This window comes from Streptomyces sp. NPDC031554 (assembly GCF_055580685.1).
This window is the reverse complement of the sequence record NZ_JBVIKX010000017.1, coordinates 115343-172132: the sequence shown is the minus strand read 5'-3', so window position 1 is coordinate 172132 and position 56790 is coordinate 115343. Positions and strand designations below refer to the sequence as shown.

At 72.1% G+C, this 56790-nt stretch carries 50 protein-coding genes and 2 pseudogenes (2 of these 52 only partly in view); 17 read left to right on the top strand and 35 right to left on the bottom strand.

From position 1 onward, the window contains the following. On the top strand, positions 1-364 hold the final stretch of the coding sequence (locus ACZ5FU_RS32365; RefSeq protein ID WP_468833405.1) for a thioesterase II family protein. Its footprint begins 410 nt before the window's first position; 364 of the gene's 774 nt are visible here — the last part of the coding sequence; its start codon lies off the left edge, out of view; it ends in the stop codon at positions 362-364. Between the two features lie 67 nt (positions 365-431). Here the strand turns inward: ACZ5FU_RS32365 and ACZ5FU_RS32360 are convergent, their stop codons facing one another. From ACZ5FU_RS32360 to ACZ5FU_RS32315, 10 genes and pseudogenes are all read right to left on the bottom strand, one after another. Continuing rightward, entirely contained in the window at positions 432-632 is a 201-nt protein-coding gene (locus ACZ5FU_RS32360) for a DUF397 domain-containing protein (protein WP_451527209.1), read from the bottom strand. Then, positions 629-772: pseudogene (locus tag ACZ5FU_RS32355) on the bottom strand (transcriptional regulator); the annotation flags it as partial. The pseudogene ACZ5FU_RS32355 and the gene ACZ5FU_RS32360, both read right to left, overlap by 4 nt. Before the next feature lie 244 nt (positions 773-1016). Next, positions 1017-5261, bottom strand: a complete 4245-nt coding sequence (locus ACZ5FU_RS32350) for an nSTAND1 domain-containing NTPase (RefSeq protein ID WP_468644209.1) — start codon at positions 5259-5261, stop codon at positions 1017-1019. A 48-nt stretch (positions 5262-5309) separates the two neighbouring features. Continuing rightward, complete coding sequence (locus ACZ5FU_RS32345; protein WP_468644207.1) at positions 5310-5681, bottom strand: CU044_2847 family protein; 372 nt, start codon at positions 5679-5681, stop codon at positions 5310-5312. 424 nt (positions 5682-6105) lie between these two features. Then, positions 6106-7017: a MerR family transcriptional regulator gene (locus ACZ5FU_RS32340; protein ID WP_469047637.1), complete on the bottom strand. Its 912-nt coding sequence runs from the start codon at positions 7015-7017 to the stop codon at positions 6106-6108. A gap of 350 nt (positions 7018-7367) precedes the next feature. Beyond that, positions 7368-7463, bottom strand: a pseudogene (locus ACZ5FU_RS32335) (IS5 family transposase); the annotation flags it as partial. A 114-nt stretch (positions 7464-7577) separates the two neighbouring features. After that, positions 7578-8504, bottom strand: coding sequence for a hypothetical protein (locus ACZ5FU_RS32330; protein ID WP_451527205.1), 927 nt, complete (start codon positions 8502-8504; stop codon positions 7578-7580). A gap of 33 nt (positions 8505-8537) precedes the next feature. Continuing rightward, positions 8538-9686, bottom strand: a complete 1149-nt coding sequence (locus tag ACZ5FU_RS32325; RefSeq protein ID WP_451527204.1) for an AAA family ATPase — start codon at positions 9684-9686, stop codon at positions 8538-8540. Beyond that, entirely contained in the window at positions 9683-10837 is a 1155-nt protein-coding gene (locus tag ACZ5FU_RS32320) for a DUF262 domain-containing protein (RefSeq protein ID WP_451527219.1), read from the bottom strand. Before ACZ5FU_RS32320 ends, ACZ5FU_RS32325 begins: the two co-directional genes overlap by 4 nt. Before the next feature lie 356 nt (positions 10838-11193). Beyond that, on the bottom strand, positions 11194-12024 hold the full coding sequence (locus ACZ5FU_RS32315; protein WP_469047635.1) for a DUF6531 domain-containing protein: 831 nt from the start codon (positions 12022-12024) through the stop codon (positions 11194-11196). A gap of 345 nt (positions 12025-12369) precedes the next feature. Between ACZ5FU_RS32315 and ACZ5FU_RS32310 the strand changes: the two genes are divergently transcribed. From ACZ5FU_RS32310 to ACZ5FU_RS32295, 4 genes are all read left to right on the top strand, one after another. Beyond that, complete coding sequence (locus tag ACZ5FU_RS32310; RefSeq protein ID WP_451527202.1) at positions 12370-12762, top strand: effector-associated constant component EACC1; 393 nt, start codon at positions 12370-12372, stop codon at positions 12760-12762. A gap of 3 nt (positions 12763-12765) precedes the next feature. Next, on the top strand, positions 12766-17316 hold the full coding sequence (locus ACZ5FU_RS32305) for a caspase, EACC1-associated type (RefSeq protein ID WP_451527201.1): 4551 nt from the start codon (positions 12766-12768) through the stop codon (positions 17314-17316). A 59-nt stretch (positions 17317-17375) separates the two neighbouring features. Continuing rightward, the gene (locus tag ACZ5FU_RS32300) at positions 17376-17537 is read left to right on the top strand and encodes a hypothetical protein (protein WP_451527200.1); all 162 of its coding nucleotides are present in this window, start codon (positions 17376-17378) and stop codon (positions 17535-17537) included. Between the two features lie 96 nt (positions 17538-17633). Then, positions 17634-17831: a hypothetical protein gene (locus ACZ5FU_RS32295; RefSeq protein ID WP_451527199.1), complete on the top strand. Its 198-nt coding sequence runs from the start codon at positions 17634-17636 to the stop codon at positions 17829-17831. Between the two features lie 38 nt (positions 17832-17869). Here the strand turns inward: ACZ5FU_RS32295 and ACZ5FU_RS32290 are convergent, their stop codons facing one another. The 4 genes from ACZ5FU_RS32290 to ACZ5FU_RS32275 all read right to left on the bottom strand — a co-directional run bounded on the left by ACZ5FU_RS32290 (position 17870) and on the right by ACZ5FU_RS32275 (position 20691). Then, positions 17870-18103, bottom strand: coding sequence for a hypothetical protein (locus tag ACZ5FU_RS32290; protein ID WP_451527220.1), 234 nt, complete (start codon positions 18101-18103; stop codon positions 17870-17872). A 231-nt stretch (positions 18104-18334) separates the two neighbouring features. Next, positions 18335-18964, bottom strand: coding sequence for a TetR/AcrR family transcriptional regulator (locus ACZ5FU_RS32285; protein ID WP_451527198.1), 630 nt, complete (start codon positions 18962-18964; stop codon positions 18335-18337). Positions 18965-19106: 142 nt separating this feature from the next. Beyond that, on the bottom strand, positions 19107-20498 hold the full coding sequence (locus ACZ5FU_RS32280) for an amidase (protein ID WP_469047633.1): 1392 nt from the start codon (positions 20496-20498) through the stop codon (positions 19107-19109). After that, positions 20485-20691 carry a hypothetical protein gene (locus ACZ5FU_RS32275; RefSeq protein ID WP_469047632.1) on the bottom strand — a complete coding sequence of 69 codons (207 nt, stop codon included), beginning with the start codon at positions 20689-20691 and terminating at the stop codon, positions 20485-20487. Before ACZ5FU_RS32275 ends, ACZ5FU_RS32280 begins: the two co-directional genes overlap by 14 nt. A gap of 148 nt (positions 20692-20839) precedes the next feature. Here ACZ5FU_RS32275 and ACZ5FU_RS32270 point away from each other — a divergent pair, with 148 nt between their 5' ends. Continuing rightward, a complete protein-coding gene (locus ACZ5FU_RS32270; protein WP_469047631.1) occupies positions 20840-22165 on the top strand; it encodes an MFS transporter in 1326 nt (441 codons plus the stop codon). Positions 22166-22233: 68 nt separating this feature from the next. Continuing rightward, positions 22234-23112, top strand: a complete 879-nt coding sequence (locus tag ACZ5FU_RS32265) for an MBL fold metallo-hydrolase (RefSeq protein WP_469047629.1) — start codon at positions 22234-22236, stop codon at positions 23110-23112. Positions 23113-23594: 482 nt separating this feature from the next. Here ACZ5FU_RS32265 and ACZ5FU_RS32260 read toward each other — a convergent pair whose 3' ends face one another. Both ACZ5FU_RS32260 and ACZ5FU_RS32255 read right to left on the bottom strand, forming a co-directional pair. Further along, positions 23595-24947: a class I SAM-dependent RNA methyltransferase gene (locus ACZ5FU_RS32260; RefSeq protein WP_451527193.1), complete on the bottom strand. Its 1353-nt coding sequence runs from the start codon at positions 24945-24947 to the stop codon at positions 23595-23597. A gap of 98 nt (positions 24948-25045) precedes the next feature. After that, entirely contained in the window at positions 25046-27142 is a 2097-nt protein-coding gene (locus tag ACZ5FU_RS32255; RefSeq protein ID WP_469047627.1) for an APC family permease, read from the bottom strand. 415 nt (positions 27143-27557) lie between these two features. Between ACZ5FU_RS32255 and ACZ5FU_RS32250 the strand changes: the two genes are divergently transcribed. Both ACZ5FU_RS32250 and ACZ5FU_RS32245 read left to right on the top strand, forming a co-directional pair. After that, the gene (locus ACZ5FU_RS32250; RefSeq protein ID WP_469047626.1) at positions 27558-28226 is read left to right on the top strand and encodes a potassium channel family protein; all 669 of its coding nucleotides are present in this window, start codon (positions 27558-27560) and stop codon (positions 28224-28226) included. Further along, complete coding sequence (locus ACZ5FU_RS32245) at positions 28226-28903, top strand: potassium channel family protein (protein WP_451527190.1); 678 nt, start codon at positions 28226-28228, stop codon at positions 28901-28903. Before ACZ5FU_RS32250 ends, ACZ5FU_RS32245 begins: the two co-directional genes overlap by 1 nt. Positions 28904-29105: 202 nt before the next feature. Here the strand turns inward: ACZ5FU_RS32245 and ACZ5FU_RS32240 are convergent, their stop codons facing one another. The 7 genes from ACZ5FU_RS32240 to ACZ5FU_RS32210 all read right to left on the bottom strand — a co-directional run bounded on the left by ACZ5FU_RS32240 (position 29106) and on the right by ACZ5FU_RS32210 (position 36041). Next, positions 29106-29876 carry a DUF3159 domain-containing protein gene (locus ACZ5FU_RS32240; protein WP_451527189.1) on the bottom strand — a complete coding sequence of 257 codons (771 nt, stop codon included), beginning with the start codon at positions 29874-29876 and terminating at the stop codon, positions 29106-29108. A gap of 3 nt (positions 29877-29879) precedes the next feature. After that, positions 29880-30278, bottom strand: coding sequence for an OB-fold nucleic acid binding domain-containing protein (locus ACZ5FU_RS32235; RefSeq protein ID WP_451527188.1), 399 nt, complete (start codon positions 30276-30278; stop codon positions 29880-29882). Between the two features lie 133 nt (positions 30279-30411). Next, on the bottom strand, positions 30412-31125 hold the full coding sequence (locus ACZ5FU_RS32230; RefSeq protein ID WP_451527187.1) for a response regulator: 714 nt from the start codon (positions 31123-31125) through the stop codon (positions 30412-30414). Further along, on the bottom strand, positions 31122-33776 hold the full coding sequence (locus ACZ5FU_RS32225; protein WP_451527186.1) for a DUF4118 domain-containing protein: 2655 nt from the start codon (positions 33774-33776) through the stop codon (positions 31122-31124). Before ACZ5FU_RS32225 ends, ACZ5FU_RS32230 begins: the two co-directional genes overlap by 4 nt. 366 nt (positions 33777-34142) lie before the next feature. Next, positions 34143-34907 carry a DUF3710 domain-containing protein gene (locus ACZ5FU_RS32220; protein ID WP_451527185.1) on the bottom strand — a complete coding sequence of 255 codons (765 nt, stop codon included), beginning with the start codon at positions 34905-34907 and terminating at the stop codon, positions 34143-34145. Position 34908: 1 nt separating this feature from the next. Further along, a complete protein-coding gene (gene dut / locus ACZ5FU_RS32215; RefSeq protein ID WP_451527184.1) occupies positions 34909-35460 on the bottom strand; it encodes a dUTP diphosphatase in 552 nt (183 codons plus the stop codon). Further along, positions 35457-36041 carry a PaaI family thioesterase gene (locus ACZ5FU_RS32210; protein ID WP_451527183.1) on the bottom strand — a complete coding sequence of 195 codons (585 nt, stop codon included), beginning with the start codon at positions 36039-36041 and terminating at the stop codon, positions 35457-35459. The genes dut and ACZ5FU_RS32210 overlap by 4 nt, the downstream gene beginning before the upstream one ends. Before the next feature lie 182 nt (positions 36042-36223). Here ACZ5FU_RS32210 and ACZ5FU_RS32205 point away from each other — a divergent pair, with 182 nt between their 5' ends. Further along, positions 36224-36688 (top strand): DUF3093 domain-containing protein, encoded by a 465-nt coding sequence (locus ACZ5FU_RS32205; protein WP_469047623.1) that lies wholly within the window; start codon positions 36224-36226, stop codon positions 36686-36688. A gap of 112 nt (positions 36689-36800) precedes the next feature. Here ACZ5FU_RS32205 and ACZ5FU_RS32200 read toward each other — a convergent pair whose 3' ends face one another. The 4 genes from ACZ5FU_RS32200 to ACZ5FU_RS32185 form a co-directional block, all read right to left on the bottom strand. Continuing rightward, positions 36801-37739 (bottom strand): hypothetical protein, encoded by a 939-nt coding sequence (locus ACZ5FU_RS32200; protein WP_451779783.1) that lies wholly within the window; start codon positions 37737-37739, stop codon positions 36801-36803. Positions 37740-37752: 13 nt separating this feature from the next. Then, the gene (locus ACZ5FU_RS32195) at positions 37753-38049 is read right to left on the bottom strand and encodes a DUF4193 domain-containing protein (RefSeq protein WP_003993510.1); all 297 of its coding nucleotides are present in this window, start codon (positions 38047-38049) and stop codon (positions 37753-37755) included. A gap of 395 nt (positions 38050-38444) precedes the next feature. After that, positions 38445-39677 (bottom strand): sensor histidine kinase, encoded by a 1233-nt coding sequence (locus tag ACZ5FU_RS32190; RefSeq protein ID WP_451527180.1) that lies wholly within the window; start codon positions 39675-39677, stop codon positions 38445-38447. Positions 39678-39681: 4 nt separating this feature from the next. Then, the gene (locus tag ACZ5FU_RS32185) at positions 39682-40335 is read right to left on the bottom strand and encodes a response regulator transcription factor (protein WP_020125132.1); all 654 of its coding nucleotides are present in this window, start codon (positions 40333-40335) and stop codon (positions 39682-39684) included. A gap of 414 nt (positions 40336-40749) precedes the next feature. On the opposite strand from ACZ5FU_RS32185, the gene ACZ5FU_RS32180 reads away from it, so the two are divergent. Then, complete coding sequence (locus ACZ5FU_RS32180) at positions 40750-40923, top strand: hypothetical protein (RefSeq protein ID WP_366061247.1); 174 nt, start codon at positions 40750-40752, stop codon at positions 40921-40923. Between the two features lie 121 nt (positions 40924-41044). On the opposite strand, the gene ACZ5FU_RS32175 is transcribed toward ACZ5FU_RS32180, so the two are convergent. Beyond that, complete coding sequence (locus ACZ5FU_RS32175) at positions 41045-41860, bottom strand: inositol monophosphatase family protein (RefSeq protein ID WP_451527179.1); 816 nt, start codon at positions 41858-41860, stop codon at positions 41045-41047. A gap of 8 nt (positions 41861-41868) precedes the next feature. Then, positions 41869-42996 (bottom strand): ferrochelatase, encoded by a 1128-nt coding sequence (locus ACZ5FU_RS32170; protein WP_451527178.1) that lies wholly within the window; start codon positions 42994-42996, stop codon positions 41869-41871. A gap of 245 nt (positions 42997-43241) precedes the next feature. Here ACZ5FU_RS32170 and ACZ5FU_RS32165 point away from each other — a divergent pair, with 245 nt between their 5' ends. The 3 genes from ACZ5FU_RS32165 (at position 43242) to sepH (ending at position 47286) form a co-directional block, all read left to right on the top strand. Continuing rightward, positions 43242-44480, top strand: coding sequence for an MFS transporter (locus ACZ5FU_RS32165; RefSeq protein WP_451779778.1), 1239 nt, complete (start codon positions 43242-43244; stop codon positions 44478-44480). Next, positions 44440-45759 (top strand): D-arabinono-1,4-lactone oxidase, encoded by a 1320-nt coding sequence (locus ACZ5FU_RS32160; RefSeq protein WP_451527176.1) that lies wholly within the window; start codon positions 44440-44442, stop codon positions 45757-45759. Before ACZ5FU_RS32165 ends, ACZ5FU_RS32160 begins: the two co-directional genes overlap by 41 nt. 495 nt (positions 45760-46254) lie before the next feature. Beyond that, positions 46255-47286: a septation protein SepH gene (gene sepH / locus ACZ5FU_RS32155; protein ID WP_468644185.1), complete on the top strand. Its 1032-nt coding sequence runs from the start codon at positions 46255-46257 to the stop codon at positions 47284-47286. A gap of 157 nt (positions 47287-47443) precedes the next feature. On the opposite strand, the gene ACZ5FU_RS32150 is transcribed toward sepH, so the two are convergent. Next, complete coding sequence (locus tag ACZ5FU_RS32150; RefSeq protein WP_451527174.1) at positions 47444-48295, bottom strand: sulfurtransferase; 852 nt, start codon at positions 48293-48295, stop codon at positions 47444-47446. 291 nt (positions 48296-48586) lie between these two features. On the opposite strand from ACZ5FU_RS32150, the gene ACZ5FU_RS32145 reads away from it, so the two are divergent. Next, positions 48587-49390: a VOC family protein gene (locus ACZ5FU_RS32145; RefSeq protein ID WP_451527173.1), complete on the top strand. Its 804-nt coding sequence runs from the start codon at positions 48587-48589 to the stop codon at positions 49388-49390. Positions 49391-49508: 118 nt separating this feature from the next. Next, entirely contained in the window at positions 49509-50336 is an 828-nt protein-coding gene (locus ACZ5FU_RS32140; protein ID WP_451527172.1) for an SAM-dependent methyltransferase, read from the top strand. A gap of 50 nt (positions 50337-50386) precedes the next feature. On the opposite strand, the gene ACZ5FU_RS32135 is transcribed toward ACZ5FU_RS32140, so the two are convergent. From ACZ5FU_RS32135 to ACZ5FU_RS32120, 4 genes are read right to left on the bottom strand one after another with little or no spacing between them, the layout of a single operon-like run. After that, entirely contained in the window at positions 50387-51034 is a 648-nt protein-coding gene (locus ACZ5FU_RS32135; RefSeq protein WP_451527171.1) for a thymidine kinase, read from the bottom strand. Between the two features lie 59 nt (positions 51035-51093). After that, the gene (locus tag ACZ5FU_RS32130; protein WP_468833423.1) at positions 51094-52284 is read right to left on the bottom strand and encodes an alkaline phosphatase family protein; all 1191 of its coding nucleotides are present in this window, start codon (positions 52282-52284) and stop codon (positions 51094-51096) included. Continuing rightward, positions 52284-52871 (bottom strand): DUF5998 family protein, encoded by a 588-nt coding sequence (locus ACZ5FU_RS32125; protein WP_451527169.1) that lies wholly within the window; start codon positions 52869-52871, stop codon positions 52284-52286. The genes ACZ5FU_RS32130 and ACZ5FU_RS32125 overlap by 1 nt, the downstream gene beginning before the upstream one ends. 52 nt (positions 52872-52923) lie before the next feature. After that, positions 52924-55893, bottom strand: coding sequence for a bifunctional acetate--CoA ligase family protein/GNAT family N-acetyltransferase (locus ACZ5FU_RS32120; RefSeq protein WP_468833426.1), 2970 nt, complete (start codon positions 55891-55893; stop codon positions 52924-52926). A 178-nt stretch (positions 55894-56071) separates the two neighbouring features. Here ACZ5FU_RS32120 and ACZ5FU_RS32115 point away from each other — a divergent pair, with 178 nt between their 5' ends. Beyond that, positions 56072-56353, top strand: coding sequence for an HPr family phosphocarrier protein (locus ACZ5FU_RS32115; protein ID WP_451527167.1), 282 nt, complete (start codon positions 56072-56074; stop codon positions 56351-56353). A gap of 258 nt (positions 56354-56611) precedes the next feature. Here the strand turns inward: ACZ5FU_RS32115 and ACZ5FU_RS32110 are convergent, their stop codons facing one another. Continuing rightward, positions 56612-56790, bottom strand: partial view of a GntR family transcriptional regulator gene (locus tag ACZ5FU_RS32110; RefSeq protein ID WP_451527166.1) — the 3' portion only. It continues 514 nt past the right edge of the window; the window shows 179 of its 693 coding nt (coding positions 515-693); its start codon lies off the right edge, out of view — the gene reads right to left on this strand; its stop codon occupies positions 56612-56614.

The window sequence follows — 56790 nt, the reverse complement described above, 5'->3', positions numbered from 1 at the left end:
GAGCGACCGGCTGGAGGGCGACGCGGCCCTGATCGCCGAGATCCGCCGGCTGGGCGGCACGGGCGGCCGGGTCCTGGACGACCCCGAACTGCTGGAGATGGTGCTGCCCACCCTCCGCGCCGACTACGCGGCCCTCAGCCGCTACCGCTGGCTGCCGGGACCGCCCCTCGACATCCCGCTGACCGTCATGGTCGGCACCGACGACCCGGTCGTCCCGGTCGACGACGCCCGCGGCTGGCTCGCCCACTCCACGCGCCCGGGCGAACTCCTCACCTTCGAGGGCGGCCACTTCTACCTCGACGCCCGGCTCCCGGCGGTGGCGGAGACGGTGCGCACGCTGCTGGGCCAGCCCACGACCGTGTGAACGGCCCGCCCGGCACGGGTCCGCCCCCGGCCAGTCGCCGGGGACGGACCCGTCGCCCGTCGGTCGCCTACCGCACGGCGAAGCCGAGGGACCCGAGGAACACGGTCCACGCGGCGGCGGTGACGGGGATGGCCGGCCGGCCCGTGTCCTTGGAGTCACGGACACGGACGACGTGGGGCAGCGCGGCCACCTCGACGCACTGGCCGCCCTCACCGCTGCTGTAGCTGCTCGTGCGCCACGTGACAACTTCCTCGACGTCGATGTTCATGTCTCTCCCAGCAGTTCCTCGATGAGGGTCAACGACTCACGGGGCGTGAGAGCTTGTGCCCGCAGCAGACCGTACTGCTCCTCGAGCTCACGGACAGTGCACCGGTCCGTGTAGAGGCGGCTGTCCTTGTACGCCTCGACGCCGTCACCGCCGTTCACGGACGCCTCGTCCACCGGCCCCGTCGGTCCACTCATCCCCGTACCGCCTCACCCGGTCGACGCGACCTCGCGCCGACCGTCCCGTCCCGTTCCGCCCGCACGCCGGACACGTACGGCGACTCCGCGCGTACGCGCCGTGTCCGGCCACGCCAGGGCGGCACCGGCGGCGTGAGCCACCTGAACAGCGGAATCTCCACCCCACGGGTGCACGCCCCGGGCGCCGCCGTCAGGACGGGCAGAGGCGGGCGGGCACGTCATGGGTGAGGCCGCGGCGCTCGTCCCCGGTGAGTTCCCTGCCGAGGATCTCGCAGAGGCGGCGTTTCCAGAGGTCGGGGTCGAGGCGGATCAGGTCCGGGGGTTCCAGGCTCTCGGGGGCGCGGAGGACCGCCTCGCCGCCCCCGGCCGCCGCCGGGAAGGACTGCTCCTCGCCGAAGGTGTAGGTGTCCCGGGAACCGGGTTCGTCCGCCTTCAGGAAGTGGACGTGCCCCTTGTAGGCGAGGACGAATCCGGTTCCCCGGGTGGGGCGCAGCGACCAGTTCTGCGACCACTCGAGGTCGGTGAGCGGCCCGAACGGGCCCATCACCTTCCTCGCCGGCCGCCCGGGACGGACCGACCAGACCTCGGCCGTCTGGGCCGTGGTCAGTACGGTCACGTACTCCGGGTCGTCCAGGAAGGATGCCGACTGGAGGTCGTCGGCGAGGCGCGCCCGGAGTTCCTCCTCGGCTTCTCCCGTCCGCAGGTCGACGGCGTGCAGGTAGGGCTCACCGGCCACCGTCACGCTCACGAGTCCCGGCTCGGGGTGGCTCCGCACGGTGAACGCGGGCTGCTTCTTCCCGGTCAGGCCCACGTCCCGCAGGTCGACGGGCCGCGAGAGGCGCCGTCCGCTGCGGGCCTCCCAGCTCTCGACGACCGTGCCGGACGTCGTCACGATCCGGTCGTCGCCGTGGAAGCCGAGAGCCACGGCATGCTCGTCGCTCTCCTCCTCGACGGGAGGCTCCACGGTGCGGAACTCCGCCACCTGACGCAACGAGGGGAGCGCCCGGACCACGACCCGATGCCTTTCCCGGACGTCCGCCACCAGCGTCCCGGACTCGTTGACCTCGAGCGCCACGTACGCTTCGTCGCCGGAGCCGGACACGACCTCGGAGAGGATCCTCCCGCTGCCTTCCGTCTCCACGACCCGCAGCAGATCGCCGCCCTTCCGCCTCGCCCTGGTGACCATCAGGCCGCCGTCGCCGAGCAGTTGCGGCTCGGGGTCCGTGCTGTCGTTGTACAGCCTGCGCGCCCACCCTTTGAGCGCGTTCTCCTCACCGGTCACCAAGGTCGGCGTGGCGGGGTCCCCCACCAGGAAGAGGGGGATGTCGGAGATCGGGGAGAGCGAGGAACGCCTGGAGTAGCTTCCCGGATCGGGACCGAGGTAGTACGTCCGCGGTGCCGCGGTGGAACGCGTGCCCACCAGGCTCCACTCGTTGGAGGAGTTGACCACCGCGAAATGCTCACCGGCGCCGTCGACGGTGATGCCGGAAGTGACGCAGTCGAATGCGTGCGGGGCCATTTTGATGTCCCTCAGCACCCGCCCGTCCGACACCCGGATGGCGCGAAAACGCGATTCGCCGGTGCAGGAGACCGCCACGGCGGCGTTCCCGGAGACCACGAACCTTCCGCCGCGGGCCAGCTCGCTCGTCCCACCCGTGGAGATGTCGATCTTCAACAGCGCGGGATCGTCGTACCGTTCGGCCACCAGCGTGTTCTCGTCGGGCCCGAACCACACGCTTCCCAGTCCGTCGAACGTGCCGGGAAAGGTCCGGGCTTTCCCGGTCTCCAGGTTCCACAGCCGCATGGGCCGGTCGAACGTGGCCGCCCCGGCCAGGAGTCGGGAATCCGGTGAGAAGTTCAGGATCTCCCGGCCGTCGTCGTCGATCAGCGATCCGGGTTGCAGGAAGGTGCCCCGGAGGGTGTGGGCCGCTCCCGCCAGTCGTTCTCCCGAGGGGGCCACGTCGTGCCAGACCACCACGCCGTCCTCACCGCGGACGTAGGCGATCCGACGGCCGTCCCCGCTGACCACGGGGGACACGAGGTCGTCGGCGAAGCCTAGTTGCTCGTGCCGGACCTTGCCGGAGGCGGTGCGGACGAACAGGGTCGCGCGGCCCGTCATGCCCGTGACGAGGGCCGTCCTCCCGTCGTGGCTGATGTCCGCCTGCTTGATCTTCCCCTGGGTGCCCGCCAGCACCCACGCCGCGCCCTTCAGCTCCGCGTACCGTCGCATCAGCGCGCTGCGGGCCTCCTGCGTGGGGGCGATGTCGTAGGCCGCGAGCGCGGTCAGGCCCGCCTGGGCGGGGTTGCCGTCCACCAGTTCGTCCGACTGGATCGCGAGGGACCGTGACCGGCTCTCCGCGGTCCGTGCCGCGCTGACCCGGGACTCCTGCACGAGGAACGTGCCGAGCGCCGCGACGAGCGCGAGGACCAGGCCCGTCGAGATCCACCCCGCGCGCACGCGGGCGTTCCGTGCCCGTCGGCGCCGGCGGGCCAGCGCGAGGAACTCCCGCTGCTCCTCGGTCAGGTCCGCCTCGCGGCCGCGCAGCCTCACCCGCAGGGCGTCGAGCTGAAGGGCGCCGGGCAGCAGGTCCGCCGAACGGTCCGCCTTGCCCCACCGTTCCAGGTCGTGCTGGACCTCCGCCCGGGAGGCGAGGAAGTCGGCGTCGGCACGGACCCGTTCGGACAGGGTCGGCCATGCGGTGATCAGCGCCTCGTGCGCCAGCTCGACGCTCTCCGGGCCGCCTTCCTCCCCGTGCAGCACCAACAGGCGCCGCTCGGCCAGCGCTTGTGCCAGACGCCAGCGCTCCTCTCCGGCCTCGTCGCGGGTCAGGCGGCGCCGCAGGGGAGCCCCGTCGCCTCCCGGCAGCACCCGTACCAGCCCGGTCAGCAGCGCGAGCGCCTCGGCCTCGTCCCCGGACGGGACGCACTGCTTCCACGCCGTCTCCGCGTGGCGGCGCAGCGCGCCGGACACCCCGCCGATCTCCTCGTACGTCGTGGCCAGCAGACGGCCCGCGACCCGGTGGTCCCACAACTGCTCCAGGACGAAGCCGAGCAGCGGGAGGACGCCCGGTTCGCTGCCCGTGTCGTCCAGCACGCGCCCGGCGAGACCCGGGTCGTACTCCACCGCCGGTACGGTCTCGACCGGCTTGACGATGACTTCCCGGAGCTGGTCGCGGGACATCGGGGTCAGCGGGAGTGTCGCGCCGCCGGACAGGACGGGCCCCAGGCGCGGGTGCTTGAGCGCGGTGTTCATGTGGTCGGCGCGCAGGGTGAGCAGTACCCGCACCGGACTCGCGGGCGGACGGTCGGGGAAGAGCAGTTCCACGAGGTGGCCGAGTTCGGCGTCCGGGCGGTCCAGGAGCGCCTCGGCCTGGTCGAGGACGACCAGCGCCTCGCCGGCGGCGGTGCCGCGGAGCCGGTGGAGCGTGTCGGTGAGCCCCTTGTCCGCCAGCCAGGCCTCCACCTGGTCCACGCCGTCCGTCCGCACCGGGCCGAACCGGCCCGCGCGGGCGGCCTCGTGGAGTTCGACGGCCAGCGCGGAGCGCGGGGACGAGACCTGCCCGGCGTTCACCACGAACACCTCGTGACCGGCCTGCCGCAGCCGCGACGCCACCCCGGCCAGCGCCAGCGACGACTTCCCGCAGCCCGACGGCCCGTACACGGTGACCGGGGTGTCGGCGGTCCGCAGCGCGGTGACCACGCGCTCGACGTCCTCGTCGCGGCCGAAGTAGACGTCCGCGTCGTGTTCCCGGAAAGGCGCCAGGCCCCGGAAGGGCGTGGGCGGGCTCACTACGCCGGCGAGCGAGGGGACCTCCCGCAGCACGGTCCTGGTCCGCAGGACGTACGCCTGCTGCGCGTCCTGCTGCGGCTGCGCGGCCACGACCAGACCGACCACCGCGCCCAGTTCGTTGTCCCAGACGGGGCTGCCGCTGAATCCGCGCCGGACGTACGCGCTCTGTCCGTCGGCCCGGGAGAGCTGGAGCCAGCCCTCGCTGGTGGCGCCGCTCAACTTCCCCCGGAACCAGGTCTCCTGGGGCTCGCCGCCGGTGAACCCCACGGCTCGTGCCCCGTGTTCCCACACGCTCGCGGCGTCGGCCATCGGCAGGGGGCGGGCGGCGGGGATCGCCTCGCGGAGCCGCAGGACCGCGATGTCGCCCCCGTGGCCGGGCCTGATCGGCACCCACTGCTCGACCTCGGCCGGCCACGACCCGGGCCCACCGGCCTCCCGGTGATCGGCCAGCGGCAGGTCGACGTCGACCGCCTCGCCGGTCGCCACCGTCTCGTCACGGGGCCGGCCCAGGGCGTCCGACACCACGTGGGCGCAGGTCAGCACCAGATCCGGGGCGACGAGGAAACCCGCGCCGCTCGACGCCCCGTCCTGTCCCGTGACCCGGACGACCGCGGAGGCCAGGAGCTCGTCCGGGCTCGACGACATTCCGTACGCGGTCCCCGACACGATGTCTCCAGCCTCGCCGTCGCCCGGTCAACTGCCCTGGGAATCATTCCCGTTCGAGTCCGTGGAGTCACGGCGGCTCCAGCTCAGGCTGACCGTGAAGTTCGCCGCGGTCGCCGTGCTGGCGATGACGACGTCCGCACCGGCGGACAGCGAGATCCCGAACTGCAGGGTCATCTCGTCGGGCGGTGTGGCGAGACCCTGGAACCTCTCGACGAAGTTCTCCGCCACCGGCTTGACGGTGTCCAGCATCTGGCCGAGCGTCCGCCCGGCGCGGGCGACCGAGCCCCCGCGGCCCACCCGGACCAGGGAATCGTCCACCTCACGGATCTGGACCCGGACGACGTCGTCGCTTCCCTCGTCCAGCCGCATCTCGACCGTGTGCACGAGACGGTCAGTCACCGCAACCTCCTTGTGGGGCCTGGAACATCGTCCGGACCGGGGGCGCATCGTATCCGCCGACGGTGGGACGAGGCAGCCGCGAGCCGGAAGAACCGGCCGGACGAGCGGACCGGGATCCGGCGGCCCGCCGGACACTTCGCCCAGCGGCCGGGCGGGGCGGCTCGGCGGCCGGGGGGGGCGGGTCGGCGGCCGGGGGGCGGCGGCCACCCTCCCCGTGGGACGACTTCTCGCCCGTCACCGTCGTCTCCCTCGTCGACACGGTTCCGATCTGCCGCTCGGCCGCTACAGGGACAGGGGAAGGGGAAGGGACACGCCATCCGGAAGCAGCACACCGTTCCGCGAGGACCACGAGACGAACGTGCTGGTCGCGGTCCTCAACGAGTGGCCGCGCGCTGCACTTTCACCACAGGGCCCAGGCCGTGTTTCAGGTAGCGGGTGGCTCTTGGGCGAATAGTTCTTCGGCCAGTTCCATGCAGCGCAGGCGGGCCGGGGAGAAGTCGTAGGGCATCTTGCAGGCGGCTTCGAGCACGCTCATGGTGTCAGCCTCCCGCCTGCCAGAGCCGAGGTCAGCCTCGTCCTCGCCGTCATCGGCGGTGGCAGGGTGCAGAGTGTCCCAGTCGTCGAAGAGGGCATCGTCGTCCTTCCCCAGGCCGGACTCCTCGATGACGGCCTGCAGGGCGCTTTCGAAGGCGTACCGCTCGACGGCCACTTGAGCCACCCGTGGATCACCGACGGCGACGCTGTCATCGAGTGCCTCCTCGGCGTCATCGATGCGGTCGGATTCCTCCCGCAGAGCGGGATGCGTGGCCAGGGCGACGAAGCGGGTGGCCTGGATGGCCGCGCCGAGCGGGCCGAAGATCCGCTCAGTGACCAGCAGACTGTCCAGGTCCGCCTGACGCCGGGAGCCCTCAGGCAGTCTTTTGAGGCGTTCGGTGACGAAGTCGGAGAGCAGGCCCATCCGGCTGCCTTCGGCGCGCATCCGCCGCACGGCGGTCCGCTGCCGCCGCAATTCCGCCTCCTGCTCGGCGAGGGTTTCCTCCAGCCGCTCCAGGATGCCCGCGACACCGTCCCCGCTGTCCGCGCCGGCGGAAGCCGTGCCGGTGGTAAAGGCGTCACGGATGTCGTCCAGGGCGATCCCGGCGTCGGCCATCCTGCGAATCCACAGCAGGCGGATCATGTCCTCGTACCCGTAGCGGCGGCGGTCATCGCCGCCCCGCTCAGGCTCGGGGAGCAGGCCGATCTCGTGGTAATGGCGAATCGCCCGCGGCGTGGTGCCGGCGAAGGCCGCCGCGTCACCGATCTTGACCTGGCGAGGTGGCATGAACGGCGAACGCATGAGCAAGGACCTTTCCTCAAGGGACCGGGACGTGAGTCCACCGGACCACATGCCGCTACGGAAGGTGCAACCCCTACACACCGCCCCGCGCCAATGCCAGGAAACGCGCTGTTCCTCCGTGATGACCGCAGGCCCGTCCTTTCCTGCCGGGGCTCCGCACGACGGCAGACCGAGGGTTCACCGCCACTGATGAATCGCCGCGACCTGAACCGTCGCCTCGAACCGAACCGCAAGTCCGTCGAACCGGGTCGCCACGGCCCGGCGCTGCTTGAGACGGCCGATCCCGCGTTCACATTCCGACGCTGCCATCCCCGGAACAGTCCATACACCGTCTGCCACGGTCCGTACTCGAACGGCAGGTCCCGCCAAGGAACTCCGGTCCGAACCCGCCACCGCACACCGTTTACCAGCCGCCGACAGCCAGGCCACCTGCGACTTATGCCCACCGCAGGCAGCAACGACTCCAGCACCGACCACTGCTCATCAGAAAGATCCCCTCGCCCCACATCTTGATCATCACCGTGCAGGGCGCGCACAGGAATCAGAACCTAAAACACGGCCTAGACCTCCGGCCGGATCTTGCTGCCGATGTGGGCGAGGCGGATCGTCCGTTCCTCCGGGACCAGGCGGAAGTGGATGCGGCCGGCGCCCGGCGTGAACCGGGCATGCAGGTCGAAGGTGCGTGTCTCCCCATCCAGGTCGGTGAAACGGCACACGCGCTTGCGCGTCTCGCCCTCTGGAGTCACTTTGCTCCGCCACTCGGGCTCGGCCATGGCTGCCGGGTCCCATGCGGCGACGGCTTCCTCCAGCCGTTCCAGGGCTCGCCGTACGGGCACCACCCGGTGCGGGCTCAGGCCGCTGAGCTGACCCTCGACACGCGGCAGGAACGTGAGGTGCCGGTAGAGCTCCGCCCGGCTCTCCCAGATCCGCAGGCCGGTGGTGACGTTTTCCCGGCGCGCCTTCCGGATCCACTCCAGGTGCCCGCCGAGATGCGGCTCGGCGGACAGGTGCCGGACGTCGACGGTGTCGTGCCGCATCTCCAGCGTGCCCTCGTCGTCCTCGACGAGTTCGGCGCGCTCCAGTGTGACCTGGTCGGTCTGCCACGGGCGAGCCACCGGGAGACTGATGGCGATGCCGTCCATGAAGTGCGCGGCGCCCAGCCCGAGGACCACCTCACCGTCGTGGCGGTACTCCAGATGGTCAGCGGCGCCCTCCGCGGGGAAGACACTCCGCACGGGAGAGCGACCTTGCAAGGCCCGCAGGCGCTGCCAGAGAGCGCGGTTACGTGGGCTGGCGCCGATCCACTTGTTGACGGGGTAGCCGTCGGCGATCTCCAGTACCTTGACGTCCACCTCGCTCACGAGGGTCGCGCCTCCTTCGGCTGCGGCGGCACGGACGACGGCCACGAAGTCGGCCATGGCCCGCTCGGCTCGCGCCGGGTCGCAGGCCGTCCCCCAGGACTTCTCGTTCAGAAACAGCAGTGGCACGCTTTCCTCCCTCCCCTGTGTCGTCTCGTGCCGTCAGTCCAGCAGCTGGTCGAGCGAGTTCTCCCACTCGTCGAAAAAGCCCTCGGGCCACTGTTCGAGCATGCCGTCCTTGTCGATGCGCGGGGTGACGACCTCGGTGCCCGCCCCGTTGCCGCTGAAGTAGTGGACTACCGTGTCCTGCGGCTGGAGGACGCCCTGTTTCACAGCGATGCGGACGCCGTTCAGCACGTGGTCGCTGTGCGTCTCGACGATCAGCTGGGCGCCGGTGGCGGCGGCCGCGGACAGCAGTGCCGCCATCCTGCTCTGCCCCTTCGGGTGCAGATGGGCCTCAGGGTTCTCCAGCAGGATCAGGCTCTCGGGCGTCGCGGTGAGGCAGGCCACCACGACGGGCAGCGCGTAGGTGAGACCGAAGCCGACGTTGGTGGGGCGCCGACGGCGGGTGGCGTTGATGCCGGCGGTGCCGCCGAAACCGTAGGAGAGGCGGACCGAGTCGGTGCCTTCGATGGGGTCGGTCTCGATGTTGACGCCGGGACACAGCTCCTGCATCCAGGCAATCGTCTGGTCCAGGAGCTGGGGAGACGTGGCGCCGTGATGACGGAGCGGACCGTCGGGCACCTCCATGGGGACGTCCTCGTCCGTGTGGTGGCGCAGGTAGTTGATGGTGTGTTCACCACGCACGCCGAGGAACCCTCTCGCGACGGCGATCTGGTGTGAGCGGGGGTAGGTGACCGCCGGGGTGATGCGGTCGGCGTGCAGGTATTGGAAGGGCTGCTCGGCCAGGTGCGCGCGGACCGATCCTTCCGCCAGGGGCATGACGTCCCGGTCAGGGTGGCGGATGTCGTAAGCGGCGGCCCAGGTCCGCTGCTCGCCGTCCTCCTGGATGACGAAACCGACGAGCGGCTCGCGGACGGTGGGAAGTTCTTCCACCGGTCCGAAGTCCTCGTGCAGAACGTCCTGTGCGGTGCCCAGGGTCACGAGGTCACCGTTGAGCAGCAGCCCACCCCCGGCACGTCTGGCCCGGATGAGCATCTGCGTCTCGTACGACTGCCTCAGCAGCCCCAGCGCCTGCAGGACGCTGCTCTTGCCCGAGGAGTTGAGACCAGTGAGGAGCGTCAGCGGGCCGAGAGGGAGTTCCAGACGCCGGAACGCCTTGAAGTTGATCAGCGTGATGCGGTTGATCACTGCACGACCCCGATCCGTCCCCGGCCCAGCGCCGTCTCCAGAAGCTCCTTGACCGCGTCGAACCGCTTGCGTACCTTCCTGGCGTCACCGGTACCCACGGAGATGGCACGTTCGAACTCCACGTCCTCCATCAGCTCCGCGAACGCGTCGAGGACGTCGGTCTGCCGCAGCACCTCGCGGTCGTCGTCACCGAGACTCGCGAGGTTGACGGCGACCGCCTCAAAAAGCGCCTTGTTGATGGGCGACTTGCGCTGCTGGTTCCGACGGTACTTCCGGAAGGCGTGGTGGCCGAAGATCTCCTCGGCCGCGAGCATCGCCGTGAGGAACTCGGTCCGCAGCCGGTTCTCCTCCGCGCTGTCGAGACGGTTCACCTGGTGCATCGCCTCGGCGAGGAACGCGTCGAAGTCACCGGGCTTATAGGCGTGCGGGGAGGTCATCCGGAAGGCCAGGAAGCGAAGGACCATCTCCCGGTCGGCCATCCGGTCACCGACGACGCTGTAACCAGTGGCCCGCCGGAACTCCTCGGTCTCGGCGAGCTCCGCGAGGAGCGTGCGCGCCCGGCCCGAGATGAGTGCGTGCCGGATCTCCTGCCGGGTCAGGGGTTCGCCTCCGGTATTGATGCGCGCGAAGACGTTGAACATCACCGGTTCGGGGGTACCGCGCCGGATGACGTGGACGACGACCTCGGTCTCACGCAGCCGGATCTGGAGTTTTCCGGACAGGTTCGCGAAGCCCGTGTCCTCGAAGTTGCGCAGGTACTCCAGGCCCGTCAGTTTCAGCGGGTCGGCGCCGACCGCCTCGGGCTCCACGAAGCGGGCGATGGACGTGAGGCGCTGGATGCCGTCAACGATGGCCCAACTGCCGTCTTTCTTCTCGGCGGCGTAGAAGGAAGGGATGGGAATGCGCAGCAGCAGGGACTCGATGAGCCGGGACTGCTTGCCGTCGGTCCAGATGCCCGCCTTGCGCTGGAAGTCCGGGGCGAGGTCGATCATCTCGTTGCGCAGCCGGGACAACAGCAGATCGACGGTCGTCGTCCGGGTGTCGATGTCGATGTGCTCGGGGTCGAAGGGAGAGGTGATCTGCTCGATCACCACATCCTCGGCCTCCTCGCGTTCGATGTCGGTCGGCCGACCGTCGGTGGTGACCTCCACGGAGAACAAAGGGGATTCGAGCTCCCCTGCATCGGCTGCGGCGTCCTGGTACCGCTCATACACCGACCGTTGGTCCCGTGTACGCCCCTGGCTCTCCTCCAACGCCGCCATGTTCTCTGGTCGCCCTGCCCCTCATGCCCTACGGGATCACCGTGTCCACTGCGATCGCCCCTCACCCTACCGTCCGTGATCCCACGGTGACGCCCGATCGATCAGGGCGGTGGGGACAGGCCGTTGAGGGGGACGGCGCCGAGCGGTTCGACTCCTCGTCCCCGGCCTCGGGTTCCCGGCGCTGGACGTACCGCCGACGAGAAGCTCCCTGCCTCGGTGCGGGAGGTCTCGGACGGGTGGGCAGATCACGGCCGGGCCGGCCACGCCCGCTGCCGCGAGCAGATCTGGGACAACTCCCCCGCCCGGGAAGAGGAACGCCCCCGCGAGCAACGCCTCGACGCGCCTCTCGCGCGCTGTGCGCCGGATGCGCTGCCCGCCGGGCGTCCGGTACACCCCGTCGCCCGGGACGCGGGTACGGGTCCGCCGCGGTACGGCGATCCACACCGCCTCGAAGAAGGTCCCCGATCCTGCACCACCAGCGTGTACGAGGTGCCCTGGGACACGTACGTCAAAGGCAGCCGCTCGCCCGCGACCGGTTCGACACGGTCTCCCACGGTGTCTGGGATGCGTGCGTAGGAGAGGCTGGAGCCGTCCTCGCGGCGCCACCGCACTCCGTCCGCCTCCGGATCCTGTTCCAGGCGCCCGTCCAGGCTGGAGTTCCAGGACGGGCCGAAGCCGATGCCGCGGGTGCAGCCGGACAGGCGAGTACGGTGCAGCGTCAGCGGGAGGATGCCGGGCAGGTCGGCGTCGGTCTGGGCGAGGACCGTCTGGCCGGTGGCCATGTCGATCGGGTCGCCGCAGGTGAACTTGTCCACCAAGACACGCGCCTGCCGGGACGGTTGCTCCCGTGACTGCTTCGGCCTCTCCCCCGGACCGGGCCTGCCGCCGGAGCCGGGCGGCCCGTGCCCGCCGTCGCCGTCACCGTGCTTGCCGGCGGCGGCCTTGTCGCGCACCCCCAGGTCGTTGTGCTTGTGCAGCCGCGAGTTGGCCTTGCCCCGGTCCGGCACGGTCTCCGTGATGTGCGTGGTGATCCGCTTCGTGGCCTTCTCCGAGCCCTGTGTCGCGCCGTGCGGCACGCTGTCGAAGACCTTTGCGAACGGGTCGCGGCCCTTGCTGCGGCCGAACGCCCCCTTGACCCGGTCCAGCGGGGGAGGACGCGGCGGTATGCATGTCGCCGCCGTGCCGGGAGACGCGGTCCGCGCGCCCTGGTACGGCAACGGATCTGGTCGCCAGCCACGACAAGTACCTTTGCAGTACCAGGTCATACGTTCATGCGGTGAAGGCCGGATCCCTTGCGCGGAGGTCCGGCCTTCGGTGTGCCCGGAACCACGTGACGACCGAAATCGACCTGGAGGTAAGGGAGTTACGGGCGTAGCCTCATACGGCTCCGCCGCGACGGAGCGCTACGGAGGTCAGTGCACGTGGAAATCGCCCTGGAGGTCAGCGGTACCGCCGAAGACGCCTACGAGCTGCGGCATTGGCTGCGCGGCGACCCCGAGCTGCGGCCGGCCGTCGTCCCGCTCGTCCCCGCGTCGCCGGCGCCCGGATCGATGGGCTCGTTCGGAGCGGTCATCGAGCTGCTGCTCCAGCCCGGCGGTCTGACCGTGACGCTGGCGGCCGGCGTGGTGGCCTGGCTGCAGACCCGGCGCGGCAGCCAGAGCGTGACGATCACCAAGCCGGACGGCACTCAGGTCGTCGTCACCTCCCAGGGCGTGCGCGGCCTCACGCCGGAGAGCAGCGGAGAACTGGCGCTGGAGGTGGCGCGGGCCCTGGAGGAGCCGGCGCGGCAGACCTCGGATCCCGAGAACCCTTGAGCCGTGACGGAGAGATGGGGGGATCTCGCCGGACCTGACTGCCGCGCCGTCGTCGTCGGCACCGGACGGCAGGGCGCGGGCGAGCGCGGCGGCCCGGGCGGCAACGTGCGGCTCGCCGATCTGCCGAGCGCCGCGCACACCGCGCGGGAACTGGCCCGGGTGCTGCGCGAGCGGTGTGGGATGGCGGCGGGCCGGGTCACCGAGCTCATCGACCCGGCCGGCCCGACGGAGGTGCTCGCCGCGCTCCGCGACGCCGTCGAGGCGGCGGCGGGCGGCGTGGTGCTGTTCTGCTTCACCGGGCACGGCCTGCTCGGCCCGGGCGGGCAGCTCTATCTGGCAACCGCGGCCACGGTGCGGCCCGATGACACGGTCACCGCCGTGCCGTACGCCGAGGTGCGCAATCTGCTCGGCGACGCGCCCGCCCGCGCGATCGTCGTCCTCGACTGCTGCTTCTCCGGCCGGGCCGCGGCCTCCCCGAGCGACGCCCACCGCGACCCGTACACGACTGCCCGCCCGCTCGGCAGCTTCCTGCTCGCCTCGGCGACCGGCTACGCCGCCTCCTTCGCGCCCGTGGACCAGCCGTACACCCTCTTCGGCGGCGAGCTGGTGCGGCTCCTGGCGGACGGTGACCCGAGCGGGCCGCGCTGGCTCACCCTGCTCGACGTCTACCGGATCCTCGACCGGCGCTTCCAGGGCGGCCCCACCCGCCCGTACGCGGAGGGCGTGGGCCGGGCCGCGGATCTCGTCGTGGCGCGGAACGTGTGTTCTCCGGCACCCCCGGAGGAAGTCGACGTGCCCACGGGCGACGGCCCCTGCCCGTACCCCGGCATGCGCCCGTTCCTGCCCGAGCAGCGCCATCTCTTCTTCGGGCGCGAGGAGCTGGCCCGCGAGCTGCTCGACCGGGCGACGCACGGCGACGGGCCGGTGGTGCTCGTCGGCGCGTCCGGGGCGGGGAAGTCCTCGCTGCTGCGGGCCGGGCTCGTCGCCGGACTCGAGGAGCGAGGCACGGGACGGGTGCTGCTGGTCGACGGGCCGGGCGCGCGGCCCTTCCGTACCCTGGTCGAGCGCTGGGCGCGGGCAGTGGACCGACCCTTCGAGGAGGTCGAACGGGAGTTGGGCACCGGGTGGTTCGGGACCGGCGGGCCCGAGGTCCTGGTGATCGACCAGTTGGAGGAGCTCTTCACCGCCTGCGCGGACCCGGAGGAGCGGGAGCTGTTCGTCCGGGCCGTCTCCGGCGCCGGAGCGGCGACCGGGCCGCGGATCGTCCTCGGTCTGCGCGCCGACTTCTACGGGCCCTGCATGCGCGACGCGCGGCTCGCCCGCATGCTCCGGGCCGGACAGTTCACCGTCCCCGCCATGTCCGACAAGGAGCTGCTCGCCGCGATCGAACGGCCCGCCGCGCACGCCGGCCTGCGTCTGGAGGACGGGCTCGCCGGCCATCTGCTGCACGAGCTGCGCCAGGAGGCGCCCGGCGGCGAAGCCGACTCCGTCGCGCTGCCGTTCCTCGCCCACGCCCTCCAGCAGACCTGGGCCCGGCGCCGTGGCACCCAGCTCACCTTCGCCGGGTACGAGGCGACCGGCGGGATCCGCGGCTCGGTCGCCCGGGTCGCCGACGAGCTGCACGACGCGCTGGATCCGGCGGGCCGCGAGCGGCTGCGTGAACTCCTGCTGCGCATGGTGACGTTGGTCGACACCGTGGGCCGGGCCGCCCGCCGCCGCCTCCCGGTCCCGGAGGCGGAGGGCGAGGCCGAGCGGGAGGACCGCGAGCTGCTCGACCGGCTCGCCGACGCCCGCCTGGTCGTCCTCGACCGGGGCGAGGCCCAACTGTGCCACGACTCGCTGCTCCACGGCTGGCCTCGGCTGCGCGACTGGATCCGTGACGGCCGGGTGCGGCTGCTCGTCCTGCGCCGGGTGGGCGACGCGGCCGACAGCTGGGCGGAGGCTGACCGCGAGAAGAGCGCCCTGTACCGCGGCGACCAGCTGGCCGCGGCGCGGCAGGAACTCAGGGGCGAGGGCCCCAGACTCCGGCCCGTGGAGCGGGACTTCCTCGCCGCCGGCGACCGGGCCGAGCGCCGCACCCGCCGGATCCGCACCGGTGTCGGGGCGGTCGTGGCCGCGCTCGCCGTCCTGGCCGCCTTGCTCGCGGTGCGGGCCGACCGCGCCCAGCGCGACGCCGAGGCCCGCGAGAGCGTCGCCGTCGCCGAGCAGCTGGCCGCGCAGGCCGACACCATGCGCGAGCGCGACCCGCAGACCGCGCTGCGCCTGAGCCTCGCCGCGTACAGGACCGCCGACACCGGTGCCACCCGCTCCAGCCTCTACGCCGCCTACCTCTCCCGGCCACAGGTCGACCTGCGCGGTGACGTCCGGCAGCCGGTGGTCGATCTGGCGTACGGGCCCGGTGGCCGCGTCCTCGCCACCAGCCAGCGCACCGGCGTCGTCCGCCTCTGGGACCTGAGTCGGCCGAACGCGCCGGTGCGCGGCGCCGCCCTGAAGCACCTGCACGGCACCGCGCCCCTCGCCTTCTCCCCGCGCTCCCCGCTGCTCGCCGCGCTGAGCACGGACGCGCTGACGCTATGGGACGCGGCCGATCCCGTACACCCGAAGCGGCTCGGGGGCCTGAAGCTCGCCAAGGACCAGTCGTACAGCCTCGCCTTCAGCCCGGACGGGCGGACGCTGGCGGCGGGCGGGGAGGACGGGCGGCTGCGGCTGTGGGACCTCTCCGTGCCGTCCGCTCCGCGCCCGCTGTACGACAGGAAAGTCGCCCGGGCCCACCTGATGGCCGTGGCGTTCAACCGTGACGGGCGTTTCCTCGCCACCGGCAACGGTGTGAGCGAGGACGCCTCCGGCAAGGAGCGCCCGGCCGAGGTGCGGCTGTGGGACGTCCGCGATCCGGCCCGCCCGGCTACCCTCACCACCGTCACGGCCGACTCGGTGATGGCGGTGGCGTTCCACCCGAAGCGGGACACGCTCGTGGCGACCGGCGGTGAGAGCGCGATGGCCTGGTGGACGGTCCGGGACGGCGGACGGCGGCTCGCCCGGATCAGACCGACGGACTCGTACGAGAACAGCTGGGATCACGGTGGCAACCTGCCCTCACTCGACTTCAGCCCCGACGGTTCCGCCCTCGCCGCCGCGGACGGCGCCCGGCCCGGCAAGGCCGTCGTCCGGAGGGTCGCCGAACGCGACGGACCGGAGCTGCTGTCCTCGGTGAACGAGCGCGGCTCGGTGCCGAGCGGCGAGCCCGCGCAGGCGGTGGCCTGGAGCCCCGAAGGGGCCTACCTCGCGGTGGGCGATGTCGGCGGCAACGTACGCCTCTGGCCCGAGCACACGCCCGGGCTCGCCCTCCGGGGGACCCTCGCCGACGGGGACCCGGGGGCCTATCCATACACGCGGGACGGCCGGTTCGTCCTCACCGGCGAGGCGGTCGTCGGCTCCCTGCACAGCGTGCCGCACGTCTGGGACATGAGCGGGGCGGACACCGTGCGCGGGCGGTCGCCGAAGCTGCGGTTCACCGTGCCCAGGCCGTGGGAGGCGCAGTACTTCCTGCCCGGTCGCGACCGGCCGGTGCTGCTCGCGCACCGCTGGACCGAGGACACCGACGAGCACGCCTTCCGGATCTGGGACCTCGGCGGCGACGGGCCGCCGGTGGCGGGCGCCGAGATCCCGGTGCGCTCCACGCTGAGCGTGCGCACCGCCGTCTCCGGGGACGGCCGGCTGCTGGCCGTCGGGACCTCATCGGATCCGACGGCCGCGATCTGGGACCTGAGCGACCCGCTCCGGCCGGTGCGGCGCGCGGTGATCCCGGTGACGTCCTCGGCCGAGCCCGAGAGCATGGTCTTCATGGGCCCGGGAGCGCTCGCGACCGTGGAGGCCGAGGGCCGCGGCCGGGGCCTCGACCTGCGCCTGTGGGACCTGAGCGACCCCGCGCACCCGTTCCGCGTGCCCGAACCGCTGAAGGGCGCGGCGACCGCCCGGGCCGCCTACATCCACTCCCTGCGGCTGCTGTTGACCGACGGCGAGGCCCAGACCGCCAGGCTGTACGACCTGCGGGACATTCGGCACCCGAAGTCCGCGGGGACGCTGCCGGCCGCCTCGGGCGGCTACACCTCGGTCGGCGGCGGTCTGCTCGCGACGACCCTCCAGGACGGCACCGTACGGTTCTACGACATCCGCGACCCGCGCCACCCGGTGCTCCGGCACGCCCAGCGCCTCGACCGGGAGGTCACCGCCATCACGCCCGACCTCGACGGTGGCCGCGTGCTCACCGCCGCGCCGTACCGCGTCTGGGACGTCGCCGCGGACGGCAGCTGGCGCATGCCGGCCTTCGCCACCCTTCAGGGCGTGCGGAGCGTGGACCTGCTACCGGGGCGGACGCCGTTCATGACGGTGGTGACGGACGCCCGGTCGAGCGACCGCGGCCCGGAGTACACGTACCTCCTCGACCGCGATCCGCGGAAGGTCTACGACCGCCTCTGCGCAACCCACCCGCTGGGCGTCGAGCCGGACCAGTGGAAGGCCCTCTTCCCACAGCTCGACTACCGCCCCTCCTGCTGACGAGGCTCGCGCGAAACCGAGGGAGCGGCGGTGGGAACATCGAGTGCACCCCCGAGGCGGTGGCAGAGTCGGAGCCGCTGATGGAGCAGGAGCCCCGTGCGAGCGAGAGCCGGCCGGCTGAGCCCGGCACCGTGCGCCCCGGCGGCCGCACCGCGAAGGTGCGCAGGGCCGTCCCCGACGCCACCGAGGACGCCCTGGTGACCGCCGGTTCCACACCCTGAACCGGACCGGAGCCCCGTGAGCGCGGGCGCCGGCAGGACCGCCGTCCACCGCCGCCGGGACCCCCTGTCGGGCTCGTCACCGACCTGCTGCGCGACATGGCCGAGCGCTCGCTGGCGTCCGTCGGCACCGGCCGCCTCCAGGCCAACGCCGACCTGGTGCACGACTCGCTCACCGACCCCCGGATCGGTGCGCTGTTCCGCACCGTGATCGCGGCGGCGGCCTGCGACTCCGTCTGCGCCGGCGCCCTGCGCGGCTCCTACCGCACCCGGCTGGCCGAATGGGCCCCGTGGTGACCCGGGCGATCGACCGCGGCGGGCTCCGCCCTGACCCATCATCGGTCCGAGCTGGCCGGTGGCTGGGGGAACGCCTGGATGAGGACGGTGACCCCGGTGGTGGGGCATCGGAGTTTGCGCAGGAGCCGCCGGGACTTGAGAGTGGCCATGGCCTGTTCGACGAGTGCGCGGATCTGGAGAACCGCGCGCCGGACCAGGCTCTCGTGGACCACGTCGCGACGCTCGCCCAGGCCCAGAGAGCCGACCAGGTCGTCCTCGCACGGTTCTCGCACGGTCCTCGCCCAGCACCCGTCGAGCGTTCCGGCCTCCCGAATCCGACGCCCGCCCCACATCAAGGAGAAGATCGGCGCCACTCGATTTCCTGTTTTCGCCGACATACTGGTCGACCTGGACGAATTGGCCGACCTGGTCGGTCATTGCCGGGGATGTCAGGACCCCTGCCGGTACAGCCGGCCGCTTGGCCTCCACGACCCAGTAGCCAGACCACCCGATGAGCGAAGTGATCAGTTGTCGGGTTCCTTCTTCGAGCGCCAAGGGGCGGCGGCCCGGGCGGGGCGAGCGCCGGCCTCGACCTGCTGGGCGTACACGGCGTTCGTCACGAGCTCGCGCGCGTATGCGGCGTCCAGTCGGCCAGGGCGGAAGAGGATGCGGTACATGATCGGCGCCACGACACGGTCGATCAGCAGTTCCGTCTCGGGCACCGGCTCCCCCCGCTGCACCGCACGGGCCAACACGACGTCGATCTGCTCTGCGGCGTACGCCGAACACTGACCGGCATTGGTTCCGTCGGGGTCGCCGAGCAGGGCGTCCCGGATGTAGGCGCGCCCGGGCGGCGAGGCCATCTCGTCGACGAACTGTTCCGCCCACGCGTCGAGATCGGCCCGCAGGCTTCCGAGATCGGCCGGATCCGTTTCCGGGCGCAGTCGTTCGACGGCCACGTCGGACAGGAGTTCCTGCAGGTCACCCCAACGACGGTAGATCGTGGAGGGGGTCACCCCCGCTCGAGTGGCCACCATCGGGACCGTGAGCGCGTCGCGGCCCACCTCCCCTACGAGTTCACGTACCGCCGTATGGACGGACTCCTGTACGCGTGCGCTGCGCCCGCCGGGGCGGGCCATGGGCCTGGGACTCATGCGATCCACCTTAATGCGATTTTGTTGCTTCTAGGCGGTGGCCGGCGGCGGCGACCCGCTGGGCCGCGCATCCGGGCGCCCGAGCACGGCGGACGCCCCTGCGGCGACGCGACCGCATGCCGACTGGAACATCCGCCTTCCCTCAGGCAGTGAGGGGAGCAAGCAGCCCCGCGCCGGCCACCGACGCCTCGTAGACCCGGCCCACACGGAGCACCGTCGCGTCGTGGAAGGGACGCGCCATCAGTTGCATACCGATCGGCAGTCCGGCGCGGTCGTGACCGACCGGCAGGGTGAGAGCCGGGACGCCGGTGATGTTGGCCGGGGCACAGAGACGGACGTAGCTGTCCGACACGGCCTCGATCGTGCCGTCGGCCCACTCGACGGCTTCCTGCCCCGCCTCGGTGGCGGTCATCGGCACCGTCGGCGCGGCGAGGACGTCGATTCCGTCGAACATGCGAGCCCAGGCGTCTCGCATCATGGTGCGGGCCCGCTGGGCGCGGAGGTAGTCGCCCGCAGAGGTGAGTTCGCCGGCCTCCAGCAGGAGGCGAACGTCCGCCGTGTACAGGTCGGGGGTGGCCCGCAGCGACCGCTCGTGGTAGGCGGTGGCCTCGGGAACCATCAGCCCCCACTGAACGGCCTGGAGGTGACGCGCCATCGGGATCTCGACGTCGACGAGCTCCGCCCCCAGCTCCGCCAGCCGCTCGATCGCACCGCGTACGGACTCCTCGACCTCGGGCGTGACCCGGTCGAAGTAGTGGTTCCGCGGTACGCCGACCTTCAGTCCTCGCAGGTCGCCTCCCGGGAAGCGGTCCGGCACCGGGCCGGACACGCTCGCCGGGTCGCGCGGGTCGTGGCCGGCGGTCGCCGACAGCACCAGCGCGACGTCCTGGACGGTGCGGGCGAGAGGGCCCACGTGGTCCAGGGACCAGGACAGCGAGGTCACGCCTGTGCGTGAGACCAGGCCGTAGGTCGGCTTGAGGCCCACCACGCCGTTCAGGGCCGCGGGGACCCGGATGGAACCGCCCGTGTCCGTGCCCATGGCGAACGTCGCCCCGCCGGCGGCGACGGCTACCGCCGAGCCGCCGCTCGACCCGCCCGCGACCCGGCTGTGGTCCCAGGCGTTGTTCGTCTGCGGAGTGGTCAGGCCGTAGGCGAACTCGTGCGTGTGCGTCTTGCCCAGGAGGACGGCCCCGGCGGCGCCGAGCCGTTCGGCCACCCCGCTGTCGCGTTCCGCCACGTGCCCCGCCCGGACGCGCGAGCTCGCCGTGGTGGGTGTCCCCTTCGCGTCGATCAGGTCCTTGAGCGCCATGGGGATCCCGTGCAGCGGCCCGCGCGGTCCGCTTGCGGAGATCTCCCGTTCGGCGCTGACCGCTGCGGCCAGGGCCGCGTCGGCGGTGACGGTGACGTAGGCGCCCAGCCGTCCTTCGACGGCGGCAATACGGGCGAGCACCGATTCGGTGAGTTCGACGGGGGACAGCTCCCGTGCGCGCACCGCGCGGGAGGCTTCGGTCAGCGACAGCTCAAACGGTTGCATCGGCGTTCCCCTCTCCGGCTCGGTAGGAGGACGCAGGAGGGGTCTCGCCGAAATCGAGCTCGCGCAACGTGCTGATCACGGAGTGGATGTGGTTGGCCGTCATGGCCACTCCTTCGTGTCGGTCGTCCCCGAGGGGGAGCCCCGCCCGCAGCGCCCCTCGGGCTGCCTCTTGGGGAGTGAGTTCGCTGGTCATGGCTTCCTTCCGCGTCCGTGCGGCGCGACGGGCCGGGGCCGGCACAGGACCTCCGACCACCGCAAAAGCGAATAGTTTGCTTTAGTCGAGCGTAGGACCTACGGTGCCTTAAAGCAAACCAATCGCTTTTAGTATGGGAAGGACCCTCATGCAGAGTGTCCCCGCGGGCCTGGCGCCTCCCCGCACCTCCCCATCCGGACGCCTGCCGTTCGCGTTGCACGCCTCGATCCTGATCGCGCTGCTCGCCGCATCCAGCGCGCCGACCCCGCTGTACCCCCACTACCAGGCTCAGTGGCAGTTGTCGTCCCTCGACATCACCGTGGTCTTCAGCGCCTACGCCCTGGCGCTCCTGATCGCACTGCTGACGACCGGAACCCTTTCCGACCATGTCGGACGCCGCCCCGTGCTCCTGGGCGCGCTCGCGGTCCAGGTCGCCTCCATGGCACTGTTCGCGACGGCCGGCGGCCTGACCACCCTGATCGGCGCCCGCGTGCTGCAGGGCATCGCGACCGGCGCGGCGACCAGCGCAGCAGGTGCGGCTCTCCTCGACCTGGAAGACCCCGACCGGCCGGGTCACCCCGCTCTGGCCAACAGCATCGCGCCGGTGACGGGCATGGCGGCCGGCGTCCTGGCAGCCACCCTCATGGTGCGCTTCGCCCCCGTTCCGACGATCACGGTGTACGCGGCCCTGATCGCCGTGTTCGCCGCGCAGGCCATCGCCCTTGTCTCGACGCCCGAGACCGTCCGCCGCCGTCCCGGAGCACTGCGCTCGACGCGGCCCCACCTGGCGCTGCCGTCGGCGGCCGCCCACGCTCTCCTGCTCAACGGCGCCGGCGTCGTCGCCGTCTGGGCACTCGGCGGGTTCTACTCGTCCCTGGGACCGGGCTTCACACGGCTCGTCTCCCCCGGCGGACCCGAGTACGCCGGGGGCATGGTCTTCTTCACGCTGACGGCCGTCGCCGCCCCGACGGTGTACTTCACGCGCAGGATGCGTGCCGACGTCTCCGCTCTTCTCGGGAGCTGCGCGGTGATTCCGGCGGCCGTCCTGACCCTGGGTGCCCTCCGTCTCGCCGGCTCCGTACTTCTCTTCGCCGGGGCGGCGCTGGCCGGGTTCGGCTTCGGAGCCGTCTCCCAGGGTGCGCTGCGCGCGGTCGTCGACTCGGTCCCGGCCCGGGAGAAGGGCGGCACGCTCGCCTCCTATTACGTACTCAGCTACCTGGCGATGAGTCTGCCCGCCATCGGCGCCGGCGCCCTCACCGCCGGCTTCGGGCTGCGTGCGGCAGCACTGGCCTGTGCCGGCTGCGTGGCCGTACTGGCGACCGTCGCAGTCGCGACGCTGACCACGTCGCTGCGCAGTCGGCGCCGGACACCGTCCCCGGACGCCCCCTCCCACCCGGCAACGAGCCACTGCACATCCGCCTCACCCGACACACCCGCTCCGGACATCTCCGTCCTCGCGACCCATGACAGGTAAGGAAAATCGCTGTGTTCACCTCATCGCAAACGACCAAGTCCACTACTCCCCCCGCCTCTTCCTGGACGGTGGGCAACCACACCGTACGACGCGTCGACGAAGTGGTCCTGCCCGCCCAGACCGGTCCGTGGCTGCTGCCCGGGGCAACCACCGACCTCGTGAGCCGGACTCCCTGGCTTAGCCCCGAATTCACCGACGGACAAGGCGTCCTGCGCCTGGCGAGTCACAGCTTCGCCGTCGAGGTGGACGGCATGCGGGTGCTGGTGGACACCGGCATCGGAAACGGGAAGCCGCGCGCCAACCCCGCCTGGCACAACCTGAACAGCGACTACGAAGCACGGCTACGGGCGGCGGGCTTCGCGCCGGAGAGCGTCGACGTCGTGGTCCTGACCCACCTCCACGCCGACCACGTGGGGTGGAACACGCGTGCCGAGGGCGACGCCTGGGTGCCCACCTTCCCGAACGCGCGCTATCTCACCTCCCGCACCGAGTGGGACTACTGGGCGGGTGTCGACATGGAGGAGGCGCGTCGGCAGATGTTCCGGGACTCGGTCCATCCCGTCCGGGAAGCAGGTCTGTTCGACCTCATCGATGTCGCGGACGAGGGCACGGACGTCGCGCCGGGCATCCGTCTGCTGCCCACCCCCGGCCACACACCGGGGCAGGTGGCGGTGGAACTGAGCAGCCGTGGCGAGACCGCGCTGGTCACCGGCGACAGCATCCACCACCCGGTCCAGATGGCGCATCCGGAGCTCTGCAGCTGTGTGGACGTCGCTCCCGAACTCGCGGCCAGGACCCGGAACCAGGTGCTCGGCGCACTGGCCGGTACGTCGACTCTCCTGCTCGGGAGCCACTTCCCGCCGCCGACCGCCGGACACGTGCTGCGCGAGGACGGCGGGTACCGACTGGTCCCGGCTCCCTCCGGGGTCACGCCCATCAGCGACTGAAGCGGATCGGAGCACCCGGGACGTGCCGTACACCGAGTCGCACCGAGTGCGTGCGGGTGACGTCCTGGGCGTCCGCGACCGGACGGACCGGGAGCGGCTGTGAGACTCCTCCGGCATGCGCTCCGTCGTCACCGATGGGGCCGGACGACGTCATGACCGATCACCGGCTTGCGCCCTTTGCACAAGCCGGCTGTCGGCTGTCCCTCGTGGGCGGCAGTCACGCCGACGCGTCGCGAACGAGGGCGACCTGCCGGCCCCACTCGCCCATCGCCGGCCGAGCCACGCGGCCCTGCTTCAGTCTGACGAACGAGCGTCATTCGAGCGTCAACAATGACGAACGCACGTCGCCGACATCATTCGCACGAACCCCACCGCACCCTGTAACCGCAGGTCAGGCGAGTGTGAACAAGCAGTGAGCCTGCCTGACCCGCTGTACGGAGGAAAACAGGCCGAGCGACCCACCCGGGCCGCGCAACCGCAGGTCAGACGCCCTTCGCGACAGGCTCCAGAATCGCCACGCACTCCACGTGATGCGTCATCGGGAACAGGTCGAACGCCCGCAGGGTCCGTACCCGGTACCCCCCGTCCCGGAAGTACGCCAGGTCGCGCGCCAGCGCGGCCGGGTCGCAGGCCACGTAGGCGATCTTCCGCGCGCCCAGGGCGGACAGGTGCCGGACCGTGGTGCGTCCGGCGCCGGCGCGCGGCGGGTCGAGGACGATGAGGTCGACCTCGCTGATGCCCGTCCGCGGGAGCACGCTCTCCACCTTGCCCTGCTCGATCCGCACGCGGTCGAAGCCGGCGAGGTTGTGCCGGGCGTCCTCGACGGCACGCTTGCCGGACTCGATACCGAGGACCGCGCCCTTGTCGCCGATGCGGTCGGCGAGGGCGCCCGCGAAGAGGCCGACGCCGCAGTACAGGTCGAGCGCCATGTCGCCCTTGCGCGGCAGCAGACCCTGCATGACCGCCTTGACGAGGGTGTCGGCGGCCTGCGGGTGGACCTGCCAGAAGCCGCCGCTGCCGACCCGGTGGGTCCGGCCGTCGGCCCGCTCGCGCACGAACGCGCGGCCGTGGACGCGGTGGATGCCGCCGTCGTGCTCCTCGACGCGCATGACGGAGACGGGCCGGTCGAGCTCGACGAGCGGGAGGCGGGCGCCGGGCCGGGGTTCGAGGATGACCATGCGGTCCTGGGAGCCGGTCGCGGCGATGGCGTCGACGGACGCCATTCCGGACCAGTCGCGGTTCTCGATGCCCAGCTCGCTGACGCCGGGCGCCGCGATCATGCAGTGCTCGACGGGCTCGACCTCGTGGGAGCGGTGGCGCCGCAGTCCGGCGTTGCCGTCGGCGTCGACCGCGTACTGCACGCGCGTCCGCCACTGCGGCACCTGGCCGGCGGGCAGCTTGTCGCCCTCGGCGGGCATCACGGTGCCGTCCCAGCCGGCCTCCTCGGGCGTGAGGCCCGCGAGCCGCTTCAGCTGCTCGGCGATCACCTCGCCCTTGAGGCGGCGCTGGGCGCCCGGCTTGGCGTGCTGCCAGTCGCAGCCACCGCAGCGGCCGGGGCCGGCGTACGGGCAGGGGGCCTCGACGCGGTCCTTGGACGCCTCCAGCACCCGCACCGCGTCCGCGCGCAGGAACCGGGCACCCTCCTCGCCCTCGGTGACCCGGGCCACCACCCGCTCGCCGGGGAGCGTGTGCCGGACGAACAGCACCTGTCCCGCGTCGGTACGGGCGATGCAGTGCCCGCCGTGCGCGACGGGGCCGACCTCGACCTCGTACTCCTCGCCGACCAGCGACCTCGCCTGCGGGTCCGCCTGCGACTTCTTCGTTTCTGCCTGCATGGCGGGGTGACTCCACTACGTCGAACGAGGTACGGCCGGACAACAGCCCACCAGTCTACGTGGCTGTCGTCCGGCCGCTCACCATGCGCAGGTCAGGCCTATGGGCCCGTGGAGCCCCCGTCCGGCTTCCCCGGGGAGTCGGCGGGACCCGTGCCCGAGGCCTCCTTCGCGCGCCCCACGTGGACCGGGCCGCGCCGCACGGAACCGGGGGCGTTCCACTCCTGCCGCCTGCGGGCCCGCTTCTTGGCCACCTCGGAGGACTGGAGCTGGTAGGGCACCGAGGTCACCATCACGCCGGGCGTGAACAGCAGCCGGCCCTTGAGCCGGAGCGCGCTCTGGTTGTGCAGCAGGTGCTCGTACCAGTGACCGACCACGTACTCGGGGATGATCACCGACACGGCGTCCCGCGGCGACTCCCGGCGCAGGCTCTTGACGTACTCGATGACCGGCCGCGTGATCTCGCGGTAGGGCGAGTCGAGCACCTTCAGCGGTACGTCGATGCCGCGCCGCTCCCACTCCGCGCGCAGCGCCTTCGTCTCGGCCGGGTCGACGTTGACGGTGAGCGCCTCCAGGGTGTCGGAGCGCATCAGCTTGGCGTAGGCCAGGGCGCGCAGCGCCGGCCGGTGGATCTTGGAGATCAGCAGCACCGAGTGCACGCGAGAGGGGCGGACGCTGTCGTCGCTGGGTCCCTCGGGCGCGGCGAGTTCGTCGGACACGCGGTCGTAGTGGCGGCGGATCGCGGTCATCGTTCCGTAGAAGATCACCATGCCGAGCAGGGCGACCCAGGCGCCGTGGGTGAACTTCGTGACGAGGACGACCACCAGGACGAGGCCGGTGAAGAAGGCGCCGAAGGTGTTGATCGCCCGGGAGTGGATCATGTGGCGGCGCTTGGCCGGGTCGGTCTCGGTCGCCAGGTGGCGGTTCCAGTGCCGGACCATGCCGGTCTGGCTGAGCGTGAAGGACACGAACACCCCGACGATGTACAGCTGGATCAGCCGCGTGGAGTCGGCGCCGTACAGGACGATCAGGAAGGTCGCCGCGCCCGCGAGGAGGACGATGCCGTTGGAGAACGCCAGGCGGTCGCCGCGGGTGTGCAGCTGACGGGGCAGATAGCGGTCCTGGGCGAGGATCGAGCCGAGCACCGGGAAACCGTTGTAGGCGGTGTTGGCCGCCAGGAACAGCACCAGCGCGGTCGCCGCCGCGAGCACGACGAAGAGGAAGCTGCCCTTGCCGAAGACGGCCTCGGCGACCTGGGTGATCACCGGGTTCTGGACGTAGCCGGCACCGACCGCGACGCCGTTGTCCAGCAGGTCGGCTGCCGGGTGCTCGGCCATGCGGACGTCGGTGACCAGGGCCAGCACGATGATCCCGCAGAACATCGTGACGGCCAGCAGGCCCATCGCGGTGAGGGTGGTCGCCGCGTTCCTCGACTTGGGCTTGCGGAAGGCGGGCACGCCGTTGGAGATCGCCTCCACGCCGGTGAGCGCCGCGCACCCGGAGGAGAACGCCCGCAGCATCAGGAAGAACAGGGCGAAGCCGGCGAGGCCCTGGTGCTCGGGCTTGATCGTGTAGTCGGCGGTGGGCGCGCGCATGGTGTCGTCCAGGACCAGTCCCCGGAACGCGCCCCACGCGATCATGATGAAGACGCCCGCGACGAACACGTACGTCGGGATGGCGAAGAGCTTGCCGGACTCCTTGACGCCGCGCAGGTTCATCAGCGTCAGCAGCACCACGACGGCGACCGCGCAGGCCACCTTGTGCTCGACGACGAACGGGATCGCGGAGCCGAGGTTCTCGATGCCCGAGGTGATGGACACGGCGACGGTCAGGACGTAGTCGACGAGCAGGGCGCTCGCGACGGTCAGACCGGCCCTGGCGCCGAGGTTGGTGTTGGCCACCTCGTAGTCGCCGCCGCCGCTCGGGTAGGCGTGGACGTTCTGCCGGTAGGAGGCGACCACCGTGAACATCAGCACGACGACCGCGACCGCGATCCAGGGGCTGAGGTGGTAGGCCGACACGCCCGCGATGGACAGGACCAGCAGGACCTCCCCGGGCGCGTAGGCCACGGAGGACAGCGGGTCGGAAGCGAAGACGGGCAGGGCGATGCGCTTCGGCAGGAGCGTTTCTCCGAGCCGATCACTGCGCAGTGCGCGCCCGATCAGAATCCGTTTGGGCACGTCGGTCAGTTTGGACACAACTGAGCATCGTAGGCCTTCGAACTGGGGACCGCCCACCCTCCCCCGGCGTCAGCCGGGTGATACCGCGCCCCGGCCGCCTCACGGACGTCCTCCGTCTGCCTCACGGGTGAAATCGGCCACGGCGCGGCTGCGGATTCCGCGGCCGCACCAACCCCCATGCCTATATGACAATTCCCCTTCCCTGCCGTCCTCTGGAGGTTCCATGCACACGACCGCGGAACTGATCGGCGCCGCCGGCACCCTCGTCGGCCTCGGAATCCTCACCCTGCTCAGCCTGTGGAGCATCAGCCGTCGCTGACACCGGTCACCGTGCACGGGGGTGCCCTCCGCCGACCGCGCGTGTGTAGCTTGGTCGGCGGTCTGAGACCCTGTTACAGCCAAGTCAGCGATATTTGACCTCGGAAGGACGGTCGTGCACATCGTCATCATGGGCTGCGGCAGAGTGGGTTCCGCTCTCGCCCAGACCCTGGAGCAGCAGGGGCACACGGTCGCCGTGATCGACCAGGACCCCACCGCCTTCCGACGTCTTGGCTCCTCGTTCGGCGGCCGCCGGGTCACCGGCGTCGGCTTCGACCAGGACACCCTGCGCGAAGCGGGCATCGAGGAGGCCGGGGCCTTCGCCGCCGTCTCCAGCGGCGACAACTCCAACATCATCGCCGCCCGCGTGGCCCGGGAGATGTTCGGCATCGAGAACGTCGCCGCCCGTATCTACGACCCCCGCCGCGCCGAGGTCTACCAGCGCCTGGGCATCCCGACGGTGGCCACGGTCCGCTGGACGGCCGACCAGATGCTGCGCCGGCTGCTTCCCTCGGGTTCGGAGCCGCTGTGGCGTGACCCCACCGGCGGCGTCCAGCTGGCCGAGGTGCACGCCTCCGCCACCTGGGTCGGCCACAAGATCAGCAGGCTTCAGGAGGAGACGGGTGTGCGCGTGGCGTTCCTCACCCGCCTCGGCGAAGCGATTCTGCCCACCTCGCAGACGGTTCTGCAGGAGGGCGATCTGGTGCACGTGATGATGCGCGCCGACGACGTGGAGAAGGTCGAAGCCGCGTTCGCCGAAGGCCCGAAGGAGGACGGTCACTGATGAGGGTCGCCATTGCCGGAGCCGGCGCAGTCGGCCGCTCGATCGCCGGCGAACTGCTGGAGAACGGCCACGAGGTCCTGCTGGTCGACAAGGCGCCGACCGCCATCTCGGTCGAACGCGTGCCGCAGGCGGAGTGGCTGCTCGCCGACGCCTGCGAGATCACCTCCCTCGACGAGGCCGCCCTCCAGCGCTGCAACGTCGTGATCGCCGCGACGGGCGACGACAAGGTCAACCTGGTCGTCTCCCTGCTCGCGAAGACGGAGTACGGCGTCCCGCGCGTCGTCGCCCGCGTGAACAACCCGAAGAACGAGTGGCTCTTCAACGAGTCCTGGGGCGTGGACGTCGCCGTCTCCACCCCGCGCCTGATGTCCGCCCTGGTGGAGGAGGCGGTCAGCGTCGGCGACCTGGTCCGCCTGCTCCGCTTCAGCCACGGCGACGCCAACCTCGTCGAACTGACCCTGCCCGAGGAGTCGGCCCTGGCCGGCACCCAGGTCGGCGACGTGGAGTGGCCCGAGGACACCTCCCTGGTCACGATCATCCGCGGCACCCGCGTCCTGACCCCGTCCCGCGAGGACTCCCTGGAAGCAGGTGACGAACTCCTGTTCGTGGCGGCCCAGGCCCGCGAGGAACAGCTGGAGGACCTGCTGTCGGTCCGCCGCGAGGACGTCCGAGGCTGACACCCTTCCCCTCCCCGCTCGGGGACGCCCCGGCCCGCCTCGGGGCCCGGGGCGTCAGCCGGCGGGAACGGGACGGGCCGGGGGCGGAAGGGACGGCGGGGGCGGGAAGGGGCCGGGGCGGGGTCGCGGGGCGAGAAAACCCCGCCGGAACCACCTGTGCCGACCGTTTGTCCCGACGGTTTGTCCCGACTCCCCGTACCGGCTACCCGTCCCGCCGGTGCCGCGGACCGGTCTCGGCCGACTCCTGCGTCGCTCCGGCCGCCTTCAGTTCCGCCGTCTTCAGTTCCGCCGCCTTCTCCTCGGCCTCCATCTCGGCGAAGACGTCGATCGGCGCGGGCGCCTTCGCCAGGAAGACCCACGTCAGCCAGACGGCCAGCAGGAACGGCGGGATCTTCAGCGCGATCAGCACCCAGCCCAGCTGCGTGGTGTCGGCCCACCAGTACAGCGGGAAGAGGATCGCGCACTTGGCGAGGAGGATCAGCCCCCAGGCGTAACTGGCCTTCGCGTACGCCTTCTTGCGGCCGGGATTGCGGGTGCGCCAGGAGAGGTTCTCCTTGAACACCGGCCCGAGGATCAGTCCGAGCAGCGGCATCCCGCACAGGGTCGAGACGATGTACGCCAGCGACAACCCCAGCGTGTAGAGCATGCCGGGCAGGTAGAAGTCCTTCGCCTTGCCCGTCATCATCGCGAACACGACGCCGAAGGCGACACCGAAGACACCGCTGAAGGCGTGCTTCACGGTGTCCTTCATGGCCAGGCGGACCACGACCAGGACCAACGACACCGCCAGCGCGGCGATCGCCGACATGTGCAGGTTCTTGTTGATCGTGTAGATCGTGACGAACAGCAGGCCGGGCACCACCGTCTCGACCATGCCCCGCACCCCGCCGAACGCCTCGAACAGCGCGGCCTCCGTCACCGCCCGGGCGTCGTCCTGCTGAGTGTCTTCGGTCGGCTTGTCGAGCGACGTCACCGGCTACTCCCTACCAAGGGGTCTCAGTTCGTACTTGGGGTTGAACAGCACCCGGCGGCCCCGGCTCATCGAGATCCGGCCCGATGCTATGAGCCTGCGCCCCGGCTCTATGCCGACGATGGAGCGTCTGCCCAGCCACACCACGTCCAGTGCGGCGGAACCGTCGAACAGCTCGGCCTCCAGGGCCGGAACTCCGGCCCGCGGTCGCAGGGTGACCGTGCGCAAGGTACCAGTAACCGTGACTATCTGGCGGTCCCCGCAGTCTCCGATCCGCGTACAGCCCGCGGTCTCGGCATCCTCCCGCAACTCCTCGGACTCCAGGTCCTCCTGCGAGGAGGAGAGCCGATCGAGCATGCGCCGGAACCGGCCCACCGGCTTCTCGGAACGAGGAACAGCACTCATATCTGAAGGGTACCGGGAGCCGCCACCGGGCCCGTACCCGCGTTCCGGCGCCTCCTCTCGTCCCCGCACCGGATGCCCCGCCCCCGCCCTGCCCCGCATCTGCCCGCCCTGCCCTGCCCGGACCCGTTGTGGCTCACTTCTCGAAGCGGTACCCCATCCCCGGCTCCGTGATGAAGTGCCGCGGGTGCGACGGATCGGCCTCCAGCTTCCTGCGCAGCTGCGCCATGTAGACCCGCAGGTAGTTCGTCTCCGTCCCGTACGACGGGCCCCACACCTCCTGGAGCAGCTGCTTCTGGCTGACCAGGCGGCCGGTGTTGCGCACCAGCACCTCCAGCAGATGCCACTCGGTGGGCGTGAGCCGTACGTCCTTGCCCTCCCGGTCGACCTTCTTGGCGCCCAGGTCGACCGTGAACCCGTCGGTCTCGACCAGGGCCTCCGGTTCTCCCCCGCCCGCGGGTTCGGCACGGCGGACGGCGGCCCGCAGCCGGGCCAGCAGCTCGTCCATCCCGAAGGGCTTGGTGACGTAGTCGTCGGCGCCCGCGTCGAGCGCCTCGACCTTCTCGTCCGAGGAGTGCCGGGCGGACAGCACCAGGATCGGCACCCGGGTCCAGCCGCGCAGGCCCCTGATCACCTCGATGCCGTCCATGTCGGGCAGCCCCAGGTCGAGCACGATCACGTCCGGGTGGCGGGCGGCGGCGAGCCGCAGGGCGGTGGTCCCGTCGTGAGCCGCGTCGACCTCGTACTTGCGGGCCTTGAGGTTGATCACGAGGGCGCGCACGATCTGGGGTTCGTCATCGACCACGAGCACCCTCGTGGGGTTCTGCGCGGTGCCCCCGGTCGAACTCATGAGGCCTGCCTTTCGGTCGGTGCGGGGTGGGCCGGCGCGGGGTGGGCCGGGGAGGGGTGGTCAGGTGCGGGGTGGGCCGGGGAGGGGTGGGCCGGGGAGGGGCCGGCGGTGGGGGTCGCGAGGTCCGCGGACCTCCCCGGCCGGGCGGCGCCCCGGTCCGCGACCGCACGCACGGTGAGCACCATGGTCAGTCCCCCGCCCGGTGTGTCCTCGGCGTGGAGCGTCCCGTCCATCGCCTCGGCGAAGCCGCGCGCGACCGCGAGGCCCAGGCCCACCCCCGCTCCGCGCGGAGCGTCGCCGTACCGCTGGAAGGGCTCGAAGATCCGCTCCTTGGCCTCGTCGGGGACGCCCGGCCCACGGTCCACGACCCGGACCTCGACCCGGTCGGCGAGCACGCTGGCGGCGACCAGCACGGGAACTCCGTCCGCGCTGTACTTCACCGCGTTCTCGACCAGGTTGGCGACCGACCGCTCCAGCAGCCCGGCGTCCACGGCGACCATCGGCAGCGTCTCCGGGACGTCCAGTGCCACGCTGTCCTCCGGAACGCCGCCGAGCGCCATCGGCACCACCTCGTCCAGGTCGGTCTCCCGGATGATCGGCGTGACCGTGCCGGTCTGGAGGCGGGACATGTCCAGGAGGTTCCCGACCAGGTGGTCGAGCCGGTCGGCGCCGTCCTCGATGCCCGCGAGCAGCTCCGCCCGGTCCTCCTCGGACCAGGTCACGTCCTCGGACCTGAGACTGGACACCGCCGCCTTGATCCCGGCCAGCGGGGTGCGCAGGTCGTGGCTGACGGCGGCCAGCAGTGCCGTACGGATGCGGTTGCCCTCGGCGAGCGTGCGGGCTCGGTCGGCCTCCTCCTGGAGGCGCCGCCGGTCCAGTACGACGACCGCCTGCGCGGCGAAGGCGGCCAGCACCCGCCGGTCCTCCGCGGGCAGCAGCCGCCCGGTGAGCGCCAGCGCCAGACGGTCCCCGACGGGCACGTCCACATCGGCGTCCTCGGGTCTGTCCACGGGCCGGCCCATGCCGGCCCGGCCCGCGCAGATCCAGGGTGCCGTGCCGTCCCCGCGCTCCAGCAGGGCCGCCGACTCCATGCCGAAGGTCTCCCGGACCCGTTCGAGCAGCGCCTCCAGGCTGGTCTCGCCGCGCAGCACATTGCCCGCCAGATAGGAGAGGATCTCCGACTCCGCCCGCAGCCTGGCCGCCTGATGGGTGCGCCGGGCGGCCAGGTCGACCACCGACGCCACGGACACCGCGACCCCGACGAAGATCACGATGGCGACGATGTTCTTCGGGTCGGCGACGGTCCAGTGGTGCAGGGGCGGTGTGTAGAAGTAGTTCAGGAGCAGGGAGCCCAGCGCCGCCGAGGCCAGCGCCGGCAGCAGACCGCCGAGCAGCGCCGCCGCCACCGTCACCGCCAGGAACAGCAGCATGTCGTTGGCGAGGCCGAGACGGACCGTGCTGAGCAGTACCGTCATCAGCGGAGGGCCGGCCAGCCCGACCGCCCAGCCCCAGACGATCCGGGCCCGCCCGAGCCGGGCGCCCCGAGCCACCGGCAGTCCCCGCCCCTTGGCAGCCTCCTCGTGGGTGACGATGTGCACGTCGAGGTCGGGTCCCGACTCGCGCGCGACGGTGGCGCCGACCCCGGGTCCGAACACGTACTGCCAGGCCTTGCGGCGGGAGGAGCCGAGGACGATCTGGGTGGCGTTGGCACCCCGCGCGAAGTCGAGCAGCGCCGCGGGGACGTCGTCACCGACGACGTGGTGGAAGGTGCCGCCGAGGTCCTCGACGAGGGTGCGCTGGACCGCCAGCTCCTTGGGCGAGGCGGAGGTCAGGCCGTCGCTGCCGGCGATGTAGACGGCCAGCACCTCTCCGCCGGCGCCCTTCTCCGCGAGCCGGGTCGCGCGCCGGATCAGCGTCCTGCCCTCCGGTCCGCCGGTCAGCCCCACAACGATCCGCTCCCGCGAGCCCCAGATCGCCGACACCCGGTGCTCGCTGCGGTACTGCTTCAGGTGCTCGTCGACCCGGTCGGCGACCCACAGCAGGGCCAGCTCGCGCAGGGCGGTGAGGTTGCCCGGCCGGAAGTAGTTCGACAGGGCCGCGTCGACCTTGTCGGGCGAGTAGATGTTGCCGTGCGCCATGCGGCGGCGGAGGGCCTGTGGCGACATGTCGACCAGCTCGATCTGGTCGGCGCGGCGCACGAACTCGTCCGGGACCGTCTCCTGCTGCCGCACCCCCGTGATCGCCCCCACGACGTCGCCGAGTGACTCCAGGTGCTGGATGTTGACCGTGGAGACCACGTCGATGCCCGCGGCCAGCAGTTCCTCCACGTCCTGCCAGCGCTTGGTGTGGCGCGAACCCGGCACGTTGGTGTGGGCCAGCTCGTCCACCAGGGCGACCTGGGGGTTGCGGGCGAGCACCGCGTCCACGTCCATCTCGGTGAAGGCGCCGCCCCGGTACTCCAGCTGCCGGCGGGCGATCTCCTCCAGGCCGTGCAGCATGACCTCGGTGCGCGGCCGGTCGTGGTGCTCGACGAAAGCCACCACGCAGTCCGTGCCGCGCTCCACGCGGCGGTGGGCCTCGGACAGCATCGCGTAGGTCTTGCCCACGCCCGGCGCCGCGCCGAGGTAGATCCGAAGCTTCCCGCGTGCCATGGCCTCATTGTCTTCCGGTGTCTCCTGCGTGCGCAGCGTCGACCCTACGGCCGACGACACGGACAAAGGGGGCGGGGAGAAGGGCGCGGGAGCACTTTGACGCAACCCTGACGCGGTGGACTCTCCGCAGGTCGACACGGTCATCCGCCCTCCTCCTCGCTCCCTCGCCGTTCCCCCTCACCACTACATCGGACGAGACCCCCCGATCGGTTCACGCCCGACGCCCCCGCTTCCGCACACCGTCGCGGGCCGCCCTCCGCCGCGACGGTGACGCCGGGGTGCGCGCACGCGACAGGGCCGCACCCCGGAAAGGGTGCGGCCCTGTTCTGTACGGCGTCGCGCGCGGCCGGCGACGCGGTGCTCCCGCTAGCGGACCTCGGTGATCTCCGGTCCTCGCTGCAGCTGGCCCATGCCACCGGAGAAGCGGGACCCCGCGTCCTCCTGCTGGACGCTCTCCGGAACCATCTGGGCGTCGTCGGGCAGCTTCAGGACGATCGGGTCGCGGGGCGCCATGGGGCCCTCGCCGCGGACCACGACCGTGTCCCGGAAGATCTGCTCCAGCAGACCGGCGGCCTGCGGCTGCACCGCGCCCTGCCCGGAGATCACGCCGCGCAGGAACCAGCGGGGACCGTCCACCCCGACGAACCGCACGACGTGGAAACCGCTCGTGCCGTCCGGCAGCTGCACCGGCACCTGCGCCCGCAGTTCCCAGCCCAGCGGGCCCTCGACCTCGTCGATGATGCCGCCCTGCTGGGTGATGCCGGAGGCGATCTCCTCGCGCACCTCGCCCCAGATGCCCTCACGCTTGGGAGCGGCGAAGGCCTGGAGCTGGACGGCGCTGTCGCGCAGGACGACGGTCGCCGCGACGATCGCGTCGCCCGCGACCTCCACCCGCAGCTCCATGCCGTCGACTCCGGGCACGAAGAGGCCGCCCAGGTCCACGCGTCCCTCGGCGGGGTCGCGCACCTCCGAGCTGTCCCAGGGCCCGTCGGGCCTCGGCTCGGGCTCCAGCCTCACGCGCTCGCGCCCGCCCTCCGCCTCGTCCGCCTCAGTGTCGACACTGTCGACGACCTGCTCGGCCTCGCCGGCCGCGTCCTCGGCGGCATCCTTCTTCTTGCGACGTCCGAACACGTCACTGTCCTTCCCGGTCGGATACGACCGAAGCGTATCGATTCCCACCCGTCGCGCCGCCTACGGCGGCTTGACCGTCTGTGCCGCTTCCGCCGTCCACGGCGGCGTGGCCACCGGTGGACCCGAAGCCCCCCTCGGCCCGTGCCGAGTCGGGAAGTTCCGCGACCTCCTGGAAGCGGACCTTCTCGACCTGCTGGACAACCAGTTGGGCAATCCGGTCGAAGCGCTCGAACCGCACGGACTCGCGCGGGTCGAGATTCACCACGATCACCTTGATCTCCCCACGGTACCCGGCATCAACCGTCCCCGGGGCATTCACGAGAGCGACGCCGCATCGGGCGGCGAGCCCCGACCGGGGATGCACGAAGGCCGCGTACCCCTCGGGCAGCGCGACGGACACCCCCGTGGGCAGCACGGCCCGTTCCCCCGGCGCCAGTTCACGGCTCTCGGTGGTCCGCAGATCGGCCCCCGCGTCACCGGGATGCGCGTACGCCGGAAGCGGTACGTCGGGATCGACGCGCCGGATCAGCACGGGCACGGGCTCACGGCTCACGGGTTCACCTCGAAGGCGCGGCCGCGACGGACCTGGTCCGGGTCGCTCATGGCGGCGTCGATCTCCTCCCGGCGGCCGTGCTCGACGAAGTGCTTCACCTGGACCTCGACGAAGAGCGCGTCGGCGCGGACCGCGACGGGGCCCTCCGGGCCGCCGATACGGCCGGTGGCCGTGCAGTAGATCTTCCGTCCGGCCACGGCCGTCACCTCGGCCTCCAGGTACAGCGTCGTGCCGACGGGGACGGGCCGCGCGAAGTCGGTCTCCAGCCGTCCGGTCACGGCGATCGTCCGCAGCAGCCAGTTCAGCGAACCGAGCGTCTCGTCGAGCGCGGTGGCCAGCACCCCGCCGTGCGCCAGACCCGGCGCGCCCTGATGAGCGGGCTGCACGGTGAACTCAGCGGTGACGGTCACTCCCTCACCGGCCCGCGCCTCCAGGTGCAGCCCGTGCGACTGCCCGCCGCCACAGCCGAAACACTGTTCGTAGTGCGCGCCGAGAAGCTCGCCGGGCGCGGGCGCGTCGGGGTGCCGGACCGGTTTCACGGCGTCGGCCGGAGGCTCAAGAGCTGCGGAAGTACCACTCACAGCCGCAGACCTTACCCGCCCTCCCGTCGCCCGCCTCCACCCCGACCGGCAGCACCACGCCCCGGCCTCCCCCACCCCTCCCGCCGCCCGCCGCCAACCCGGCCGGCAGCACCGCTCGCCCCGCCCTCACCCGCCGCCACCCTGGGCCGGGCACGGTCCGGTCACCGTGCCAAGCTTGGTTCATGCAGCTCTCCGCCACCCCGTACGACGAACGCCTCACCGCGCCCCGCTCCTGGTGGGCCCTCTCGCTCCTCGTGGGCGTCGCCTTCGCCCTGATCCTGCTGCCGTTCGGCACCCTGCCGCTGCTCGGCGGCCTGGTCGGCGGCACCGCGGTCGCCGCCGTCGCGGCCAGTTCGTACGGCTCGCTCCGCATCCGCGTGGTGGGTGACTCCCTGATCGCGGGAGAGGCGAAGATCCCGGTCTCGGCCCTGGGTGAGGCGGAGGTGCTGGACGCGGAGGAAGCCCGGGCCTGGCGCACGTACAAGGCGGACACCCGGGCGTTCCTGCTGCTGCGCGCCTACATCCCCACCGCGCTGCGCGTGGAGGTCACCGACCCGGCCGACCCGACGCCCTACCTGTACCTGTCGACCCGTGACCCGCAGCGGCTGGCCGAGGCACTGCGAGCGGCACGCCAGCCCGCGGCCTAGGCGGGGTTCACCGGGCCCGGCGGGGCGGAAGGGGCGCGGGCGGGGGAATCCCGGCCGGAAGAGGGATCGCGGCGCGGGCAAAGGTTTCGCCTCCGCCGCGCAAAGACTTCGCTCAGCCGCCGATTTCGCCGGGTCTGTCCCCGAGCGGCAGCGGATTCTCCGGCTGCTCGAGAGCCGGCAGGTCGGACAGCTCGTCCCACGGCACCTGCATCCTGCGCAGGTCGGACCGGACCTTGGCGGCCAGTTTCCTGGTGTCCCGGCGGTTCATGAGCGCGCCCACGGCGGCACCCACGAGGAAGGGCATGAGGTTCGGCAGGTTGCGGACCGTGCGCTTCATGATCTGCTGCCGCAGCTCGCGCCTCATGTGGCCGCCGAGCGCCGAGTTGAACGAGGCGGGCTTCAGTACGTCCACACCGCGCTCGCCCGACCAGGAGCGCAGATACGCGGTGCTGCGATCCACGAGGTTCCCGGCGGGGCGCACCCCGTAGACCTCGTGCAGTTCGGCGATCAGCTTCAGCTCGATCGCCGCCACGCCGCTGATCTCCGCGGCGATCTCGGCCGGCATGGCCGGCGGTACGGGCAGCATGGCCGCCGCGCCGATGCCCGCGCCCACGGTGGACGAGGCCTTCGCCGCGCCCGCCACGAGCTTGTCGGCGATCTGCTCCGGCCCGAGCCCGGGGAACTGCCGGCGCAGCGTCCGAAGATCCCGTACGGGGATGCGCGGGGCCATCTCGATGATCCGGTCGGCGAGGTGGGCGATGCCCGCCCTGGCGCGGTCGCCGCCCCTGCGGGCGCCTTCCTTGGCCAGGTCCACCGCCTTGTGCCGGATCGCCGCGACCCGTCGTCGGACGACGGGCGCGGCGCCCTGGGCCGGCGCCGGGAGACCGCCCCGGTCGCCCGCCGCGCCGAGCGAGGCCGATCCCGCGGGGAGGATTCCCTCGCCGGATGGGCCCCGCTCGTCGTCACGCGCGCTGTGAGGGCCGTCGGACGGCCCCTTGTCCGCTCCCGACGGGAGGAAGCGGCGCTTCCGAGGAGGGGTCGAGCCAGTCATGGCCGACCCGCCCTCAGTCGCAGTCGCGGCAGATCGGCTGGCCGTTCTTCTCGCGGGCCAGCTGGCTGCGGTGGTGCACCAGGAAGCAGCTCATGCAGGTGAACTCGTCCTGCTGCTTGGGCAGCACCCGGACGGCCAGTTCCTCGTTGGAGAGGTCCGCGCCGGGCAGTTCCAGGCCTTCCGCGGCCTCGAACTCGTCGACGTCGACCGCGGAGGCGGACTTGTCGTTCCGCCGGGCCTTCAGTTCTTCAAGGCTGTCGGAGTCAACGTCATCATCGGTCTTGCGTGGGGTGTCGTAATCGGTTGCCATTTCGCCTCTCCCCCTCTGGGTGTCTGCGGTGTCTTCAGCGCACGTAACGCGTGAGAGGCCGGACTTGTGCCCGCCTCGAGGCGGAGATTTTGCCTCACATCAAGGTCTGTTACTCAATCGACACCCAACCGGACTCCTCACGAGTGATCGGGTTGGATGGCGATCGGGACCGTACACGGTCCGAATGCCACACCACAAAGGCGCCTCACCGTGTACTTCCCGTGATCAGGACCCCTGAAAACCCGGAGTTTCCGGGCTTTCCGACAGCATTCATGATCACGGAGAGTAGATAGCCGGAAAATCGCCCTTGTGATCGATCACACACGGGAAAGCCCGATCGGGGCCTCGAAAATTCCGCGCAGAGCGAACAAGCCCATGTGTGTCGCGGCCGGCTCTCACAGCGGCAGGCTGACTCGCATCACGAGCCCTCCTCCCTCGCGCGGCTGGGCCGCGATATGGCCGCCGTGCGCCCGTGCCACGGAGCGCGCGATCGACAGGCCGAGGCCGACGCCCTTGTCACTGCCCGTACGCTCCGTGCGCAGCCGCCGGAAGGGCTCGAAAAGGTTGTCGATCTCGTAGGCGGGAACCACCGGGCCCGTATTGGACACGACGAGCACCGCCTGGCCGTGCAGGACCTCGGTGGTCACCTCGACCCAGCCGTCCTCGGGGACGTTGTAGCGCACGGCGTTCTGCACCAGGTTAAGCGCGATCCGCTCCAGCAGTACGCCATTGCCCTGGACGACCGCGGAGTTCCGCTTCCCGCGGATCCGCACGCCCTTCGCCTCCGCCTCGCCGTGCACCTGGTCGATGGCCTGCCCGGCGACCTCGGCGAGGTCGACCGGCTTGCGCTCGACGATCTGGTTGTCGCTGCGGGCCAGCAGCAGCAGGCCCTCCACCAGCTGCTCGCTGCGCTCGTTGGTGGCCAGCAGCGTCTTGCCCAGCTGCTGCAGTTCCACCGGCGCGTCCGGGTCGGAGAGGTGCACCTCGAGGAGCGTGCGGTTGATGGCCAGCGGCGTTCTCAGCTCGTGCGAGGCGTTGCCCACGAAACGCTGCTGGGCGGTGAAGGCCCGCTGCAGCCGCTCCAGCATGTCGTCGAAGGTGTCGGCCAGCTCCTTCAGCTCGTCGTCCGGCCCGTCCAGCTCGATACGGCGCGACAGGTCCGAGCCCGCCACGGAACGCGCGGTGCGCAGGATCCGGCCGAGCGGGGACAGCACCCGGCCGGCCATGGCGTAGCCGAACGCGAAGGCGATCACGGCGAGTCCGAGCAGGGCCAGCAGCGAGCGGCTGAGCAGGTCGTCCAGGGCGTGCTGGCGCTGCTGGTTGACGCACTCGTTCATCGCTCGGTTGAGCTCGCTGGCGGTCGGCTGGTTGGGGAAGTTACAGATGTCGCTGGCGACCTGGCCGATGAGGATCTTGAAGGGCAGCTCACTGCCCACGTTGAGCGCGTTCGCCGCCAGCAGGTAGATGATCGACAGCAGCAGGATGCCGGCGATCAGGAACATCCCGCCGTAGAGCAGCGTGAGCCGTATCCGGATGGTCGGGCGCAGCCAGGGGAAGGGGGCCTGCGGCCTCCTGGGGTCCCAGGTGGGCTTCGGAGGCGCCTGGGGAGGCGCCGGGGTCGTGGCCATGAGATCAGATCCGGTAGCCGGAGCCGGGGACGGTGACGATCACCGGCGGCTCACCGAGCTTGCGACGCAGGGTCATGACGGTCACGCGCACGACGTTGGTGAAGGGGTCGGTGTTCTCGTCCCAGGCCTTCTCCAGGAGCTGCTCCGCGGAGACGACGGCGCCCTCGCTGCGCATCAGCACCTCCAGGACGGCGAACTCCTTGGGGGCGAGCTGCACCTCCTTGCCGTCCCGGAAGACCTCGCGGCGGTTCGGGTCGAGCTTGATGCCGGCGCGCTCCAGCACGGGCGGCAGCGGCAGGCTGGTGCGCCGGCCCAGGGCCCGCACGCGTGCGATCAGCTCGCTGAAGGCGAAGGGCTTCGGGAGGTAGTCGTCGGCGCCGATCTCCAGGCCCTCGACGCGGTCGCTGACGTCACCGGAGGCCGTGAGCATGAGCACGCGGGTGGGCATGCCCAGCTCGACGATCTTGCGGCAGACGTCGTCGCCGTGCACGAGCGGGAGGTCGCGGTCGAGGACGACCACGTCGTAGTCGTTGACGCCGATGCGCTCGAGGGCGGCCGCACCGTCGTACACGACGTCGACGGCCATGGCCTCCCGGCGCAGTCCGGTGGCCACCGCATCGGCGAGCAGCTGCTCGTCCTCGACGACGAGTACGCGCACGTCGCTTGTCCTTCCTGTGTCCACCCGCGTAGCGCGCTGTGGGCGCACTCGGGCAGGGGTTCGGCGGGTGTGGGCTTCCATCCTGCCCTTTTCGGCCATAAGTCGGCGGTAAGACGGGTGCGGGGCCGTAAGGGGCAGGTGTGAAGCCCGGGAATGCCGGATTTTCTCGCCGGGTTGAGGTTTCTGCGGGAGGGAGCGGGGGGAGGACGGCTTTACACCCCGCGATCACGCTCTGCATGTGCCGTAGCACCATGCGGCACTCCGCGATCCGCTTTCCGCAGAGTGGGCGTGGGTGTCCGGCACCGTCGCCGCCCGGCCGGGCAGCGCTGGGCACCCACTGGAGACGTGATCGCCCCTTCCCAACCGGCACACCCCCGTGCCACAGACCCACGACCAAGGACGAGGGGGCGCAGCATGGACGCATTCACCGCAGGACTTCTGCAGCGCATAAGGGCGACCGAGTCCGACCTGACGCGGGCTCGGAGCGAGGGCGACGACTTCCTCGTGGAGGTCGAGCAGGGCGAGCTCGACGACCTGCGCCGTCTCGCCGCCGAGCACGGTGTGCAGGTCGGCGCGACGAGCGTCTGAGGCAGTTCGCACGCACGACGGAGGGGCCCCGGCGAATCCAGCGCCGGGGCCCCTTCGTGCTCTCGCGTCGGGTGCCCGGCCTGGCACCCGCGAACACGTCGTCGTGCGTCCGGACGTGCGTTCAGTCGTGCCAGGCGCCGAGATCCTCCAGGAGCCGCTGGAGGGGCTCGAAGACGCCCGGCGTCGCGGCGATCGCCAACTCGCGCGAGGGGCGCTCTCCGGGGCGTCCACCGGTCAGGGCGCCCGCCTCCCGGGCGATCAGGTCGCCCGCCGCGAGGTCCCACGGGTGCAGACCGCGCTCGTAGTACCCGTCGAGCCGGCCGGCGGCCACGTCGCACAGGTCGACGGCCGCGGAGCCACCGCGTCGGATGTCGCGCAGCAGCGGGATCATTCGCCGGGCGACGTCGGCCTGGTGGGTGCGGACGTCGGTGACGTAGTTGAAGCCGGTGGAGACCAGCGCCTGTTCGAGCGGGGCCGCGGGCCGGCAGGTGAGGCGGCGTTCGCCCTCCCAGGCTCCGGTCGCCCAGGCGCCGCCTCCGCGCACCGCGCGGTAGGTCTCGCCGCGCATCGGGATCGCCACGACGCCGGCGACGGTCTCGCCGTCCTGTTCGGCGGCGATGGAGACGGCCCAGGTGGGCAGGCCGTACAGGTAGTTCACGGTGCCGTCGAGGGGATCGATCACCCAGCGGATTCCGCTGCCGCCCTCACCGGAGGCGCCCTCCTCGCCGAGGAAGCCGTCGTCGGAGCGGTGGCGGGAGATCAGGTCGGTGATCAGCTTCTCGGCCGCGATGTCCATCTCGGTGACGACGTCGATGGGGCTCGACTTGGTGGCGGCGACCGCGAGGTCGGCCGGGCGGCCGTCCCTCAGCAGTTCGCCGGCCCGGCGGGCGGCCTCCTCCGCGAGTTCGAGCAGTTCCCTGTGCAGGGGGTCGGTCACGGCGCTCCTCACGCGTACGGGCTGTCGGCGCCCGCCGCGGCGGGCCTGGGGGCGCGGGACGGGCAGCAGCCGACCGGACAGAGGTCGTGGCTCGCCCCCAGGGCGCCCAGGACGCACGGGGTGACGTCGCGTCCGCTCTCGGCCGCGGCACGCTCCAGGACGAGGTCGCGGACGGCGGCGGCGAAGCGCGGATCGGCACCGACGGTGGCCGAGCGGCGCACCGGCAGGCCCAGTTCCCCCGCCTTGGCCGTGGCCTCCGTGTCGAGGTCGTAGAGGACCTCCATGTGGTCGGAGACGAAGCCGATGGGGGCCATCACGACGGCCGGCGCCCCGGCGGCGTGCCGCTCCTCCAGGTGGTCGCAGATGTCGGGCTCCAGCCACGGGATGTGGGGAGCGCCGGACCGGGACTGGTAGACGAGCTGCCAGGGGTGGTCGACGCCGGTGCGCTCGCGGACGGCGTCGGCGACGAGCCGGGCCACGTCCAGGTGCTGCGCGACGTACGCCCCGCCGTCGCCGTGGCCCTCCTCGGGGCCGGAGGTGTCGGCGGCGGCCGTCGGGATGGAGTGGGTGGTGAAGGCGATGTGGGCGCCGTCGCGGACGTCCTCGGGGAGGTCGGCGAGGGAGCGGACCACACCGTCGACCATGGGCTCCACGAAGCCCGGGTGGTTGAAGTAGTGCCGCAGCTTGTCGATCTTCGGGAGCTCCAGGCCCTCGGCATCCAGGGCGGCCAGCGAGTCGGCGAGGTTCTCGCGGTACTGGCGGCAGCCCGAGTAGGAGGCGTAGGCGCTGGTGGCGAGGACGAGGATGCGGCGGCGGCCGTCGGCGACCATCTCGCGCAGGGTGTCCGTGAGGTACGGGGCCCAGTTGCGGTTGCCCCAGTAGACCGGGAGGTCGAGTCCGTGGTCCGCGAAGTCCCGGCGCAGGGCGTCCAGCAGGGTGCGGTTCTGGGCGTTGATGGGGCTGACCCCGCCGAACAGGAAGTAGTGCTGACCGACTTCCTTGAGGCGTTCCTTGGGGATGCCGCGCCCGCGTGTCACGTTCTCCAGGAACGGGACCACGTCGTCCGGGCCTTCAGGGCCGCCGAAGGAGAGCAGGAGCAGGGCGTCGTAGGGGGTGGCATCGAGCGCGTCTGGCATGTCTCGATCCTGCCACCCGTCGCCGACAGCCCGGAAACTCCGGGTGCCGTGGCGTGCGGATCCCTGGCGGAGGAGGACGGGCGGGGGTGCGTTAGGGTTGCCTAACTCGTAAGCTGTATCGGCTGCGTACACGCCTTACCGGGCGGGCAGCGCGTCCCGCATGTCCTGCCGAGCCCCGCAGCACCCCTTTCCTCGCGCCGTGCCGAGCCGTCACGCACGCGTGACCGGACCCGACGGAGACCTCCGTGCCCAGCTCCTACCGCGCCCTGTTCGCCGCCCCAGGCTCGAGGGGCTTCTCCGCCGCGGGGTTCCTCGGCCGGATGCCGCTGTCGATGATGGGCATCGGCGTGGTCACGATGGTCTCCCAGCTCACCGGGCGCTACGGCCTCGCGGGCGCCCTGTCGGCGACCATCGCGCTGTCGGCGGCGGCGATCGGGCCGCAGATCTCCCGCCTGGTGGACCGGCACGGGCAGCGCAGGGTGCTGCGGCCCGCCACGCTGGTCGCGCTCGCCGCGGCGGCGGGGCTGCTGCTGGCGGCGCATTTCACCTGGCCCGACTGGGTGCTGTTCACCTGCGCCGCCGGGATCGGCGCGGTGCCCTCCCTCGGCGCGATGATCCGGGCCCGCTGGGCGGCCCTGTACCGGGGCACCCCGCAGTTGCACACCGCGTACTCCTTCGAGTCCGTGGTGGACGAGGTCTGCTTCATCTTCGGCCCGATCATCTCCATCGGCCTGTCCACGGCCTGGTTCCCGGAGGCCGGTCCGCTGCTGGCGGCCTGCTTCCTCGCCGTCGGCGTCTTCTGGCTGACCGCGCAACGGGCGACCGAGCCCGAGCCCCATCCGCGCGAGCACAAGGGCGGCGGTACGGCGATGCGCTCGCCCGGACTGCAGGTGCTGGTGGCGACCTTCGTGGCGACGGGGACGATCTTCGGGGCGGTCGACGTGGTCACCGTCGCCTTCGCCGACGAGCAGGGGCACAAGGCCGCCGCGAGCCTCGTCCTGGCGGTCTACGCGGCCGGTTCCTGCGTGGCGGGTCTCGTTTTCGGCCTGCTGCGCCCCCAGGGGGCCCCCGAGCGGCGCTGGCTGCTGGGCGTGTTCATGATGGGCGTGAGTATGATCCCCCTCCTACTGGTCGGGAACCTGCCGTTTCTGGCCGTGGCGCTCTTCGTCTCGGGCCTCGCCATCGCTCCCACGATGATCACGACGATGTCCCTCATCGAGGAGCACGTACCACGCGCGCAGCTGACCGAGGGCATGACCTGGGTGAGTACCGGGCTCGCGGTCGGGGTCGCCCTGGGCTCCTCGATCGCCGGCTGGGTCATCGACACGGCGGGTGCGCGGGCCGGGTACGGGGTTCCGGCGGTGTCCGGGGCCGTCGCGGTCGCGGTCGGTTTCCTCGGGTACCGTCGGCTCAGCAGGCCGGCGCCGGGTCGGGGAGGCACCGTTGAGCAGCACAGCGAGCGGGCAGAGCGGCACGTGGCGTAACTGGGGCGGCAACGTCGTCTCCCGTCCCGCGCGGGAGGTCACGCCCGCCTCCGTCGACGAGCTGGCGGCGGCCGTGCGCCGGGCGGCCGAGGACGGGCTGACGGTCAAGGCGGTCGGCACGGGCCATTCCTTCACGTCGATCGCCGCGACGGACGGCGTGTTGATCCGCCCTCAGCTGTTGACCGGCATCCGCGACATCGATCGCGACGCGATGACCGTCACGGTCGAGGCGGGCACCCCGCTCAAGAGACTCAACCTGGCGCTGGCGCGCGAGGGCCTGTCGCTCACCAACATGGGCGACATCATGGAGCAGACCGTCTCGGGTGCCGTCAGTACGGGCACCCACGGCACGGGCCGGGAGTCGGCCTCCATAGCCGCGCAGATCAGGGGCCTGGAGCTGGTCACCGCCGACGGCTCGGTGCTGACCTGCTCGCCGAAGGAGAACCCGGACGTCTTCGCGGCGGCCCGGATCGGTCTCGGCGCCCTCGGCGTCGTCACCGCGATCACCTTCGCCGTGGAGCCGGTCTTCCTGCTCACCGCGCGCGAGGAACCGATGCCGTTCGACAAGGTCCTCGCGGACTTCGACGAACTGTGGGCCGAGAACGAGCACTTCGAGTTCTACTGGTTCCCGCACACCGGCAACACCAACACCAAGCGCAACAACCGCAGCGCGGGCCCGCCCAGGCCGGTGGGACGGCTGGCCGGCTGGTTCGAGGACGAGTTCCTCTCCAACGGCGTCTTCCAGGCGGCCCAGTGGGTGGGCCGGGCGGTACCGGCCACCGTCCCGGCCATCGCCGGGGTGTCCAGCAGGGCGCTCTCCGCACGCAGCTACACGGACATCCCGTACAAGGTCTTCACGTCGCCGCGCCGGGTCCGGTTCGTGGAGATGGAGTACGCCGTGCCGCGCGAGGCGGTGACCGGGGCGCTGCGGGAGCTGCGGGCCATGATCGAACGCTCTCCGCTGCGGATCGGCTTCCCCGTGGAGGTGCGCACCGCGCCGGCCGACGACATCACCCTGTCCACCGCGTCCGGCCGCGACAGCGCGTACATCGCCGTCCACATGGCCAAGGGCTCGCCGTACCGGGGGTACTTCACCGCCGCCGAGCGTATCTTCACCGCGCACGAGGGCCGGCCGCACTGGGGCAAGATCCACACGCGGGACGCGGAGTACCTCGCCGCCGCCTACCCGCGGTTCGCCGAGTTCACGGCGCTGCGGGACCGGCTGGATCCCGACCGGCGCTTCCAGAACGACTACCTGCGGAGGGTTCTGGGGCAGTAGCGGGCCGTCGGGCGCGGGAGGGCCGACCGCCGGTTCCGCCCCCGCGAGCCCGCGGCCCGAGGGGCACCCGGGCCGCTCCGCCCCTTCGCCCGCCGCCTCCCCGACCTCCCGCCACTGCCGTGACGCATGCCACATCCAAGATCGCGGAAAGCGCTTGCCGAATCGCCAAGTCGCCCCCCTCGCCAGAAGTTGGGCGGCGCGCCAATCCACGCAGGTGGCCCGAATGGAGTACTGTTGCGAGCCCTGGGTCCGGTCTCCCACCAGGATGTCCGGAGCCTTGACGGACAGCCAGGAGGGGGCCGGTTGCGCAGGGTTACGGATTTGGTCACTCAGCGTGGCGAATTGATAACCGTGCCATAACGGCGGTCAAGGGCCCACGCGCGACACGCCGGGCAACTCGGCAAGGTTGTGGCAGGCTGCACCCGGGCAGGCCACACTCGACTAGCGGAAGCAGCGACGCACGTGACGTCGGCAGGCACCACCCGGGAGGTCCCCATGCCCGAACTGCGTGTCGTGGCCGTCTCGAATGACGGCACACGGCTGGTGCTGAAGGCTGCGGACAGTACGGAGTACACGCTTCCGATCGACGAGCGTCTGCGCGCCGCCGTCCGCGGCGACCGTCCCCGCCTCGGCCAGATCGAGATCGAGGTGGAGAGCCATCTCCGCCCCCGCGACATCCAGGCGCGTATACGTGCCGGCGCGACCGCGGAAGAGGTCGCGCAGATGGCCGGCATCCCCGTCGACCGCGTACGCCGCTTCGAGGGCCCCGTGCTGGCCGAGCGCGCGTTCATGGCCGAGCGCGCCCGCAAGACCCCGGTCCGCCGGCCCGGCGAGAACGCCGGGCCGCAGCTCGGCGAGTCCGTGCAGGAACGGCTGACCCTGCGCGGTGCCGACAAGGACACCGTGCAGTGGGACTCCTGGCGCCGCGACGACGGCACCTGGGAGGTCCTGCTGGTCTACCTGGTCGCGGGCGAACCGCACTCGGCGAGCTGGACGTACGACCCGCCGAGGCGGCTCGTCCAGGCCGTCGACGACGAGGCGCGCTCGCTGATCGGCGAGTCCGACGACCTCGCCGCGCCGGAGCCCAGCTTCCCGTTCGTCCCGCGCATCGCCCGGCTGCCCCGCGACCGCACGATGGACCGCGCTCTCGACCGGGCGACCCTGCCCGCGCAGCCCTCCGAGCCCGCCGAGGAGAGCACCGGCGAGCGCGAGCGGGACTCGCTGACCAGCCTGCTGGAAGCGGTACCGAGCTTCCGGGGCGACATGGTGGTCCCGGAGATCGTCTCCGAGGAACCGGAGGAGCCCACCGAGGAAGCGGACGTCGAGGAACCTCCGGCGTCCGCCGCGTCCGCCGGTTCCGCCTACGCGGACGTCCTCATGCCCCGCTCCGTCGGCAGCCACCGCGATCGCCTCATCGGTTCCACCGACCGCCAGGCCGAGGCCGACGGCGTCCGCCCCGGCCGCCGCGCGGCGGTGCCCAGCTGGGACGAGATCGTCTTCGGCACCCGGCGCAAGAAGCAGGAGTGAGCGGAGGCGCGGGAGCGGCCCGCCGTACGGCGGGCCGGCCGTGGTGTCCGGCGCTTCACCGGCATGGGTTCGCGCACGGGTTCCTCTGAAGCGCCTGTACGAAAGGGGCCGCACCTGTTCGGTGCGGCCCCTTTCGCGTTCGTCACGTCCGGCAGGTCTACCGGGGTTCCGGTCCGACGGCGACCGGGCGGGACGGGTCCGAGGACCACTCCGACCAGGAACCGACGTACAGCGCCGCCGGAATCCCCGCGACCGCGAGCGCCAGCACCTCGTGGGCGCCGGAGACACCGGAGCCGCAGTACACGCCCACCTCGCCGCCGCCGTCCGCCCCGAGCGACGCGAAGCGGTCCCTGAGGTCCTCGGCGGGCAGGAAGCGGCCGTCCGGTCCGACGTTGTCCGTGGTCGGCGCGGAGACGGCGCCCGGGATGTGTCCGCCGACCCGGTCGATCGGCTCCACCTCGCCCCGGTACCGCTCCCCCGCGCGCGCGTCGAACAGCACGCCGGAGCGGGCCAGTTTCGCCGCCGCGTCCGCGTCGAGCAGTCCCGCGGCAGCCGGCCGGGGCTCGAAGTCACCCCCCATGGGCGCCGGTACGTCGACCGACAGCTCCCCCCGCCACGCCGTCAACCCGCCGTCGAGGACTCTCACGTCCGGGTGCCCCGTCCAGCGCAGCAGCCACCACGCGCGGGCCGCCGCCCAGCCCTGTCCGCCGTCGTACACGACCACCGGCCGGGCTGCCGACACACCCGCCCGGCGCATGGCGGCGCCGAACTCCGCCAGGTCCGGCAGCGGATGGCGGCCGCCCGCGCCGGACGCCCCGGCCAGCTCGCGGTCCAGGTCGACGTAGACGGCGCCCGGCACGTGTCCGGACGCGTAGGCGGCACGGCCGTCGAACGGCGGCTCCCCGGCCGCCTTCGCCGTGCTGAGCTGCCAGCGGACGTCCAGCACGACCGGCGGGTTCTGCCCCGTCAGGGCGCTCGCGAGTTCGGATGCGGAGATGATGGCGTTCATGGCCCCATCCTCGCGCACGGGGTGGCCCCGCCGTCCAGCTCCGGCTACTCTGCTCGGCCGGGCAGGCCCGATCACCCGGCGTACGGGACCGGGCACGTACCGTACAGGCGATCGACGTCCTCCGGCAATCGCACGGGGACGGATGGGGAACCGCACACCGGGCATCCTCCCGACACGCCCGCCGCACCACGGCGGCGCGCCCGGAGCGCTCGGCACCGTGAGTGATGCGAACATCGGCCCCGGGGTGCGGAAGCGACGCGGCCACCGCGCGTGGCCGAGGAGAGAGTGACGATGCCCGAGGCACGTGGGCCGGCCGGCCTGAACGGCGAAGCACACGCTCGGTACGCACCCGGCACACCCTGCTGGGTGAGCTTGATGGCGCACGGGTTGACGACCACACAGGAGTTCTACGGCGAGTTGTTCGGTTGGACCTTCCGGCCCGGCCCGCGCCGGCTCGGCCCGTACGTACGCGCCCTGCTGGACGGCCGCGACGTGGCCGGTGTCGGCCAACTCCCCCCGGACCGGCACCTCCCGGTGGCCTGGACGCCCTACTTCGCCTCCGACGACGTGGACACCACCGCCGAGACGGTGCGCCTGAGCGGCGGCACGATCGGGGTCGGCCCGCTGGACGCCGCCGGCGCCGGACGCCTGGCCATCGGGTCCGACCCGGCCGGCGCGGTCTTCGGCGTCTGGCAGGCGGTGGCCCACCTCGGCACGGACGTCACCGGCGTGCACGGCACCCCCGCCTGGAACGAGCTGCTGACCTTCGAGTCGGCGGGCGTCGCCAAGTTCTACGAGACGGTGTTCGGGCACCGCCGGGAACCCGTGGTGGCCGACGACGCCGACCACGTCACCCTGTACGTCGCGGACCGTCCGGTCGCCGCGATCCACGGCCTGGGCGACGCCCTGCCCCGGGACCTCGGACCGCACTGGACGACGTACTTCCAGGTGGACGACGTGGACGAGGCCGTCGCCCGGGTCGCCGCCCTCGGCGGTCGGCTCCTCGCGCCCGCGCGGGAGAGCGCGCAGGGGCGCGCGGCGACGGTAGCCGACCCCGAGGGGGCCCGCTTCGCGCTGGTCCAGGGGCCCCGCTGAGGCCGGTACGCCGTCCGGTGGGGACAACCCGCCTTTCGTGCAGTGCTCCTGACCAACCGTGAGATGCGTCGGGCCGACGCTCCCGAAACGGTGGTCGGCGGCGCGGCCGCGGGAGAGGATGGCCGGTATGACGGTTGAAGGCTCCCCGATCGACCCCACCAGGCCGAGCATCGCCCGTGTCTACGACTACCTGCTCGGCGGCAAGGACAACTACGCCGCGGACCGGCAGGTCGGCGACGTGTTCAAGCGTGATCTTCCCGGCTCGCTGGCGATCGCCTTCGCCAACCGCGCGGCGCTGACCCGGGCGGTCCGGGAGATCGCGACGACCACCGGCGTACGGCAGTTCATCGATCTCGGGAGCGGTCTTCCGACCGCGGACAACGTCCACCAGGTCGCGCAGCGGCATGCTCCGGAGTCCCGGGTGGTGTACGTCGACATCGATCCCCAGGTGCTGGTCCACGGACGCGCCCTGCTGGAGGAGAACGACCGGACCCGGGTGGTCCCGGCCGACGTGCGCGACCCCCGGGCCATACGCACGCACCCGGAGACCGTGGAGCTGATCGACTTCGGCCGGCCCGTCGCCGTGATGTTCAGTGCCATCCTCCACCACGTCAACGACGAGGAGGACCCGGCCGGGATCGTCCGCTACTGGCGCGACCAGGTGCCCTCCGGCAGCTACTTCTTCGTCAGTCACTTCCGTTCCGGCGACAACCCGGAGACGGCGGAGGCCGAACGGGTCCTCCAGCAGACGTTCGGCCGCGGCCGGTGGCGCACCGACGAGGAGATCGAATCCCTCCTGGACGGCCTGGAGGTCCTCACCCCCGGCATAGTGCCCGCGTCCCGCTGGCGGCCCGAGGTGGTGGACGGTCCGTGGGCCGGCGACGGCGAACGGGAACTGACCGTCTGGGAGCACCTCATCGCCGCCGGGCTGGCCCGTAAGCCGTAGACGGGCCGACCCGCGAGTCGTGGGACGCCGTCCGGCCGGCGGGCGGGCGGTCAGCCGGAGTTGACCGGCAGCACGTCCGGTGACAGGACCGCCGCGCGGGCCGACGCGGCCGTCATGCGGCGGCGGTGGTGACGCCGGCACAGGACCTCGTAACCGACGGTGTCCGCCTGGTCCACGTCACCGATCACGACCTGCGCGCCCTCGACGACCATCACTCCGCCGACCGTGCGGGCGTTGTGCGTGGCGCGGGCGCCGCACCAGCACAGGGCCTCGACCTGGAGGACCTCCACGCGGTCGGCCAGCTCGACGAGGCGCTGGGAGCCGGGGAACAGCTTGGAGCGGAAGTCGGTCGTGATGCCGAAGGCGTAGACGTCGATCTCCAGGTCGTCGACCACGCGCGCGAGCTGGTCTATCTGCTCCTCCGCGAGGAACTGCGCCTCGTCCGCGATCACGTAGTCGGCACGGCCGCCCTGCGAGAGGTGGTCGACGAGGTAGGCGTACAGGTCCCGGCCGTCCTCGACCTCCACCGCATCGGTGACCAGGCCGAGGCGGGAGGAGAGTTTGCCCTCGCCCGCGCGGTCGTCGCGGGTGAAGATGATGCCCTGGAGTCCGCGGGCGGAGCGGTTGTGCTCTATCTGGAGAGCCAGCGTGGACTTCCCGCAGTCCATGGTTCCGGAGAAGAACACCAGCTCGGGCATGGGGAGTCGAGCACCTTTCGGTGGGATGTCGGGGGCGTGGCGGTGGGGGGCGACGGGCGTCAGGAGCGTACTTCGAGCAGCGGGACGAACTGCTCGGCCGGGGTCATCGAGCCGTGGTTGCCGACCATGGCCGACTCCTTCGGTTCCCGCTCCGAGGCGATGAGCAGGACGTCGTCCCGGGCGGCCGCGATCACGTCGCCGAGGCGGGCGTACACCCGCTCGTCGATGTGCGGGCCGAACCATCCCGCGGCGATCGCCTCGTCCCGCGAGGCCACCCAGAACTGCTCGCCGAGCACCTCGCGCCAGCAGGTCAGGACGTCGTCCTCGGCACCCGGCACGGCGTAGACGTGGCGGGCGCGGCCCTCGCCGCCCAGCAGGGCGACCCCGGCGCGCAGCTCCCAGTCCTCGTCGAAGTCGATGCGGTGGTCCTCGTCGAAGGGCACGTCGACCATGCCGTGGTCGGCGGTGACGTAGAGCGCGCTGCGCGGCGGGAGCTGCTCGGCGAGGCGCTGCACGAGCCGGTCGACGTACATGAGCTGGCCGCGCCAGGTGTCGGACGCGACACCGTAGCGGTGACCGGCGCCGTCGAGTTCGGCGTAGTACGTGTAGACCAGGGACCGGTCGCCGGCCGCGAGCTGCTCGGCCGCGAGGTCCATGCGCTCCTCGCCGGTGAGGCGCCCGTGGAACGTGCCGCCGCTGAGGGCGACCTTGGTGAGCGGGGTGTTCTGGAAGTGGGGCGAGGACACCTGTGCCGCGTGCACGCCGGCCGCGTCGGCCAGCTGGAAGACCGTGGGGTACGGCTGCCAGGCCTGCGGCGGGGTCCACGGCTGCCAGCGGAGCTGGTTCATCAGCCCGCCGGTGGCCGGGTCGCGGACGGTGTAGCCGGGCAGGCCGTGCGCGCCCGGCGGGAGGCCGGTGCCGACGGAGGCGAGCGACGTCGCGGTGGTCGCCGGGTAGCCGGCGGTGAGCGGGCGCCCGGTGCCGCCGCGCGAGCTGCCGAGGAGGCCGTGCAGGTAGGGCGCCTCGTCGCGGTGGGCCCTGATCTGCTCCCAGCCGAGGCCGTCGATCAGGAAGACGCAGTTGCGGTCGGCCGGGGCGAGTTCCGCGATGGCGGCGGTCGTGCCCGGGACGCCCATGCCGGCGGCCAGCGTGGGCAGCAGGTCGGCGAGGGAGCCGGAGCCGTACTGGGGGACGGGTGCGGAGGAGACGGCGAGGGGTTCCGGGTCGTCCCAGACGGCGGGCTGGGCCATTACGCGGTCAGATCCGCGGTCGCCTCGGAGAGCGACTGTGCGAAGGCGAGGGTCTGGCGCACCGTCTCCGGCCCGTCGCCGGCCTCGCTGACGCGCAGGCTGAGGTCGTCCGCCGTCGAGTTGCCGGTGTAGCCGTGGTCGGCGTCACAGTTCGGGTCGCCGCAGGCCGCGGGCTCCAGGTCGATGCGGGAGACGGCGCCCCAGCCGATGGTCAGCACGACCTCGCGCGGCAGGCTGCCGGGTTTGTACGACTCGGGGTTGGCGACCACGCGGCTCAGCACGACCGACGAGATCCGGCCGAGCTTCACGGACTCGGTGGACGTGGTGGCGTACGGCGTCGGGGAGGTGGAGTCGGCGGCCTGCTCGTCGGTGTGGCTGACGATGAAGCGGTTGCCGGTGAGGACCAGCACGGTCACGTGCCGGCGCACCTCGTTCTGGTCGAACGTGGTTTCCTGGTGGACCAGGTACGACCGGATGGGCTCGCCGCCCACTGCGGCCTCCACCGCCTCGGCCACGAGGGCCGGGTAGTAGCCGCTGCGCTCGATCGCCGCACGCAGCCCCTGGGTCGTCGTACTGGTCTTGGCCATGTCCTCCATCCTACGGGGACCCGCTGACTGCGAGGGACCGGTCACGACCGCCTCAGTAGACGGGGAGCGTGCGCGGGCCGAGGTCGTCGCGGGCGGGCGGGGGCGCGAGGCGGACGGAGGCGCCGAGGACGCTCAGGCCGTGCGGGGCGACGACGACCGGCTCCAGCGTCACCGCGACGACCTCCGGGTGGTCGTCGACCAGGCGGGACACCCTCAGCAGCAGCTCCTCCAGCACGGGGGTGTCGACGGGCGTCGAACCGCGCCAGCCGAACAGGAGGGGCGCCGTCCGGATCGACCGGACCAGGGAGGTGGCGTCCCGGTCGGTGACCGGGATCAGGCGGTGCGCCATGTCGCCGAGCAGCTGCGAGGCGGCGCCGGCGAGCCCGAACGACAGTACGGCTCCGGCCGCCGGGTCGATGACCGCCCGGACGACGGTGTCCACCCCGCGCGGGGCCATCGCCTGGACCACCGGGCGCAGCGCCTGCGGGGCCCCGAACAGCTCGGTCAACTCGGCGTAGGCCCGTCGCAGTTGTTCCTCGTCGGCGAGGTCGAGGCGGACGCCGCCCAGGTCGGCGCGGTGGCGCAGGTGGGGTGCGGTGGCCTTGAGGGCGACGGGGTAGCCGAGGGCGGCGGCGGCCTGTGCGGCCTCGTCGGGGGTGGGGGCGGGGACGGCCCGGCGGACCGGGATGCCGTACCGGCCGAGCAGCTCGCGGGTCTCGTCGGTGCCGAGGGTGAGGCCCTGTCCGCGCGCGAGGAGCCTGCCGATCAGCGCGGCGGCGCCCTTCTCGTCGATGTCCTCGTGCTCGGGCACCTTGCCGGGGTCGGCGGCCTCGCGCCGCCACTGCGCGTACTTCACGGCCTCGGCGAGGGCGCGGACCGCGCGTTCCGCGGCGGGGTAGGCGGGGATGAGGCGGGTGTCCTCGGGGGTCTGAGCGCGCTCGGCGGGGTCGCCGGGCGGGGCGGCGGGAGCGGGGGGTGCGCCTGCCGGTGTCGTCGACACGGCCGCCGCCGGGCCGGGGACGGCCGGTCCGGTTCCCGCGGCCTCGATCGAGGGTGTCCCGGACAGCTCGGTCCCCGCGGCCCCGGTCGGGGGTGTCCCGGACCGACCGGTTCCCGTCGGCCCGGCCTCGGCGGCCGGCGTGGCCGTACGCGCGCGTGGGGCGGTGCTCGTCGCGGCGGACAGGGCCTCCGCGAGGCCGCCCAGCTCCACGTGCACCACGAGGACCGGCTTGGCGGGGCCGGCGGCCGCGGCCGAGCGCAGCGCCTGCGCCAGCTCCGCGTCGTCGGGGGACGCCTCGCCGATGGCGGGGATCGCGGTCACCACGACCGCGTCGCACGTCTCGTCGGCCAGGGCGTGCGCCAGCGCGGCGTGGAAGTCCTCCGCCGACGCCTGTGTGGTGAGGTCCAGCGGCGGCTGGGGGCGCAGGCCCTCGGAGAGGCACGCGTCGTACGTGAGCAGCCCCAGGGACTCCGAGTTGCCGAGGATGGCCACGCGCGGGCCCCGCGGCAGCGGCTGGCGCGCCAGCAGCAGGCCCGCGTCGACCAGTTCGGTGATGGTGTCCACGCGGATCACCCCCGCCTGCCGGAGCAGGGCGGACACCGTGGCGCGGGGCAGCCGGGTGGCCCGTACGGCGTGGCCCTGGGGGGCCGAGCCGGCGCCCTGGACCACCACCAGCGGCTTGGCCGCGGCCGTGCGCCGCGCGAGTCGGGTGAACTTGCGCGGGTTGCCGATGGACTCCAGGTACATCAGGGCGACGTCGGTGTCGGGGTCGTCGTACCAGTACTGGAGGACGTCGTTGCCGGACACGTCCGCGCGGTTGCCGGAGGAGACGAACGTCGACACGCCCGTGATGCCGGTGACGCCTCCGCCGCGCCGGTGCAGCCGGGAGAGCAGGGCGACGCCGATGGCGCCGGACTGGGCGAACAGGCCGATCCGGCCGGGGCGCGGCATCTGCGGGGCCAGTGACGCGTTCAGCCGGACCCGGGAGGAGGTGTTGATGATCCCGAAGGCGTTGGGACCGATGATCCGCATCCCGTACGCGCGCGCGTGCCGCACGAGTTCGCGCTGGCGCTCGAGCCCGTCGGGGCCGCTCTCGGCGTACCCGGCGGCCAGGACGACGAGTCCCTGCACGCCGTGCTCGCCGCACTCGGCGACGACCTCGGGCACGTGGTCGGCCGGTACGGCCACGACCGCGAGGTCGACGTGCCCGTCGATGTCGCGGACCGAGCGGTGGGCGGGCACGCCGTCGAGTTCCTTCAGGTCCTCGGGGAAGGCCCTGTTCACGGCGTACAGATCGCCGGTGAAGCCGGCCTCCCGGAGATTGCCGAGGACGCCGCGGCCGACGCCGCCGGGGGTGCGGCCGGTGCCGATGACGGCGACCGAGCCGGGCACCAGCAACCGCCGTACAGAGCGGGCCTCGGCGCGCTGCTCCCGCGCGCGCTGCACCGCGAGGGAGCGCTCGGTGGGTTCGAGGCCGAACTCCAGGTGCACGACGCCGTCCTCGAAGCTGCGCTTCTGGGTGTAGCCGGCGTCCGTGAACACCTTGATCATCTTGGTGTTGGCCGGGAGCACCTCGGCGGCGAACCGCCGGATGCCGCGCTCACGCGCGACGGCCGCGATGTGTTCGAGGAGGGCTGAGGCGACACCGCGGCCCTGGTGGGCGTCCTGCACGAGGAACGCGACCTCGGCCTCGTCGGCCGGCGACGGGGCGGCCGCCCCGTCGGCCCCGATGCGGTCATAGCGTACGGTGGCGATGAACTCGCCGCCGACCGTGGCCGCGAGTCCCACCCGGTCCACGAAGTCGTGGTGCGTGAAGCGGTGGACGTCCTTCGCGGACAGTCGCGGGTAGGGCGCGAAGAAGCGGTAGTACTTCGACTCGTCCGACACCTGCTCGTAGAAGCTGACCAGGCGCTCGGCGTCATCGACGGTGATGGGGCGGATGCGCGCGGTGCCGCCGTCGCGCAGCACCACGTCGGCTTCCCAGTGGGCGGGGTACTCGTGGCGGTCCGACGCGCTCTGCATGGGGCCCAGAGTACGGCTCGCGTACGACAACGGCGCGAGGCAGTCTGTGGAAGGACGGCTGCCGGATCGAGGCCGCGATCCGGCACCCACACCGGGAGGGGCGCACAGCCCGCTCCCTCACACGCTTCACGTGTGGAACACTGGTCTAGACAACCTGAACACCGAAGGGCAGCATCACATGGCTGAGCGCCGCGTCAACGTCGGCTGGGCCGAGGGCCTTCACGCCCGCCCCGCTTCCATCTTCGTCCGGGCCGCCACGGCCACAGGCATCCCGGTGACGATCGCCAAGGCCGACGGCAACCCCGTCAACGCGGCGTCCATGCTGGCCGTTCTCGGCCTGGGCGCCCAGGGCGGCGAGGAGATCGTCCTCGCTTCCGGGGCCGAGGGCGCCGACGCCGCCCTGGACCGTCTGGCCAAGCTGGTCGCCGAGGGTCTCGAGGAGCTCCCCGAGACCGTCTGAGCCGGCTGCCGCGCGCAGCGGGCAGGAGCCGCGTCGCCCGATCCGGGCCGGCGCGGCTCCGCCGTTTTTGGGACACGGCGGGCCCGGCGGAAAACGCCGGATGCGCGTGGCGGATATTCCACGGAACCCGCGAAGGGCACCCCGAGAACATTCGACGGGCACGCGAAGGGCGCACCATCGTGAATACGGGGGCGGGCCGGAAAAAGGCAGCGGAAATGCCTCTCCGCCGAATTACCTTCTTTGTATACGGCCCTCGTGTTAATTCCGGAGGCCGGACATGTTGACGACGTGTTGCGAAGTCCTCACACGGTCCTGGCGGTCCCCTCCCGGAAAGCGCAGCCGGTGCGCGGAGGCCGAGCGCTCGGCGTGCAGCGCCGTCACCGTCCGCGCGCGCTCTCCGTCGCCGCGCGCCACCGCGTCCACGATCGCGCCGTGTT

What these genes read in the sequence shown, in the direction of transcription:
- ACZ5FU_RS32360 (WP_451527209.1), bottom strand. Translation starts at nt 632, where the DNA reads ATGAACATCGACGTCGAGGAAGTTGTCACGTGGCGCACGAGCAGCTAC.
- ACZ5FU_RS32350 (WP_468644209.1), bottom strand. Translation starts at nt 5,261, where the DNA reads ATGTCGTCGAGCCCGGACGAGCTCCTGGCCTCCGCGGTCGTCCGGGTC.
- ACZ5FU_RS32340 (WP_469047637.1), bottom strand. Translation starts at nt 7,017, where the DNA reads ATGCGTTCGCCGTTCATGCCACCTCGCCAGGTCAAGATCGGTGACGCG.
- ACZ5FU_RS32295 (WP_451527199.1), top strand. Translation starts at nt 17,634, where the DNA reads ATGGCCGAGCGCTCGCTGGCGTCCGTCGGCACCGGCCGCCTCCAGGCC.
- ACZ5FU_RS32285 (WP_451527198.1), bottom strand. Translation starts at nt 18,964, where the DNA reads ATGAGTCCCAGGCCCATGGCCCGCCCCGGCGGGCGCAGCGCACGCGTA.
- ACZ5FU_RS32280 (WP_469047633.1), bottom strand. Translation starts at nt 20,498, where the DNA reads ATGCAACCGTTTGAGCTGTCGCTGACCGAAGCCTCCCGCGCGGTGCGC.
- ACZ5FU_RS32275 (WP_469047632.1), bottom strand. Translation starts at nt 20,691, where the DNA reads ATGACCAGCGAACTCACTCCCCAAGAGGCAGCCCGAGGGGCGCTGCGG.
- ACZ5FU_RS32270 (WP_469047631.1), top strand. Translation starts at nt 20,840, where the DNA reads ATGCAGAGTGTCCCCGCGGGCCTGGCGCCTCCCCGCACCTCCCCATCC.
- ACZ5FU_RS32260 (WP_451527193.1), bottom strand. Translation starts at nt 24,947, where the DNA reads ATGCAGGCAGAAACGAAGAAGTCGCAGGCGGACCCGCAGGCGAGGTCG.
- ACZ5FU_RS32245 (WP_451527190.1), top strand. Translation starts at nt 28,226, where the DNA reads ATGAGGGTCGCCATTGCCGGAGCCGGCGCAGTCGGCCGCTCGATCGCC.
- ACZ5FU_RS32235 (WP_451527188.1), bottom strand. Translation starts at nt 30,278, where the DNA reads ATGAGTGCTGTTCCTCGTTCCGAGAAGCCGGTGGGCCGGTTCCGGCGC.
- ACZ5FU_RS32230 (WP_451527187.1), bottom strand. Translation starts at nt 31,125, where the DNA reads ATGAGTTCGACCGGGGGCACCGCGCAGAACCCCACGAGGGTGCTCGTG.
- ACZ5FU_RS32225 (WP_451527186.1), bottom strand. Translation starts at nt 33,776, where the DNA reads ATGGCACGCGGGAAGCTTCGGATCTACCTCGGCGCGGCGCCGGGCGTG.
- ACZ5FU_RS32205 (WP_469047623.1), top strand. Translation starts at nt 36,224, where the DNA reads ATGCAGCTCTCCGCCACCCCGTACGACGAACGCCTCACCGCGCCCCGC.
- ACZ5FU_RS32200 (WP_451779783.1), bottom strand. Translation starts at nt 37,739, where the DNA reads ATGACTGGCTCGACCCCTCCTCGGAAGCGCCGCTTCCTCCCGTCGGGA.
- ACZ5FU_RS32195 (WP_003993510.1), bottom strand. Translation starts at nt 38,049, where the DNA reads ATGGCAACCGATTACGACACCCCACGCAAGACCGATGATGACGTTGAC.
- ACZ5FU_RS32190 (WP_451527180.1), bottom strand. Translation starts at nt 39,677, where the DNA reads ATGGCCACGACCCCGGCGCCTCCCCAGGCGCCTCCGAAGCCCACCTGG.
- ACZ5FU_RS32180 (WP_366061247.1), top strand. Translation starts at nt 40,750, where the DNA reads ATGGACGCATTCACCGCAGGACTTCTGCAGCGCATAAGGGCGACCGAG.
- ACZ5FU_RS32170 (WP_451527178.1), bottom strand. Translation starts at nt 42,996, where the DNA reads ATGCCAGACGCGCTCGATGCCACCCCCTACGACGCCCTGCTCCTGCTC.
- sepH (WP_468644185.1), top strand. Translation starts at nt 46,255, where the DNA reads ATGCCCGAACTGCGTGTCGTGGCCGTCTCGAATGACGGCACACGGCTG.
- ACZ5FU_RS32150 (WP_451527174.1), bottom strand. Translation starts at nt 48,295, where the DNA reads ATGAACGCCATCATCTCCGCATCCGAACTCGCGAGCGCCCTGACGGGG.
- ACZ5FU_RS32145 (WP_451527173.1), top strand. Translation starts at nt 48,587, where the DNA reads ATGCCCGAGGCACGTGGGCCGGCCGGCCTGAACGGCGAAGCACACGCT.
- ACZ5FU_RS32140 (WP_451527172.1), top strand. Translation starts at nt 49,509, where the DNA reads ATGGCCGGTATGACGGTTGAAGGCTCCCCGATCGACCCCACCAGGCCG.
- ACZ5FU_RS32135 (WP_451527171.1), bottom strand. Translation starts at nt 51,034, where the DNA reads ATGCCCGAGCTGGTGTTCTTCTCCGGAACCATGGACTGCGGGAAGTCC.
- ACZ5FU_RS32130 (WP_468833423.1), bottom strand. Translation starts at nt 52,284, where the DNA reads ATGGCCCAGCCCGCCGTCTGGGACGACCCGGAACCCCTCGCCGTCTCC.
- ACZ5FU_RS32125 (WP_451527169.1), bottom strand. Translation starts at nt 52,871, where the DNA reads ATGGCCAAGACCAGTACGACGACCCAGGGGCTGCGTGCGGCGATCGAG.
- ACZ5FU_RS32120 (WP_468833426.1), bottom strand. Translation starts at nt 55,893, where the DNA reads ATGCAGAGCGCGTCGGACCGCCACGAGTACCCCGCCCACTGGGAAGCC.
- ACZ5FU_RS32115 (WP_451527167.1), top strand. Translation starts at nt 56,072, where the DNA reads ATGGCTGAGCGCCGCGTCAACGTCGGCTGGGCCGAGGGCCTTCACGCC.